Source organism: Bradyrhizobium sp. 23, from assembly GCF_023073295.1.
Lineage (GTDB): Bacteria > Pseudomonadota > Alphaproteobacteria > Rhizobiales > Xanthobacteraceae > Bradyrhizobium > Bradyrhizobium canariense_D.
The window spans coordinates 47,206-97,137 of the sequence record NZ_JADPJF010000124.1 but is presented as its reverse complement, the minus strand read 5'-3'; the positions used below and the strand labels follow the sequence as shown (position 1 = coordinate 97,137).

The 49,932-nt window shown below is 63.8% G+C and carries 45 protein-coding genes; 21 read left to right on the top strand and 24 right to left on the bottom strand.

Annotated features, from left to right (window positions below; all coding sequences use genetic code 11):
* Positions 1-561: enoyl-CoA hydratase (locus tag IVB32_RS29590; RefSeq protein WP_247412196.1), on the bottom strand; the 561-nt coding region annotated here is incomplete at its 3' end.
* A 118-nt stretch (positions 562-679) separates the two neighbouring features.
* Between IVB32_RS29590 and IVB32_RS29585 the strand changes: the two genes are divergently transcribed.
* The 3 genes from IVB32_RS29585 to IVB32_RS29575 all read left to right on the top strand — a co-directional run bounded on the left by IVB32_RS29585 (position 680) and on the right by IVB32_RS29575 (position 4,605).
* The gene (locus tag IVB32_RS29585) at positions 680-1,345 is read left to right on the top strand and encodes a GntR family transcriptional regulator (protein WP_247297393.1); all 666 of its coding nucleotides are present in this window, start codon (positions 680-682) and stop codon (positions 1,343-1,345) included.
* A 295-nt stretch (positions 1,346-1,640) separates the two neighbouring features.
* Positions 1,641-2,612 (top strand): MBL fold metallo-hydrolase, encoded by a 972-nt coding sequence (locus IVB32_RS29580; protein ID WP_247297395.1) that lies wholly within the window; start codon positions 1,641-1,643, stop codon positions 2,610-2,612.
* A 172-nt stretch (positions 2,613-2,784) separates the two neighbouring features.
* On the top strand, positions 2,785-4,605 hold the full coding sequence (locus IVB32_RS29575) for a peroxidase family protein (RefSeq protein ID WP_247297396.1): 1,821 nt from the start codon (positions 2,785-2,787) through the stop codon (positions 4,603-4,605).
* Positions 4,606-4,665: 60 nt separating this feature from the next.
* Here IVB32_RS29575 and IVB32_RS29570 read toward each other — a convergent pair whose 3' ends face one another.
* The 5 genes from IVB32_RS29570 to IVB32_RS29550 form a co-directional block, all read right to left on the bottom strand.
* Positions 4,666-5,385, bottom strand: coding sequence for a haloacid dehalogenase type II (locus tag IVB32_RS29570; protein WP_247297399.1), 720 nt, complete (start codon positions 5,383-5,385; stop codon positions 4,666-4,668).
* A gap of 87 nt (positions 5,386-5,472) precedes the next feature.
* Positions 5,473-6,474, bottom strand: coding sequence for a class II fructose-bisphosphatase (gene glpX, locus IVB32_RS29565; RefSeq protein ID WP_018454427.1), 1,002 nt, complete (start codon positions 6,472-6,474; stop codon positions 5,473-5,475).
* An 80-nt stretch (positions 6,475-6,554) separates the two neighbouring features.
* Positions 6,555-7,871: a homoserine dehydrogenase gene (locus IVB32_RS29560; protein ID WP_085353485.1), complete on the bottom strand. Its 1,317-nt coding sequence runs from the start codon at positions 7,869-7,871 to the stop codon at positions 6,555-6,557.
* A gap of 29 nt (positions 7,872-7,900) precedes the next feature.
* Positions 7,901-9,121 carry an LL-diaminopimelate aminotransferase gene (locus tag IVB32_RS29555; RefSeq protein WP_018454429.1) on the bottom strand — a complete coding sequence of 407 codons (1,221 nt, stop codon included), beginning with the start codon at positions 9,119-9,121 and terminating at the stop codon, positions 7,901-7,903.
* A 214-nt stretch (positions 9,122-9,335) separates the two neighbouring features.
* The gene (locus IVB32_RS29550; RefSeq protein ID WP_027517741.1) at positions 9,336-9,611 is read right to left on the bottom strand and encodes a hypothetical protein; all 276 of its coding nucleotides are present in this window, start codon (positions 9,609-9,611) and stop codon (positions 9,336-9,338) included.
* Positions 9,612-9,870: 259 nt separating this feature from the next.
* Between IVB32_RS29550 and phaC the strand changes: the two genes are divergently transcribed.
* The 3 genes from phaC (at position 9,871) to IVB32_RS29535 (ending at position 13,087) form a co-directional block, all read left to right on the top strand.
* On the top strand, positions 9,871-11,673 hold the full coding sequence (gene phaC / locus IVB32_RS29545) for a class I poly(R)-hydroxyalkanoic acid synthase (protein ID WP_247297667.1): 1,803 nt from the start codon (positions 9,871-9,873) through the stop codon (positions 11,671-11,673).
* 65 nt (positions 11,674-11,738) lie between these two features.
* On the top strand, positions 11,739-12,137 hold the full coding sequence (locus IVB32_RS29540; protein WP_018454432.1) for an MAPEG family protein: 399 nt from the start codon (positions 11,739-11,741) through the stop codon (positions 12,135-12,137).
* Positions 12,138-12,319: 182 nt separating this feature from the next.
* Positions 12,320-13,087, top strand: a complete 768-nt coding sequence (locus tag IVB32_RS29535) for an outer membrane beta-barrel protein (protein ID WP_247297400.1) — start codon at positions 12,320-12,322, stop codon at positions 13,085-13,087.
* A gap of 65 nt (positions 13,088-13,152) precedes the next feature.
* On the opposite strand, the gene argC is transcribed toward IVB32_RS29535, so the two are convergent.
* From argC to IVB32_RS29520, 3 genes are all read right to left on the bottom strand, one after another.
* A complete protein-coding gene (gene argC / locus IVB32_RS29530; RefSeq protein WP_018454434.1) occupies positions 13,153-14,136 on the bottom strand; it encodes an N-acetyl-gamma-glutamyl-phosphate reductase in 984 nt (327 codons plus the stop codon).
* The gene (locus IVB32_RS29525; protein ID WP_247297402.1) at positions 14,133-14,801 is read right to left on the bottom strand and encodes an FMN-binding negative transcriptional regulator; all 669 of its coding nucleotides are present in this window, start codon (positions 14,799-14,801) and stop codon (positions 14,133-14,135) included. The genes argC and IVB32_RS29525 overlap by 4 nt, the downstream gene beginning before the upstream one ends.
* 223 nt (positions 14,802-15,024) lie before the next feature.
* Positions 15,025-15,555, bottom strand: a complete 531-nt coding sequence (locus tag IVB32_RS29520; protein WP_018454436.1) for a DedA family protein — start codon at positions 15,553-15,555, stop codon at positions 15,025-15,027.
* Positions 15,556-15,828: 273 nt separating this feature from the next.
* Here IVB32_RS29520 and parE point away from each other — a divergent pair, with 273 nt between their 5' ends.
* The 4 genes from parE to IVB32_RS29500 all read left to right on the top strand — a co-directional run bounded on the left by parE (position 15,829) and on the right by IVB32_RS29500 (position 20,307).
* Positions 15,829-17,871, top strand: coding sequence for a DNA topoisomerase IV subunit B (parE, locus tag IVB32_RS29515; protein ID WP_018454437.1), 2,043 nt, complete (start codon positions 15,829-15,831; stop codon positions 17,869-17,871).
* Positions 17,872-18,326: 455 nt separating this feature from the next.
* A complete protein-coding gene (locus tag IVB32_RS29510; RefSeq protein ID WP_018454438.1) occupies positions 18,327-19,109 on the top strand; it encodes an outer membrane beta-barrel protein in 783 nt (260 codons plus the stop codon).
* Between the two features lie 221 nt (positions 19,110-19,330).
* A complete protein-coding gene (locus tag IVB32_RS29505; RefSeq protein ID WP_007591540.1) occupies positions 19,331-19,516 on the top strand; it encodes a hypothetical protein in 186 nt (61 codons plus the stop codon).
* A 20-nt stretch (positions 19,517-19,536) separates the two neighbouring features.
* Entirely contained in the window at positions 19,537-20,307 is a 771-nt protein-coding gene (locus IVB32_RS29500; RefSeq protein WP_018454440.1) for a glucose 1-dehydrogenase, read from the top strand.
* 108 nt (positions 20,308-20,415) lie between these two features.
* On the opposite strand, the gene IVB32_RS29495 is transcribed toward IVB32_RS29500, so the two are convergent.
* Both IVB32_RS29495 and IVB32_RS29490 read right to left on the bottom strand, forming a co-directional pair.
* Positions 20,416-21,186, bottom strand: coding sequence for an outer membrane beta-barrel protein (locus IVB32_RS29495; protein WP_204511099.1), 771 nt, complete (start codon positions 21,184-21,186; stop codon positions 20,416-20,418).
* A 179-nt stretch (positions 21,187-21,365) separates the two neighbouring features.
* Complete coding sequence (locus IVB32_RS29490; RefSeq protein WP_247297404.1) at positions 21,366-22,622, bottom strand: FAD-dependent oxidoreductase; 1,257 nt, start codon at positions 22,620-22,622, stop codon at positions 21,366-21,368.
* A gap of 119 nt (positions 22,623-22,741) precedes the next feature.
* Here IVB32_RS29490 and IVB32_RS42825 point away from each other — a divergent pair, with 119 nt between their 5' ends.
* Complete coding sequence (locus tag IVB32_RS42825) at positions 22,742-22,876, top strand: hypothetical protein (protein ID WP_256465053.1); 135 nt, start codon at positions 22,742-22,744, stop codon at positions 22,874-22,876.
* A gap of 135 nt (positions 22,877-23,011) precedes the next feature.
* Here IVB32_RS42825 and IVB32_RS29485 read toward each other — a convergent pair whose 3' ends face one another.
* Positions 23,012-24,526, bottom strand: coding sequence for a caspase family protein (locus IVB32_RS29485; RefSeq protein ID WP_018454444.1), 1,515 nt, complete (start codon positions 24,524-24,526; stop codon positions 23,012-23,014).
* 210 nt (positions 24,527-24,736) lie between these two features.
* Between IVB32_RS29485 and IVB32_RS29480 the strand changes: the two genes are divergently transcribed.
* The 4 genes from IVB32_RS29480 to fabA all read left to right on the top strand — a co-directional run bounded on the left by IVB32_RS29480 (position 24,737) and on the right by fabA (position 29,413).
* Positions 24,737-25,702, top strand: coding sequence for a helix-turn-helix transcriptional regulator (locus IVB32_RS29480; RefSeq protein ID WP_085353493.1), 966 nt, complete (start codon positions 24,737-24,739; stop codon positions 25,700-25,702).
* Positions 25,703-25,974: 272 nt separating this feature from the next.
* Positions 25,975-27,543 (top strand): DEAD/DEAH box helicase, encoded by a 1,569-nt coding sequence (locus IVB32_RS29475; RefSeq protein ID WP_026232735.1) that lies wholly within the window; start codon positions 25,975-25,977, stop codon positions 27,541-27,543.
* 166 nt (positions 27,544-27,709) lie between these two features.
* Complete coding sequence (locus IVB32_RS29470; RefSeq protein ID WP_085353495.1) at positions 27,710-28,777, top strand: GGDEF domain-containing protein; 1,068 nt, start codon at positions 27,710-27,712, stop codon at positions 28,775-28,777.
* A gap of 105 nt (positions 28,778-28,882) precedes the next feature.
* Positions 28,883-29,413, top strand: a complete 531-nt coding sequence (fabA, locus tag IVB32_RS29465) for a bifunctional 3-hydroxydecanoyl-ACP dehydratase/trans-2-decenoyl-ACP isomerase (RefSeq protein ID WP_085353496.1) — start codon at positions 28,883-28,885, stop codon at positions 29,411-29,413.
* Positions 29,414-29,473: 60 nt separating this feature from the next.
* On the opposite strand, the gene IVB32_RS29460 is transcribed toward fabA, so the two are convergent.
* The 8 genes from IVB32_RS29460 to IVB32_RS29425 form a co-directional block, all read right to left on the bottom strand.
* Complete coding sequence (locus IVB32_RS29460; RefSeq protein ID WP_018454449.1) at positions 29,474-29,914, bottom strand: TfoX/Sxy family protein; 441 nt, start codon at positions 29,912-29,914, stop codon at positions 29,474-29,476.
* 181 nt (positions 29,915-30,095) lie between these two features.
* The gene (locus IVB32_RS29455) at positions 30,096-30,506 is read right to left on the bottom strand and encodes an iron-sulfur cluster assembly accessory protein (RefSeq protein ID WP_247412194.1); all 411 of its coding nucleotides are present in this window, start codon (positions 30,504-30,506) and stop codon (positions 30,096-30,098) included.
* 74 nt (positions 30,507-30,580) lie between these two features.
* Positions 30,581-30,952, bottom strand: a complete 372-nt coding sequence (locus IVB32_RS29450) for an SUF system Fe-S cluster assembly protein (RefSeq protein ID WP_007591551.1) — start codon at positions 30,950-30,952, stop codon at positions 30,581-30,583.
* A complete protein-coding gene (locus tag IVB32_RS29445; protein WP_204511094.1) occupies positions 30,949-32,196 on the bottom strand; it encodes a cysteine desulfurase in 1,248 nt (415 codons plus the stop codon). Before IVB32_RS29445 ends, IVB32_RS29450 begins: the two co-directional genes overlap by 4 nt.
* Positions 32,193-33,497, bottom strand: a complete 1,305-nt coding sequence (gene sufD, locus IVB32_RS29440) for a Fe-S cluster assembly protein SufD (RefSeq protein ID WP_247297406.1) — start codon at positions 33,495-33,497, stop codon at positions 32,193-32,195. The genes IVB32_RS29445 and sufD overlap by 4 nt, the downstream gene beginning before the upstream one ends.
* A gap of 11 nt (positions 33,498-33,508) precedes the next feature.
* Positions 33,509-34,261 (bottom strand): Fe-S cluster assembly ATPase SufC, encoded by a 753-nt coding sequence (gene sufC, locus IVB32_RS29435; protein WP_007609807.1) that lies wholly within the window; start codon positions 34,259-34,261, stop codon positions 33,509-33,511.
* Positions 34,262-34,323: 62 nt separating this feature from the next.
* Positions 34,324-35,820 carry a Fe-S cluster assembly protein SufB gene (gene sufB / locus IVB32_RS29430; RefSeq protein WP_027569858.1) on the bottom strand — a complete coding sequence of 499 codons (1,497 nt, stop codon included), beginning with the start codon at positions 35,818-35,820 and terminating at the stop codon, positions 34,324-34,326.
* A 116-nt stretch (positions 35,821-35,936) separates the two neighbouring features.
* Positions 35,937-37,076, bottom strand: coding sequence for a cysteine desulfurase family protein (locus IVB32_RS29425; protein ID WP_247297408.1), 1,140 nt, complete (start codon positions 37,074-37,076; stop codon positions 35,937-35,939).
* 343 nt (positions 37,077-37,419) lie between these two features.
* Between IVB32_RS29425 and IVB32_RS29420 the strand changes: the two genes are divergently transcribed.
* Both IVB32_RS29420 and IVB32_RS29415 read left to right on the top strand, forming a co-directional pair.
* On the top strand, positions 37,420-38,067 hold the full coding sequence (locus IVB32_RS29420; protein ID WP_007591562.1) for an alpha/beta hydrolase: 648 nt from the start codon (positions 37,420-37,422) through the stop codon (positions 38,065-38,067).
* Positions 38,068-38,074: 7 nt separating this feature from the next.
* Entirely contained in the window at positions 38,075-38,587 is a 513-nt protein-coding gene (locus IVB32_RS29415; protein ID WP_085358775.1) for a DUF1697 domain-containing protein, read from the top strand.
* Here IVB32_RS29415 and IVB32_RS29410 read toward each other — a convergent pair.
* From IVB32_RS29410 to IVB32_RS29400, 3 genes are all read right to left on the bottom strand, one after another.
* Positions 38,584-38,907 carry a multidrug efflux SMR transporter gene (locus IVB32_RS29410; RefSeq protein WP_039799056.1) on the bottom strand — a complete coding sequence of 108 codons (324 nt, stop codon included), beginning with the start codon at positions 38,905-38,907 and terminating at the stop codon, positions 38,584-38,586. The two genes, IVB32_RS29415 and IVB32_RS29410, sit on opposite strands and share 4 nt — an antisense overlap.
* A gap of 10 nt (positions 38,908-38,917) precedes the next feature.
* Entirely contained in the window at positions 38,918-39,595 is a 678-nt protein-coding gene (locus IVB32_RS29405) for a glutathione S-transferase family protein (RefSeq protein WP_018454457.1), read from the bottom strand.
* 98 nt (positions 39,596-39,693) lie between these two features.
* Positions 39,694-40,797 (bottom strand): anhydro-N-acetylmuramic acid kinase, encoded by a 1,104-nt coding sequence (locus IVB32_RS29400; RefSeq protein ID WP_247371053.1) that lies wholly within the window; start codon positions 40,795-40,797, stop codon positions 39,694-39,696.
* 164 nt (positions 40,798-40,961) lie between these two features.
* On the opposite strand from IVB32_RS29400, the gene tyrS reads away from it, so the two are divergent.
* The 4 genes from tyrS (at position 40,962) to IVB32_RS29380 (ending at position 46,234) form a co-directional block, all read left to right on the top strand.
* Positions 40,962-42,215, top strand: coding sequence for a tyrosine--tRNA ligase (gene tyrS / locus IVB32_RS29395; protein ID WP_018454459.1), 1,254 nt, complete (start codon positions 40,962-40,964; stop codon positions 42,213-42,215).
* 57 nt (positions 42,216-42,272) lie between these two features.
* Entirely contained in the window at positions 42,273-43,544 is a 1,272-nt protein-coding gene (locus IVB32_RS29390) for an MFS transporter (protein WP_085353503.1), read from the top strand.
* A gap of 219 nt (positions 43,545-43,763) precedes the next feature.
* Positions 43,764-44,168: a DoxX family protein gene (locus tag IVB32_RS29385; protein WP_018454461.1), complete on the top strand. Its 405-nt coding sequence runs from the start codon at positions 43,764-43,766 to the stop codon at positions 44,166-44,168.
* Between the two features lie 371 nt (positions 44,169-44,539).
* Positions 44,540-46,234 (top strand): methyl-accepting chemotaxis protein, encoded by a 1,695-nt coding sequence (locus IVB32_RS29380; RefSeq protein ID WP_204511088.1) that lies wholly within the window; start codon positions 44,540-44,542, stop codon positions 46,232-46,234.
* A gap of 133 nt (positions 46,235-46,367) precedes the next feature.
* On the opposite strand, the gene IVB32_RS29375 is transcribed toward IVB32_RS29380, so the two are convergent.
* Positions 46,368-49,932: DUF3971 domain-containing protein (locus tag IVB32_RS29375; protein ID WP_247412190.1), on the bottom strand; the 3,565-nt coding region annotated here is incomplete at its 5' end.

Sequence of the window (49,932 nt, the reverse complement as noted above, 5' to 3'; positions counted from 1 at the left end):
CTCGCCGAGCAGCCCGACACTGGCAGCCTCGGTCGCGTCGACGAGCCGCGCCGTGAAGATCAGATCCTTGACGCGGGCGGCGCCGATCAGCGCGGTGAGACGACTGACATTGGACATCGACAGGCAGTTGCCGAGCGTGCGGGCAATGGGAAAGCCGATTTTCGCGCTTTGGGTGCCGATGCGGAGGTCACATGCCGCGGCAATGCCCGCGCCGCCGCCGGTGCAGAACCCGTTGATCGCTGCGATGGTCGGCACGCGGCACTGCTCGAGCGTGGTCAGCACCCGATCGATGCGGTTCTCATAGTCGATCGCGTCCTGCGGCGACTTGAAATCGCGGAACTGATTGATGTCGGTGCCCGCGGCAAACGCCTTGTCGCCGGCCCCGCGCAGCACCAGTACCTTGATCGCGTGATCGTCGTTGATCTCCTCGCAGATCGCGGCGAGCCGCTCATACATCGCGAAAGTGAAGGCGTTGCGCGCCTGCGGGCGGTTGAAGGTGATCCGCCCGATCCCGTCCTGGCGCTCGAAAACGAGGTCTTCCGCCTTCACCTGCTGGTCCATTTCCTCATTGTCCTTCTACTTTTCTCCATTTGTGAATGCAAAATTGTCGATTTACAAGCTGGAACTTGCCTCAATCGGAATGTAGCTTCATTTTTGCATTCAAATGGACTTCAGACCCATGCTTCATGAGGAAGTCGTCGGCCGCATCCGGGCCATCCTGCTCGACGGCGAAATCCCGCCGGGCGCGCGGATTCGCGAGCGTGAGCTGTGCGAGCGGCTCCAGATATCGCGCACCCCGCTACGCGAGGCGCTCAAGGTGCTCGCCGCCGAAGGTCTCGTGCAGCTCCTGCCCCACCGCGGCTCGCGTGCGGCAAAACTGACCGACAAGGACATGCGCGACCTGTTCGAGGTTTGCCAAGGCCTCGAAGCGCTCGCCGGCGAACTCGCCTGCGAACGCATCACCGATGCCGAGATCGCCGCGATCGCCGCCGCGCACGCTGACATGGTGCGACATTATCGCGAACGCGATCTGATCCAGTACTATCGCGGCAACCGCGCCATTCACGAAGGCATCGTCGCTGCGGCCGGAAACCCGGTGCTCGCGGGGTTGTATGCGTCCGTGACCGCGCGCATCCGGCGCGCGCGTTATGTCACGCCGATGACGGCCGAGCGCTGGGCGGTCGCCTTGCAGGAGCATGACGCCATCCTGAATGCCCTGCAGAGGCGCGACGGCGTCGGCCTCGCCCATATCCTGCGCGCGCATCTGCGCCACAAGCGCGAAGAGGTTTTGCAGGCGGGCTTTGCCGAAACGGAAGGGAGCGAGCCCACGCCGAGAATTGCGTGAGCCATAGGTTCGCGACGTACAAAGAATCTTGCGGTCACGCCAGATCGGGCGGCCAGCAGACACAATCACGACACAATCATTGACTGGCACGGATCGTGCTGACGAGGCTCGTCGGCAACGGACGTCTTTTGTCGCGCGCCGGAATTGCGCATCCAACTTCGACAAACCGAGATCATCGCCAAATCAATTCCACTTGCTCGCCTGCCTGAACCGGCGCAGCATTCGACCATCGGCGCGGGCCGAATGTAACGCGCAAGCAATTGCGCAAAACAAAAGACAAAAGCGGAGGAAACGCATGACAATCGATGTCTCACGTCGGTCCTTGTTGACCCTCGGGGCTGGCCTTGGTGCCAGCGCAATGCTCGGCGGCAGCGCCTTGGCGCGCGCTCCCAAGCTCGGCACCCAGACGCCCTACTGGCACCGCTTCGTTCTCGGCGACGCCGAAGTCACCGTCGTGTCCGACGGACCGCTTCCCCTGGGCGATCCCTCGGGCACCTTCACCGGTGTTTCCAAGGAAGAGGTGAAGAAGATGCTCGTCGAGAATTTCCTGTCGCCGGACAATGTCGTGCTCGAGCAGAACTCGCCGATCGTCAACACCGGCGACAAGCTCATCCTGTTCGATACCGGCATGGGCTCATCCAAGATGTTCGGCGCCACCACCGGTCGGCAGCAGAAGAGCATGACCGAGGCCGGCATCAAGCCCGGCGACATCGACGCCGTGGTTTGCTCGCATGCCCATATCGACCACATCGGCGGCATCGTGGACGACAGCGGCAAGCCGCTGTTTCCCAACGCGCAGATCTACATCTCGCAGACCGATTTCGACTTCTGGACCGACGAAGGCAAGCTCGGTAGCGCGGCCAAGGATTTCGTCGTTCACGCCCGCAAGAACCTGCTGCCGGTCCGCGACCGCATCGTGTTCTTCAAGGACGGCCAGGAATTTCTGCCTGGCGTGCAGGCAATCGCAGCGCCCGGTCATACCGTCGGCCACACCATCTTCATGGTCTCGTCGGCCGGCAAGTCCTTCGCCTTCCTTGGTGACCTGTCGCATCATCCCGTCCTGCTGCTCGAGCGGCCGCGGATGGAATTCTCCTACGACACCGACCCGAAGCAGGCGGCCGAGTCACGCGTAAAACTGCTGACCATGCTTGCTGCGAACAAGACGCCCGTGATGTCCTATCACTTCGCCTGGCCGGGCTATGGCCATGTCGCCAAGGCGGGTGAAGGATTCCACTATTATCCCGAACCGATGCAGATGACTTTGTAATCGCCGGATCTGGTCCGGGCGACGCACGCGCCGCCCGGACCATCCGAACGATCACCGCCGTCCGACTGGCCGGTAAAGAACTTCAAATTCGTGATGCCTCCGGCGGCGTTGGCAAACATTACTTCCTGTTGCAAGTTAAGTTCATTTCGCTCAATTGCGTTTGGGAGCGTCAATGTCCCGCGAGAACGATGGTTTTGTCTTCCATCGCGACCTTCTCCAATGGGTCCCGGATGTTATCTATCGGGCCGTCAACTTCTTTGTCACATGGGACAAACTGCCGACCCTGCTCGGAGCCGCCAATCTCTCGGCGTTCCGCGACCGTCTGCGGGAGCGCAATCTGCACCATACCGGCTACGGCACGACATCGCCTCGCTGGAACACGGGCAATGACCGGTGGCGTTCCGCCGACGGCTCGTTCAACAGCCTCGACCATCCGCGCATGGGCATGGCTGGCGCCCGGTTCGGACGCAATTTCGCGCTGTCAGAATGCGTACCGGACAGCCTGGACGACCTGCTCGAACCCAGTCCGCGCGTGATCTCGGAGGAATTGCTGGCGCGCCACGAATTTATTCCGGCGACCAGCCTCAATCTGCTGGCCGCCGCCTGGATCCAGTTCGAAACGCATAATTGGTTCAGCCATGGGGCCCCTAAGTCGGGAAACGAGTTCAAAATTCCGCTGACGCCAAACGACGAATGGCCTGCGGATGAGCGGATCGACGACTGCATGAAGATCCGTCGGACCGTTTGCGACGAGACGCCACGTGAACCATGGCTCGGCGCGACCCCCACGTTCCGCAACCTCAACTCGCACTGGTGGGACGCCGGACAAATCTACGGCAGCGACCGCGCAAGGCAGATGCAGATCCGTTCCGGGGCAGATGGGAAGATCGCGGTCGGCGATGATGGGATGCTTCCAGCCGATCCGGTGCATCCCGGCGCCGATCTCACCGGCTTCAACGACAATTGGTGGGTGGGGCTCAGCCTGCTGCACAATCTCTTTGCACGCGAGCACAATGTCATCTGCGACGGCTTGAAGGCGCGGTATCCGACCTGGAAGGACGAGGAGCTATTCCAGCATGCGCGCCTGATCAACGCGGCCCTGATCGCCAAGATCCACACCGTCGAATGGACGCCAGGCATCCTCGGCCATCCCGCACTGGACTTCAGCATGCACGCCAACTGGTCGGGGATCCCGTGCCGGGTGCTGCGCGCCGTGCTCGGCAAGAACAGCGAAGCCGCCTTTGGCATCATCGGCTCTCCGACGGATCAGCACAGCGCGCCCTACGCGATGACCGAGGAATTCACCGCCGTGTACCGCCTGCACCCGTTGATCCCGGAAAACCTTGATGTACGGCGGCTCGATAGCACAGAGATTACCGCTAGCGACTTGGTCAAAATGCAGGGCCCCGCCTCCCGCAAGTTCATGCAGACTCACGGCTTCGCCAACCTGCTGTACTCGTTCGGCACCGCTCATCCCGGCGCCATTCGCCTCCACAATTTTCCCAACTTCCTGCGCCGGTTCACGAAAGACGGCCAGCCGCTGCTCGACGTGGCCGCGATCGACATCATGCGTGATCGCGAGCGCGGCGTGCCGCGCTACAACCGGTTTCGCGAGCTGGTCGGCAAGAAGCGGGTCAACACATTCGAAGAAATCACCAGCATCCCCGGTGCCGCCAGGAAGATGCGCGCGATCTACAAGGGCAACGTCGATCGCGTTGATCTGATGGTCGGATTATTGGCCGAGGACCTGCCGGAGGGTTTCGGCTTCAGCGATACCGCCTTCCGCATTTTCATCCTGATGGCATCGCGGCGTCTGAAGAGCGACCGGTTCTTCACCGATGACTACCGCGCGGAAGTCTACACCAACTTCGGTCTGGACTGGATCCACAACAACGGAATGAAATCGGTGCTGCTGCGGCATATGCCGCAACTCGGACCGGCGCTCGAGGGCGTCAACAATGCCTTCGCCCCGTGGAACGTCCTGCGAGGCTGAGCCTTGGCCCATATGTTCAGCATTCCGGGCCTCGTCCGCCTCGGATGAGCGTCAGCCGCCCTAGCACCCGAGCTTGTCGGCGATCCCACCAAAATCCTTGGCGACGATGTCCCAATTGCCGTTGGCCTCGAAATCGACCTTCTGAAGCGGACCGTATTCGGTCGGCCGCGCCACGAAGGCCGTCTTCAGCCCGTTCTTCTGCGCGGCGGCGAGATCGCCGTTGTGGGCCGCGACCATCATCACCTGCTCCGGCTTGAGGCCGAGCAGGCGCGCGGCGCCGAGATAGGTTTCGGGATCGGGCTTGTAGTGCTCGAACAGCTCGGCCGACATGATGAGGTCCCAGGGAAGCCCTGCGAACTTCGCCATGTTGGTGAGCAGCGCGACATTGCCGTTCGACAGCGGCGAGATCACGAATTTCGTCTTCAGTCGGGTCAGGCCGGCGACGCTGTCGGGCCACGGGTGCAAGCGGTGCCACCCCTTGGTGAGGTGATCGAGATCGGCCTCGGTCAGGCCTGGAATCGAAAATTGCGCGACCAGTTTTTCGAGCGAGCGGCGATGCAGATCATCGAGCATGACGTAGCCGCGCTCGGGATGTTTGCGCACGTCATCCATCGAAGCCATGTACATGCCGCGCCAGCCGTCGACCAAGGCGGTCCAGTCGGCGCTGATGCCGCGGCCGTTCGTCCACCACATGAAGTCGGTGATCAGGCTGGTGCGCCAGTCGACGACGGTGCCGAACACGTCGAAGACCAGGGCTTTGACGGCGGACAGATCGGACATGGGCGCTTTCCCGTATGTTACTTATTCTTGGTCATTCCGGGATGCACCGCGAGGCGCTGGCCCGGAATGACGGCAGCGTGTCGTGACCTAGTCCAGGTGGAATTTCGCCAGCTCGCGGTGCTCGGCCTTGATGTAGCGCACGGTGCCGGTGACGGAGCGCATCACCACCGTCTCGGTCTCGATCACGCCGTCCTTGCGGAATTTGACGCCTGACAGCAGCGAGCCCGTGGTGACGCCGGTGGCGGCGAACAGGCAGTCGCCGCGCGCCATGTCCTCGATGCCATAGATCATCTTGGGATCGCTGACGCCCATCTTGGCGGCGCGCTCGCGCTTCTCGTCGGAGTCGAGGATGAGACGGCACTGCATCTGGCCGCCGATGCAGCGCAGCGCCACGGCCGCGAGCACGCCTTCCGGCGCGCCGCCGGTGCCGAGATACATGTCGACGCCGGTATTGTCGGGGTCGGCGCAGTGGATCACGCCGGCGACGTCGCCGTCGGTGATCAGGCGCACGGCGGCGCCAGTCGATCGCACGCTCTCGATGATGCTGGCATGGCGTGGCCGGTCGAGCACGAGAACGGTGATGCCGTCGGGCTTGACGCCCTTGGCCTTGGCGAGCCGGCGGACGTTTTCGGCCGGTGTCGCATCGAGCTCGACGACGCCCTTGTCGTAACCGGGACCGATCGCGAGCTTCTGCATGTAGACGTCGGGGGCGTGCAGCAGAGTACCGCCGTCGGCCATCGCCATGGTGGCGATCGAGCCCGGCATGTTCTTGGCGCACAGCGTGGTGCCTTCGAGCGGGTCGACCGCGATGTCGACCTGCGGGCCGGCGTTCATGCCGACCTTCTCGCCGATGAAGAGCATCGGCGCCTCGTCGCGTTCGCCCTCGCCGATGACGATGGTGCCCTCGATCGGGAGCTTGTTGAGCTCGCGCCGCATCGCGTCCACCGCGGCCTGGTCGGCCGCCTTCTCGTTGCCGTGCCCGCGCAGACGCGCCGAAGACACCGCCGCCCGCTCCGTCACACGCACGATCTCCAGCGTGAGAATGCGCTCGAGCAATGCTTGCGGCGGGACTGAAATATGGGTCGACATCGGCTCACTCCTTCGAAACAGTTTTGGACGGACATCTCCGCCGCATCAACTCGTAACACCCACAGTTCGTTCGAACCGTGTCAGTTCTTCTCGATCCTGATAACCTGCGGCCGTCCGCTGATCACCTTGTCCTTCTGCACGGCCGCGAGCGCACGGCGCACGGCGTCCTCATGCGTGGCATAGGTGATGAGAATGACAGGCACCGGGACCGCCTTGCCGTCTGCCGGCGCAGCGCCGCCATTGGGATGGCGCTGCACGATCGACTCGATTGAAATCTTCTGCTCGGCGAGCCGGGTCGCGATCGCAGCCGCGGTGCCCGGGAAATCGCGTGCCAGAAGGCGGATGTAGTAGCCGCCCTCGTGGCGCTCCATCGGCGCCTTCTTGGTGTCGCGCAGCTGCGAAATCGGCCGGCCGAACGGATTGGCGCGAATGCCGCGCGCAACGTCGGCGATGTCGGCGACGACGGCGGATGCGGTCGCGGCGCCACCGGCACCGGGGCCGACCAGCGTGATCGGCGGGATGCCCTCGCCATCGATCGTGACCGCGTTGGTGACACCCATCACCTGCGCTATCGAGGAGGATTTCGGAACCATGGTCGGATGCACGCGCTGCTCGATGCCCGTGGCGGTGCGAACCGCGACGCCGAGCAGCTTGAGCCGGTAACCGAGATCGTCAGCGGCACGGAGATCTTCCGGCGCGATGGAGGAGATACCTTCGACATACACCGCGCTTTGAGCAACTTTCGTGCCGAAAGCGAGGCTGGCGAGAATGGCGAGCTTTTGCGCGGTATCGTGGCCGTCGACGTCGAATGACGGATCGGCCTCGGCATAGCCGAGCCGTTGCGCGTCCTTCAGGCATTCGGCGAAGGACAGGCCCTCCTGCTCCATCCGGGTCAGGATGTAATTGCAGGTGCCGTTGAGGATGCCGTAGACCCGGTTGATGCCGGTTCCGGCAAGACCTTCGCGTAACGTCTTGATGACAGGGATCGCAGCGCCGACGGCTGCTTCGAAATTCAGCGCGCCGCCGTGCTTTTCGGCGGCCTTTGCCAGCTTGAGGCCGTGCTTTGCCAGCAACGCCTTGTTGGCGGTAACGACGGACTTGCCGGCGGCGAGCGCGGCCTCGACCGCCGCCAGCGCGGGATCGCCCGCGCCGCCCATCAGCTCGACGAAGCAGTCGATGCCCGGATGCGTGGCGAGGGCAAGCGGATCCTTGACCCATTCGATGCCGCGCAGATCGACGCCGCGCTTCTTCGCCTTCGAGCGTGCGGTGACGGCGACGACACGGATGCCACGGCCGCTGCGGCCGGCAAGCACCCGCGCCTGCGTTTCGATCAGACGGACAACTTCGGCGCCCACGGTGCCGAGCCCCGCTATGCCCACTTTCAGGGGTGCAACCATGATGCCTTGGAAAACCTGCGGAAGAGAACTTAACGCCGAGTGGCGAGCGGAACGACGTTGTGCAACGTTTCGATGCCGCTTTCAAGGAAGCGGCGCACGCCACGCGCGGCCTGCCTGATCCGTTGCTCGTTTTCCACCATGGCGATGCGGACATATCCTTCGCCATGCTCGCCGAAGCCGACGCCGGGCGAGACCGCGACACCGGATTTCTCCACCATCAGGGTCGCGAACTGCATGCTGCCGACGCTGCGGAAGGCTTCCGGCAGCGGCACCCAGGCGAACATCGATGCTTCCGGCGGCGGGATCTCCCAGCCGGCACGGCCGAACGATTCCACCAGCGCGTCGCGCCGCTTGCGGTAGGTGTCGCGCATCTCCTTGATGCAATCGTCCGGTCCGTTCAGCGCGGCGGTCGCTGCGACCTGGATCGGCGTGAACGCACCGTAGTCGAGATAGGATTTGACGCGGCCGAGTGCCGCAATCACGCGCTCGTTGCCGACCGCGAAGCCCATGCGCCAGCCAGCCATCGAATAGGTCTTCGACATCGAGGTGAACTCGACGGCAACGTCCATCGCGCCCGGCACCTGGAGCACCGAGGGCGGCGGGTTGCTTTCGTCGAAATAAACCTCGGCATAAGCGAGATCCGACAGGATCAGGATCTCGTGCTTCTTCGCGAACGCGACCAGGTCCTTGTAGAAGTCGAGGCTCGCGACATAGGCGGTCGGGTTCGAAGGATAGCAGACCACGAGCGCCAGCGGCTTCGGGATCGAATGCACGATCGCCCGCTCGACAGCCTCGAAGAATTGCGGCGTCGGCTCCGAGGGCACCGAACGGATCACGCCGCCCGCCATCAAGAAGCCGAAGGCGTGAATCGGGTAGCTCGGATTGGGACAAAGGATGACGTCGCCGGGCGCGGTGATCGCCTGCGCTACGTTGGCAAAGCCCTCCTTGGAGCCGAGCGTCGCCACCACCTGGGTGTCGGGGTTGAGCTTCACGCCGAAGCGGCGGGCGTAGTAGCCGGCCTGGGCCCGGCGCAGCCCGGGGATGCCGCGGGAGGCCGAGTAGCGGTCGGTGCGCGGCTTGCCCAGCGTCTCCTTCAGCTTCTCCAGCACGTGCGCTGGCGCCGGCAGGTCCGGATTGCCCATGCCGAGGTCGATGATGTCGGCGCCGGCGTTCCGCGCAGCTGCCTTGGCCCGGTTGACCTGTTCGAACACGTAGGGCGGAAGGCGGCGGATGCGGTAAAATTCTTCCATGGCTCTCTCGGCTCCGGGCAACCGGTCAGGACAGAATCGACAGGCCATAAAGACCAGGCGGAAGGCGCCCGCATCTCTCGCGAAAATTACTCAAGATCAAATACTTAGAGCAATCATCGACGATATTGACTGAAGTCGTTCGCCCTGACTCTCGGCTGAACTAAGGTCTTTTAGCACGGCGAGGCGGAGGCGCCAGCGATTACCTTGCGGCGCCCTATTTCGCGTCCTTGGTGGCAACCGCCTGACGGTCGCGGGCGGCAGCAAGCTCGGCCTCGATCTTGGCGCGTTGGTCCGGCGGCATGACGGCCTGATCGCGATCCGGCGGCAGATCGTGCACCGGCAGATAGCTACCGGCCTCTCTGGGATGCGCTTGAGCATCGGAAGGCGTCATATCCGCGAGCTGGCTCGAGCAGCCGCCCAGGGCGAGCGTCGCCATCAGCAGCGCGCCACAGATCCGCCGCGACTTTTGCAGGTCCCTCAACGCCAACACTAGGGAAATCCCCACTTCGTCCCAAAGCACGGCCCCGGGCAACCTTACCCAAGTCCGCGCCCAAGCTCAAACCATTGCTGCCCAAATGGTGCGAGCGAGAAAATAGCCCCAGTCCATCAAGCCGAGCGGTGCGGCTCGATTGTGACGGAACCAAGAAAATTTGTCGCACTGCAACACATCTTCGAGAGTGTTTAACGCCAAACATGCGAGCTTCGCGGTGACGAATACGGAATGAATCGTTACTGTTCTCCTCATGAGTATGGCCACCACCGATACGCCCAACCCCGAGACGAAGTTCGATGCGGAAGCCTTCGCGATGAATGTCGCGCGGGCGATGGAAAGCGGCGGCAAGGCGCTTGCCGCGTACCTGAAGCCGCGCGAGAGCGGCGAGGTGCAGGATCGTCCGCCGGCGGAGCTTACCGAGGTCATCAAGACCTTCACCGCCGTCGCCGAATACTGGCTGTCGGATACGTCGCGGGCCTCCGCACTCCAGACCAAGCTCGCCAAGGACTATCTTGACCTCTGGGGCTCGGCGGCGCGCCGCATGGCCGGTCAGGACGCACCGCCCGCGATCGCACCCTCGCCGCGCGACAAGCGCTTTGCCGATCCGGAATGGAAGTCGAACCAGTTCTTCGATTTCATGATGCAGCTCTATCTGCTCACGACCAAATTTGCGCAGGAGCTTGTGCGCGAAGCCGAGGGCCTCGATCCGCAGACCCGCCGCAAGGCCGAGTTCTACGTCCAGCAGGTCACCAACGCGATATCGCCCTCCAACTTCGTGCTGACCAATCCGGAAGTGCTGCGCGCGACGGTGGCCAGCAGCGGCGAAAATCTCGCGCGCGGCCTGAAGATGCTGGCCGAGGACATCGCCGCCGGCAAGGGCACGCTGAAGATCCGTCAGTCCGATCCGGACAATCTCGTCGTCGGCGTGAACATGGCGACGACGCCGGGCAAGGTGATCTACCAGAACGAGATGATGCAGCTGATCCAGTATGCGCCGGCGACGGAGAAGGTGCTGCGCACGCCGCTCCTGATCATCCCGCCCTGGATCAACAAATTCTACATCCTCGATCTCAAGCCGGAGAAATCCTACATCAAATGGTGCGTCGATCAGGGCATCACCGTGTTCGTGATCTCATGGGTCAATCCCGACAAACGCCTCGGAGCCAAGAGCTGGGAAGACTATATGAAGGAAGGCCCGCTCACGGCGATGGACGTGATCGAGAAGGTCACCGGCGAGATGAAGGTGCACACCGCGGGCTATTGCGTCGGCGGCACCATGCTCGCGACCACGCTGGCCTGGCTCGCCGAGAAGCGCCGCCAGCGCGTGGCGTCCGCGACGTTCTTCGCGGCACAGGTCGACTTCACCCATGCCGGTGATTTGCTCGTGTTCGTCGACGAGGAGCAGATCGCATCCCTCGAGCAGGACATGAAGGCGGCGGGCGTGCTCGAAGGCTCGAAGATGGCGATGGCCTTCAACATGCTGCGCTCCAACGATTTGATCTGGTCCTATGTCGTCAGCAATTACCTCAAAGGCCAGCAGCCGAGCGCGTTCGACCTGCTGCACTGGAATTCGGACGCGACCCGCATGACCGCGTCGAACCATTCGTACTACCTGCGCAATTGCTACCTTGAGAACCGGCTCTCGACCGGCACGTTGGTGCTGGACAACACCTTGCTCGATCTCTCCAAGGTCATGGTGCCGATCTACAATCTCGCAACCCGCGAGGACCATATCGCGCCGGCTGAATCGGTGCTGTACGGCTCCCAGTTCTTCGGCGGCCCGGTGAAATACGTGCTGTCCGGCTCGGGCCACATCGCCGGCGTGGTCAATCCGCCCGCCTCGAACAAATACCAGTACTGGACCAACGACAACGTGAAGTCCGCCAACGTCGCCGAGTGGATGAAGGGCGCGGTCGAGCACAAGGGCTCGTGGTGGCCGGACTGGCGGCAATGGCTGGGCGCACTCGATCCCGAGGAAGTCCGGGCCCGCACGGTCGGCAGCGAGGCGTTTCCCCCGATCGAGGACGCGCCCGGCAGCTATGTCAGGGTTCGCGCATAGCAGAATCTTCCGCGCTTTCGTATAAGCTCCATGCCTGCAGCAGAAATTGATGAGGGGACCGGGTTATGACGCGTGAATTGTTCTGGCTGACACTGACGGTGGTCCTGACCGGAATCCTCTGGATTCCCTACACCATCAACCGCTGCCAGATTCGCGGTCTTGGTGGCGCGATGGCCAATCCCTCGCGCACCGACAAGCCGCAGTCGGAATGGGCGAACCGCCTGATGTTCGCGCATGACAACGCCGTCGAGAACCTCGTGCTGTTCGCGCCGCTGGTGCTGATCCTGAACGCGATCGACTACTCCTCGAAGTGGACGGTGCTTGCCTGCGCCGTCTATTTCTGGTCGCGCGTTGCGCATCTGATCGTCTATGCGATGGGTATTCCCGTCTTCCGCACCCTCGCCTTCACCGTCGGCTTTCTCGCCCAAGCCGTGCTGGCGCTAGCGATCTTCAAGGTACTCTGATCGGCCCCGGATGGGTTGGCGCCCGCAACGAACGGGTGAAATCTCAAAGGCCTATCGCGGCTGCCGGTGTTGCCGAATGACGACAGTGCGTAAAAAAGCAGCAATGCCCTCTTGGGCTGACGCGATGGATCGCACATCCAGAGGTATATTCGCCCATCGCAATTGATTGATTCGGGGCAGACATGAATTGGAAGATTGCATCCGCGCTCGCCGGCCTCTCGCTCGCCGCCGTCGCGACCCAGGCTAACGCCGCAGATCTCGCCGCCCGTCCTTACACCAAGGCGCCGCCGATGATCGCCGCGATCTATGATTGGAGCGGCTTCTACATCGGCGCCAACGGCGGCTATGGCTCGTCACGCAATTGCTGGGACCAGACGGTTGGTTTCGCGGCCGGCGTTGCGGAAGGCTGCCATGACGCGACGGGCGGCGTCGCCGGCGGCCAGATCGGTTATCGCTGGCAGAGCAGCGCCTTCGTATTCGGCCTCGAAGCGCAGGGCGACTGGGCGGACCTCTCCGGCCGGAACGCCAGCACCGTGCTCGGCGTCGCGAACCGCACCCGTGTCGATGCTTTCGGCCTGTTCACCGGCCAGATCGGCTACGCCTGGAACAGCGCACTGCTTTACGCAAAGGGCGGCGCCGCCGTCACCCGCAATCGCTACCGCGGCATCGGAACCGGCGGTCTGGCCGGAGCCGAGTTCGACGGTGCCGACGACACCCGCTGGGGCGGCACGGTCGGCGTCGGCATCGAATACGGCTTTGCGCCGAACTGGTCGGTCGGCCTCGAATACGACCATCTGTTCATGGGCCGGCGCGACGTTACCCTCACGGCAAACGGCGTGCTGGCACCCGTCGGCACGTTCTCACGTACCGACCGCATTGGCCAGGACGTCGACTTGATCACGGCCCGCATCAACTACAGGTTCGGCGGCCCGATCATCGCGAAGTACTGAGAAGCGCCCCTCGCGGCCGTCATGCCCGGGACAAGCCCGGTCATGACGAGCAGCGAATGTTGCTCCTACGCCTCCGGCAATCCCAGCATTAGTCGCATGTTCTGCACGGCCGCGCCGGACGCGCCCTTGCCGAGATTGTCGAGCCGCGCGACCAGCACCGCCTGATGGTACTTGTCGCTGGCGAAGACGTAGAGTTCGAGCGTGTTGGTCTCGTTGAGCCCTTCCGGCTCGAGCTTGCCACCCTTGGTCGTCTCGTTCTGCAGCGGCATCACCGAGACGTATTTCGAGCCGGCGTAACGCTTTGCCAGCGCGGCCTGGAGATCGGCGCCGCTGGGCTTGCCGGGCAGCGTGTCGAGCTGGAGCGGCACCGACACCAGCATGCCCTGCCGGTAGTTGCCGACCGACGGGATGAAGATCGGCCGCCGCGTCAGGTTCGAATAGAGCTGCATCTCCGGCAGATGCTTGTGCTCGAAGCCGAGGCCGTAGAGTTCGAAGGACGGCGCGCTGCCGTCCTCGAAACTCGCGATCATCGACTTGCCGCCGCCGGAATAGCCGCTCACCGCATTGATGGTGACGGGATAGTCGCGCGGCAGCAGGCCGGCATCGACGATCGGTCGCAGCAGCGCGATCGCGCCGGTCGGATAGCAGCCGGGATTGGACACCTTCTTCGCAGCCTTGATCTTGCCAGCCTGATCCGGCGTCAGTTCCGGAAAGCCATAGGCCCAGTCGGGCGCGACCCGGTACGCGGTCGAGGCATCCAGCACCTTCGGGCCCGACGGCCCCATGCTGTCGATGAGCGCAACCGTTTCCCTGGCAGCATCGTCGGGCAGACAGAGGATGACCAGATCAACCTTCTCCATCAGCGCCTTCTTGGCCGCGGGATCCTTGCGCTTGTCGTCGGCAATCGTCTTCACGACCACGTCGCTCTGCAGCTTCAGCCGCTCGTTGATGCCAAGCCCGGTGGTGCCGGAGCCGCCGTCGACGAAGACGGTGGCCGGCTTTGTCGCAGCGCCAGTGGTCGGTGCTTTCGTCGTTTCAGTGAGGCTCATGGCGCGCTCCTTTCGAGCATGTTGGTTTCGGATGCGAAGGCATCCGGCCTTACGTCCTGCATCAGTTGCGCGATCTCCCTGGCGTCGGCATGGGCTTGCGCGCCAAGCGCATTGGCGATCGCCGCATAATCGGCGTCGGACTTGTGCTGGTTGAGCTTGAAGCTGGCTTCGACCTCCTCAACCGTCATGACCAGACCCACGATCGCCTTCTTCATCGCCTCGAGCCGCCCGGCCGTCATCTTGCCCGACGTCCACGGCTTCTTCGGCAACAGCCAGTTCTCGAACTTGTTGCTGAGCGTATCGATTTGCACGGCCAGTTCACCATCCGACAACAACCGCACCGGCCCGGTCAGATGGACCGACTGGTACAGCCAGGTCGGCACCTGATCCGGCGAGACGTACCAGTCCGGCGACACGTAGGCATCGGGGCCGTTGACCGCGAGGAGCCAGGAGGTCGTCCCGTCCGCAAGCTTTAGCAGCGGATTGTGACGGGCGACATGAAACGCGGCCTGCGGCGTGCCGTCCGCGGCATAGGTCAAATAGAACGGCAGCGGCGAGGCGATCGGCTTGTGGCCGTCGAAGGCGCACATGGTGCCGAAGCCGCGCGTGTCGGCGAATTTCAGGCTCGCGGCGCGGTCCTGCTTGAAAAAGGGTGGCGTGTACATCGTAGTCTCCTGCTGGCCTCCTTGGTGGCCGCCGGATCAGATCGCACTGACAGGAGAGAGAATGCCGCGGATCGGATCCAGCGGCAAAGACGATGATCTCAAACGCGATCGACCGCCCAAACCGCAAAGCTGCGGCGGCGGCGACGGGCGAACAGGATGGTCGCGGCGTTGATCATGGCGCGGTGCTATAAGGCCAGTTGCGGTCGCCGTCAAGGTTCCGACGTCACACCACGCCCCAGATCCATTCCATGATCTTGGCGATCACATCTCCGAACAGCAGCAGCGCCGCCGACCAGATCAGTGCCGAGACGAAATTGGCGGCCTGGAAGCTCCAATAGGGCATCTCGAAAATGCCGGCTGCAAGCGGCACGGAGGCACGCAAGGGGCCGAAGAAGCGGCCGATGAAGATGCTCGGCACGCCCCAGCTGCGCACGAAGGCCTCGCCTCTGGGCAGGAGTTCCGGATAACGCGAGAGCGGCCACATCTGCGCGACCTGCTCCTTGTAGCGATAGCCGAACCAGTAAGAGACCCAGTCGCCCAGCGCCGCCCCGATGCCACCGGCGATCCAGACCGGATAGAAGCTGATGCCACTCGCGCCGATCAGCGCGCCGATAGCGACCAACGCGCCCCAAGCCGGGATCAGCAGCGAGATGAAGGCCAGCGACTCCCCGAAGGCGAGCACGAACACGATGGGAGCTGCCCACGTCTGGTGAGCGCGCACGAAATCGGCGAGCCCGTGCGCAAACTGCTCCATTCAAAAATAGCCTTTCCGTCCTGCCCGAAGGTGCTGCTCGATGAAAAGGACTGGTAAGCCAATGACTTGTGTGACATCAAGTCACAAAGCCAGGTCCAGCCGGACCGGACCGTCACATTGCCGGGAATTGATGGGGATGCGGCGTAAAATCGCCGGGATTGGCTCCCAACCACACCGCCCGGCCCGCCCCGCGATAACCTTTCCAGGCGAGAAGTGGCATAGTCGGCCCAACCGATTCGCCGCTCATGCGGCCCTCAAAACGCATAAAGATATATGTCCAAGCAGTTGAAGCCCAAAGCAAAAGACGATTTTTTCGGCGGCGATGAGCCCAAGCCCCGCGCCGCCAAGGCCGCCCCGCGCGCGGGCGGTGCCGAGGCCGACTACACCGCAGCCGACATCGAGGTCCTCGAAGGTCTGGAACCGGTGCGCCGCCGGCCCGGCATGTATATCGGCGGCACCGACGAGAAGGCGCTGCATCACCTCTTCGCCGAAGTCATCGACAACTCGATGGACGAGGCGCTCGCGGGGCATGCGACCTTCATCGGAGTCGAATTGAGCGCGGACGGCTTTTTGACCGTCACGGACAACGGCCGCGGCATCCCGGTCGATCCGCATCCAAAATTCCCGAAGAAGTCGGCGCTCGAAGTCATCATGTGCACGCTGCACTCGGGCGGCAAGTTCGACTCCAAGGTCTACGAGACCTCGGGCGGCCTGCACGGCGTCGGCATCTCCGTGGTGAACGCCCTCTCCTCGCTGCTCGAGGTCGAGGTCGCGCGCAGCCAGAAACTCTATCGCATGACGTTCGAGCGCGGCCACCCAAAGGGCAAGCTCGAGGATCTCGGCAAGATCAACAACCGCCGCGGAACCCGCGTGCGCTTCAAGCCGGACACCGACATCTTCGGTGCCAAGGCAGCGTTCAAGCCGCAGCGCCTGTTCAAGATGACGCGTTCGAAGGCGTATCTGTTCGGCGGCGTCGAGATCCGCTGGAATTGCGCGCCCGAACTGCTTAAGGGCGTCGACGACGTGCCGGCGGAAGCGACGTTCCACTTCCCCGGTGGCCTCAAGGACTATCTGGCCGCCGCGATCCACGCCGACACGCTGGTGCATCCCGACATCTTCTCCGGCAAGTCGGGCCGCAACGGCGCGCATGGCGCCTGCGAATGGGCGGTGGCCTGGACCGCGGATGCCGACGGCTTCCTGTCTTCCTACACCAACACTGTGCCGACGCCCGACGGCGGCACGCACGAATCCGGGCTGCGCAGCGCGCTGCTGCGCGGCCTCAAGGACCACGCCGAACGCGTCGGCCAGGGCAAGCGCGCGTCGTCCATTACGTCAGAAGACGTGATGGTGGGTGCAGCCGTGATGCTCTCGGTGTTCGTGCGCGAGCCTGAATTCCAGGGCCAGACCAAGGACCGTCTCGCCACCGCCGAAGCGCAGCGCATCGTCGAACAGGCGATGAAGGATCCGTTCGACCATTGGCTGTCGGGCAATCCGAACCAGGCCAACAGGCTGCTCGACTTCGTGGTCGACCGCGCCGAGGAGCGGCTGCGCCGCCGCCAGGAGAAGGAGACCGCGCGCAAGACCGCCGGCAAGAAGCTGCGCCTCCCCGGCAAGCTCGCCGATTGCAGCGATGCAGGGTTGGAAGGCTCAGAACTCTTCATCGTCGAGGGTGACTCGGCCGGCGGCAGCGCCAAGCAGGCGCGCGACCGCAAGACCCAGGCCGTGTTGCCGCTGCGCGGCAAGATCCTCAACGTCGCGTCCGCCGGCAAGGACAAGCTGACGGCGAACACGCAGCTCGCCGACCTCGTGCAGGCGATCGGCTGCGGCATGCTCGCGCAGTATCGCGAAGAGGATCTGCGCTACCAGCGCATCATCATCATGACCGACGCCGATGTCGACGGTGCCCACATCGCGTCGCTGCTGATCACCTTCTTCTACCGGCAGATGCCGCGGCTGATCGATGAAGGCCATCTCTTCCTCGCCGTGCCGCCGCTCTACAAGCTGACCAACGGCACGAAGTCGGTCTACGCCCGCGATGACGCGCACAAGGCAGCGCTGATCAAGAGCGAGTTCAACGCCAACGCCAAGGTCGAGGTCAATCGCTTCAAAGGCCTCGGCGAAATGATGCCGGCGCAGCTCAAGGAAACCACCATGGATCCGGCAAAGCGGACCATGTTGAAAGTGGTTCTGCTCGCCGACGACCGCGACACCACGGCGGATTCGGTGGAGCGCCTGATGGGCACCAAGGCCGAAGCGCGCTTCGCGTTCATCTCGGACAAGGCCGAATTCGCCAACGACGACCTGCTGGACGTCTGATCCGCAGGCGCTGCCCGGTCGTATCCATCCAGAGCCCCGGCATGATGCCCGGGGCTCTTTTGTTTTTGGAAGATGACAACCGCTCTTTCCCGCCAATCCCGCCAACGTCCGCCTCGATTTCGTTGATTCCCGGCCTCATCGCGCCGCGACTCGGCCAACGACTCACCGAGCCATGACTGATGCAGGACTGCCTCCATTTCGCACAAAGCCGGATTCGCTAACGAGAAGCTACCAAAACGCAAATCGCAAAATTCGACGTACTGCATTGATAATGCGTACTTATTTCACATTTCCACGACGGCACCCAGAATCCCTGCCGTGCGGCGTTTCCCGGCGACTGTGCCTGCTCTGCAACAGCATTTCGGAGAGAAGCAGGTATAGTCCGGGACATCAGATCACACGGACTTCAGTGCGCTCGCGCCTGCCAGACAGACCAAAGCTTGGGGATTTTTAAGATGAAGAAGATTTTGCTCGCACTGACCGCGGTTGCTGCCATGACCGCTTCGGCTTCGGCCGCTGACCTTGGCGCCCGTCCCTACGCGAAGGCCCCGATGGCGGCTCCCGTCGCCAACTGGACCGGCTTCTACATCTTCGGCGGCGCCGGCGGCGGCCTCTCGGCCTCTGACCAGCGCGTCCAGACCACGGTTGGCGCAGTTCCCCTGACGATCGATCAGCGCCAGGGTGGCTCGGGCTGGTTCGGCACCGTCGGTCTCGGCTACGACTGGCAGTTCAGTGGCACCTGGGTCGCCGGCGTGTTCGCTGACGGTCAGTTCGGCAGCATCCGTGCTACCATTCAAGATCCCCTGCTCGGCATCACCGGCAACCAGAAGCTGGAAGACTCCTGGGCCGCTGGTGTGCGCCTCGGCTGGCTGGTCGCTCCGAACGTTCTCTCCTACGTCAACGGCGGTTACTCCGGCGCCCACTTCGGCAGCACCAACTTCATGACCTTGGCTGGCGCTCCGGCCGGCGTTCACCTCAACGGCTACAACCGCAATGGCTGGTTCATCGGCGGCGGCGTTGAGAACAACCTGAACATCTTCGGCATCCAGTCGCCTGGCTGGTTCATGAAGACCGAGTACCGTTCGGCCTTCTACAATGCCAAGACCCAGGACATCCTGTTCGATGCCGGTAACCTCCCGGTCGGTCAGAGCATTCGCGCCAACAGCTGGAACCAGACGATCTCGACTTCGCTGGTTTACCGCTTCAACTGGACCGGTCCGGTCGTCGCGAAGTACTGATCCGAACGCAAGTTCAGACGTCAAAGCCCCGGCATCGTCCGGGGCTTTTTCGTTGTACGGTGCTTCAGCGGACCTTGCGTATGGACATGCATCCGCCCTGCGGCCTGCATCAGCGGCCATTGTATCCGAACCACGGCTACGGCTAGTCTCCTGCTAAGTTTTCGGGCCGCGGCTATCGTCATGCCGCGTCACGACAGAAGCGGACTAATGGGGAGGAATGCATGCGCAGATTTCTGCTTGTAGCAGGCCTGTTTGCCCTTGCCGTCGGGCTGCTCTGGATCGGACAGGGTACGGGCACCGTCGCGTGGCCGCGATCGAGCTTCATGGTCAACCAGCTGCAATGGGCCGGCTATGGCGCAGCCATGGCCGGCTTCGGGCTGGTGCTGATCTGGCAGAGCAACCAATAGAAGAACCAGGGAATAGCAGCATGACAACCAGTCGGTTCGATCTCCGCGGCAAAGTCGCGATCGTCACGGGAGGCAATGGCGGCATCGGGCTCGGAATGGCCCGTGGCCTCGCCGATGCCGGCGCCAACATCGCCGTGGTCGGACGCAACGAAACCAAATCCGCCGCCGCCGTCGCCGACCTCAGCCAACGCGGCGTGAAGGCGATCAGTGTTGCCACCGACGTCACTGACAAGGCGGCCATCGCCGCGATGATCGATCGCGTCGTCAGGGATTTCGGCCGCATCGACATCCTCATCAACAATGCCGGCATGAGCATCCGCAAGCCGCCGCACGAGCTCGAGCTCGACGAGTGGAACACGGTGATCAACACCAATCTCACCAGCGCCTTCCTGTGCTCGAAGCTGGCTTATCCGGCGCTGAAGGCGTCCGGCAACGGCAAGGTGATCAACATCGGCTCGATGATGTCGATCTTCGGCGCGAGCTTCGCAACGGCCTATGCGGCGAGCAAGGGCGGCATCGTTCAGTACACGCGCGCCTGCGCCAATGCGTGGGCGCCCGACAACATCCAGGTCAATGCCATCCTGCCGGGCTGGATCGACACCGACCTGACCCGCGGTGCGCGGCAGCAGGTATCGGGATTGCACGAGCGGGTGCTGGCACGCACGCCTGCGGGGCGGTGGGGCGACATCGACGACTTCGCCGGCATCACCGTGTTCCTCGCCTCATCCGCCTCCAACTTCGTCACCGGCACCGCGATCCCCGTCGATGGCGGGTTCTCGGTGATGGCGTAGGCCGCACCAATAAATCTGCACACAAAAAAGAAGCCCCGGACAATGCCGGGGCTTTTGAATTTGGGCAGTGATCGTCTTTTATGGCTGCTTGGTCGTTCGTTGACCCACTTAGTAGCGGGCGATGACCGGCGCGTCGAACTTGTAGCTGGCGCGCACGACGGCCCACTGCAGGTCGCGCGGCTTGGCATCGAAGCTGTAATTGCCGGAGGTGCCGCCGAGTTGATAGGTCTGGCTGGCGAAGGCTGCGTAGTTGTACTCGAGGCCGACGATCCAGTTGCGGGTGATGCCGTATTCCCAGCCGGCACCGACGGTCCAGCCGTTGGCCCAATGGGTCTGACCGCCGGAACCGGTGGCCGGACCGACCGTATCGGTGACCGACAGACGGTTGTTCACGCCGGCATAGCCGCCCTTGATGTAGAACAGGTTGTTCTGCACGGCGAAGCCCGCGCGACCGACGACGGTGGCAAGCACATTGGTGCGCCAGGAGAACACGTCGTCACCCGCGCCGAACGCGGTGTTCAAGAACGAGCCCTTGTTGTCGAGGCCCGAGATCGTGCCTTCCATACCGAACACGTAGTTGTTGGCCTGCCAATTGTAGCCGATCTGGGCGCCGCCCAGGATGCCGGAGTTGCGCTGACGGTAGCCCTGCCCCGGGGTCAGATCGCCGAACGGTGCGCCGGTCCCGTTGTTGATGAACTGCTCGTTGGTCCATGCACCGCCGATGTGGCCGCCGACATAGAAGCCGGTCCAGTTGAACATCGACTCCATATAGGCCGGCGCCTTTGTGTAGGGCCGAGCACCGAGATCGGCGGCGGAAGCGGCGCCGGTCGAAATCAGAGCGGTCGTGCAGGCGAAGGCGGCAATCAACTTGTTACGCATGGTACACCCCGTGTCCTTTGATGGGTGCACGCTCACACGCAGGTCTTACTCAAATTTGAATCAAGACAGTTAAGACGTCGGATTGGCAAGCAGCGCGCCTTCAATCCGTTTGCGCTGTTGCACGCAGGCAACGCGTCGAGCGCGATTTAACGCCGCGTTATCCCTACCGGGCCCTTGCGCTACCGTGCCGGCGCAGCCTTCGACTGCACGTGCTCGGGCCGGACGCCAAGCGCGAGCAGGCGCGCCGGAATGCCCTGGAGCCACGGCAGCGCGGTGATGAGGCGCAGGACCAGCGGCACTTTCAGCGGCCGGTCGCCGCCCTGCAAGGCGCCGCTGATGATGTTGTTCTGCACGATCATCTGCATCCGCTGCGTCATCTTCACCGGGAATTCGCGGCGACGGCGCACGGCATCGAGTTCGTCCTCCGACGGGCAGCCGCGCTGCAGCTCGTCCGCCAGCAGGTTTGCGGTCGCGACCGCATCCTGGACGGCGAGATTGACGCCGACACCGCCGACCGGCGACATCGCATGTGCGGCGTCGCCGATCAGAAGCAGGCCCGGCCGCGTCCAGCGCGGCAGGCGGTTGATCGCGACGGTGAGCAGCTTGACATCGTCGAAGTTCTTCACCTCGGCTATGCCGCTCTTCAGGACCGGCGCCATGCGAACGACGTCGTCGAGCAGCGCCTGCAATCCCCTCGCCTTCACCGCGTCGTATTGTCCCTTGGCGATGACATAGGCGCACTGCCAATAGTCGCCGCGGTCGAAGGTGATCATCATCTTGCCGGGCTCGACGCGCGCGAACAGGTTCTCGGTCTCGTTCGCCTTGCGTCCGACGCGGAACCACAGCACGTCCATTGGCGCGCCGATCTCCTCGACCTCGAGGCCGGAATGCTGGCGCACGGTCGAATGCCGGCCGTCACATGCGATGGTGAGATCAGCTTCGATGTCCACGATACCGTCAGGCGTATTCGCCCGCACGCCGGCGATGGTCTCGCCGCGGCGGATCAGATCGACGGCCTCCGTGTTCATCATCACCTGCAGCGAGGCGAAGCGCTGGCCGGCCTCGCGCAGGAAATTCAGGAAATCCCATTGCGGCATGAAGGCGATGAAGGGGTACTTGGTGCGGAGGCGGCTGAGATCGGCGATGCGAACGGGGGTACTGCCGAACAGGCCGTCCAGCTTTTGCAAGCGCTGATGCGGCAGCTTCAGGAATCCGTCGATCAGGCCGAGCTCGTCCATCACCTGGAGCGTCGAAGGATGCACGGTGTCGCCGCGGAAGTCGCGGAAGAAATCCGCATGCTTCTCCAGCACCACGACATCGATGCCGGCGCGCCCGAGGAGATAGCCGAGCATCATGCCCGCCGGTCCGCCGCCGACGATGCAACACCGCACCTTCAGCGGGGAGCCCTGGGGACGCTGCAACGTATCGGGTTTCACGGTCGGGTCCTCCTTCACGAGCCAAGCATTCTGTGCAGTGCAGCAAACAAGATTCATTTGCTGCGGTTGTGAATGGCCGTTAGCCTTGCCTCCAATTCCGACTCATTCGGGAAATTGCAGTGCAGACAATCCTCATACTGCTCGGCGTCTGGATCCTGATCAACGTGCTTTTCGTCTTGATCATGATCGCACCGCGCAGGCCGCCGCTTGCGCCGGTGCGCATCGAACAGAACGGTTATCCGCACGAGGAGTAGGTCAAGCTCCTGCCGCGCCAAGTCATCATCTCGATCGCGATGGGCGCTTTCTTCCCGCTGACCCCGTCCTTGATCGAGGCCCTCAAACGCTTCATCCGGAAGCGCCGCGAATAGCTAAGCGGCCTGCTCGACACCTCAGTTGTTGCTGCGGTTCGCGCTGCGGAAGCTCTTGATCTCCGACACGCTGCCGTCGCGATAGGTCAGCTCCACCGAGATGAACTGCGTTGCCGGCGCGAGCTTCATGGAGAGCGGCATGCCGGCGCTGATCGCACTGGGATCGCGCATGTCGCAGCCCGGCATCTTCAACACCTGGTTCGGAACGGCGGTATCGATGCCGATGCGCACCTCGCGGATGGCGCAGCGGTAGGACACTAGGTGCGTGTAGTAGACCAGCAGCCCGTTGAACTCGCGGAATGACAGCCAGCTCGTCGCGGTCATGTCCAGGATCTTGCGCTGGTCACGGATCAGCGCGGCTTCGGGATCGAACCTGATCGGGAACGGCCCCTGCATGTCACCGGATTGGTCGACATAGCGAACCTCGATGGTGCCGGCCTGCGCGTCCGGCGGCAATTCGATCGACGGGTTCGGCATCCTCTTGCGCGTGCGCGGGTCGAGCGTATCGATGAAGCCGGTTTCGCGGAAGTCGCCGTTGCCGGCCATGCGCCAGGAAACGCCGAGGGTCGGATCGGCAAAGGAGAACACCACGCTCCAGCCGCCATTGTGACGCGAGAAGCTCGCGATCGGCGCGTTGGTGGTCTCCTCCTTCGGCACGCGCGGCACCGACACCGGTGGCAGCGCCGCGAGCTTCTGCGCCGGCGGATCGGCCGGGCGCGCGGCGGCATCCTTGGCGATGCCGCTGAGGAAGACGTCATCGACCATCTGATCGAAATAGACCGGCACCTGCCTGTGCTTGACAGTGTCGGCCATCTCGCTCACGAGACGGCGCGTACGCTGCGCCACTTGCACCAGGTTCTCGCCGGGCTGGAGCAGTTCCTTGGCGAAGGTGCGCGTGAATACCGAATTGGGATTGGCGTCGTCATTGGAGAGGCGGTCGAGCGCGGTCTGGCGCGGGCCCGCCGAGAAGACCGAGAACACGCCTTCGGGCAGCTGCACCATCGGGGCAAGCCCGCCGCCACCGGAGACGGCGCGGGTACCCTTGCGCTCGAACGGGTTGTTGCGGCAGGCGTCGAACACCAGGATCGAGGTCCGCGCCTTCTTGTTCTGGAGGCGCTCGACGATGCGATCGGCCAGGATGGAGGCGTCACGCACCAGTTCTTCCTGCCCTTCCGTCGCCGCGGGCACGTCCGTCGGCAGCAGATAGTTCTGGCCTGCGATCTCGAAGCCGTGGCCGGCATAGAAGAAGAACGCGGTGTCGCCGGGCTCGATCGTCCGATCGAACGCGAGCAGCGTCTCCGAAAATTGCTGCCGGCTCTGGTTTTCGGCGAGCATCACGGAGAATCCGAGCTGCTTCAGCGTATCGCCCATGGTGCGGGCGTCGTTGACCGCCTTGAGCAGCTTCGGAACGTTCCTGTAGTCGTTGTTGCCGACGACGAGCGCAACGCGCTTCTCGGCACAGGCGGGAAGCGCGAAACCGCTGAGGCCGGCCGCAAGGCCAAGCGCTGCCAGTACTCTGAGAAGCCGACGCGTCATCGAAAATCCCTCAAGAACGGCCCACGCCGGTTCCCTCGAACAGCGGTTCATGGGAACCGCGCCTTTGATGTGATAGTCGGCCCAGCCACATCGCTGGTTCAACCGCCCTGAGGACTCAGGTCTGTTGTCCAGCCTATGGTAGATGCCACCGGAATTTGCTTTTTCTCGGTCAATTCTTGTGGGCAATTCCGCTGGAAGCGAGGGGCCGCCGTGTATCGCTGGTGCACCGACGAGGTCGAGCCGCACGACCGCTTCGACTTTTGGCGCGAGGTGCGCGCCAAGGGCCTGTTCGGCGTCACCGTCGAACTCGAGCCCGAACGCCGCGCGAACTTCTTCGGCGAATTCTCGCTGCGCCGGCTTGGCGGAGCCGGCCTCGTCGAGCTGAAGGCCTCCCATTACACGGTCGAGCGCAGCGTGACCGACATCGCTCACGCGCCGGGCGACAGCCTCTGCGTCTATCAGCAGCTCGGCAGCGGCGCGTGGTTCGGCGGCATGCGCGGCAGCGACTTCACGATCGCCAATGGCAGCTTCGCCACCAGCCATACCGACCAGACCTATCGCGCCACGCCGCTGGGCACGGGCGGCTTCCACCTGCGGATCCTGAAGATTCCCGTGAGCGGCCTCTCCATGCAGGACAAGCGCATGCGCGAGCTTGCGCCCCGGACGTTCGACGATCCCGGCTTGAAGCCCCTGCTCGACGCCTGCTTCGCCGATCTCGGTACGGTTGCCGCGGGTGATGACGGCGCCGCCGATGCCGCTTCGCTCGTCGAGGCTTTAGCCCATCTGGCGCTGATCGAGCGCGGCATGCTGCGGGCCGGCAGCCGCCTCGGGCAGGCCGCGCTGCGGACCGCCCGGCTCTCGCAGGCGCGGCGCCTGATCGCGCGGCACCTGCAAGACCCAAATCTGGCGCCGGCCATGGTGGCCGACCTGCTCGGTGTCTCCGTGCGTCACCTGCACATGCTGTTCGAAAGCGCGGCAAGGAGTTTTTCGCAAACCGTGACGGACGAACGCCTGAACCAGAGCCGCCGCTTGATGCGCGAAGCCCCGGACCGGTTGATTGCCGACATCGCGACCTCCTGCGGCTTCGAGAGCGTCGCGACCTATTACCGGGTCTTCAACGCCGCCTACGGGATCGCGCCCGGCGACTTCCGCGCGCAGGGGCCGGAGGGGCGCTAGCCGACGTTTGGGCGGAAAACCGCAGCCGCTCCCACTATTTGGGCGAAAACCTCAGGTTTTTTAGGGCCTTCCCGCGCCCGCTCCATTGACTTTGGCCGATTCCCCCCTATGTTCCGTGGCGACGCGGCTCAGATCGAAGAGCGATTCCTGAGTTTGGCGCTTTGTTCGCGTGAGTCAGCACCCCCAGCTTCTTTGAGAGCGCGCCGTTTTGGGGTGGAACGCGACAGCCTTATTACCCTCGATTCCGAACGGCGGTTTCGACCAGAGGCTCAATGTCTTTTACCCATCTCGGACTATCCGAAAAAGTCCTCGCTGCAGTGGCGGCCACCGGTTACACCACCCCCACCCCCATTCAGGAACAGGCGATCCCTCACGTCCTCGCTCGCAAGGACGTGCTCGGCATCGCCCAGACCGGCACCGGCAAGACCGCGGCCTTCGTGCTGCCGATGCTCACCATTCTCGAAAAGGGCCGCGCCCGGGCGCGCATGCCGCGCACCCTGATCCTTGAGCCAACCCGCGAACTCGCGGCGCAGGTGAAGGAAAACTTCGACCGCTACGGCGCGGGCCAGAAACTCAACGTCGCCCTCCTGATCGGCGGCGTTTCCTTCGGCGACCAGGATGCCAAGCTAACGCGCGGCGTCGACGTGCTGATCGCCACTCCCGGCCGCCTGCTCGACCACACGGAGCGCGGCGGCCTGCTGCTCACCGGCGTCGAGCTGCTCGTCATCGACGAAGCCGACCGCATGCTGGACATGGGCTTCATTCCCGACATCGAGCGCGTCTGCAAGCTCGTCCCGTTCACGCGGCAGACCCTGTTCTTCACCGCGACCATGCCGCCGGAGATCCGGCGCATCACCGAAACCTTCCTGCACAATCCGCAGAAGATCGAGGTATCGAAGCCCGCCACCACCGCTGTCACCGTTACGCAGTGTCAGGTCCCGGCCGGGCGCGAGGCGCACGAGAAGCGCGAGCTGCTTCGCCGATTGCTGCGCGAGGCGAAGGATCTCCAGAACGCGATCATCTTCTGCAATCGCAAGCGCGAGGTCGCCGTCGTTCACAAATCGCTGCAAAAGCACGGCTTCAGCGTCGGCGCGCTGCACGGCGACATGGACCAGTCGGCCCGCACGGCGGCACTCGAGCAGTTCCGCAAGGGCGAGCTGCCCCTCCTGGTCGCATCCGACGTCGCCGCCCGCGGCCTCGACATCCCCGAGGTCAGCCACGTCTTCAATTTCGACGTTCCCCACCATCCCGACGATTATGTCCACCGCGTCGGCCGCACCGGTCGCGCAGGGCGGTCCGGCATGGCGATCTCGCTCGTCACGCCGCTCGACCAGAAGTCGATGGTGGCGATCGAGAAGCTGATCGGCCAGAGCATTCCACGCGCGGAGGGCGATTTCGAAGTCCGCACCGATGCTTCCGACGCGAGCGAGCGTCCGCGCGAGCAGCGCGGCCGTGAACGTTCACGCGGCGGACGCGGCAAGCCGCAGCGCGGCCGCGATCGTGAGCGCAGCCACGAGCCGCGCGAACCGCGTGGCGAGGCACAGCCTTCGGCCGAAGCACGGTCCGCTCCCGAGACAAGGCCCGCTTCCGAAGCAAGGCCCGCGCGCGAGGCAAGGCCTCCGCGTGAAGCCAGACCTTCGCGTGAAGCCAGGCCGCCGCGCGAAGCCAAGCCATCATCCGAGCCGCGTGACGGTGCGCGCCAGCAGGCCAATCCGTCGCATGTGCCGTCGATCGGCCGTCCCGAGCCGCGCCGCCAACGCGAAGCCGACAGCGAGCCGGGTGACCACTCGCATCTGCCGGCCTTTCTGCTGCGTCCAGTTCGCTCCCCCGCCGGCGCCTGAAGCACGATGCGCGCCCGGCTTTGGTTGAAACCAAGCCGGCGCGCACTTTTTCGGATGCATTCGTGGACGTATATTTACGGGGCGTTCACGATCGTCCGTTAGCCTACGAACATAATTTAAGTATTGCTGCGGTCGTCGGCGCGCCGGTCGCTGTGGGGTATGTTCCGTGGTCAAGGTGCTCGACGAACACGAACGCACGATGGCGTTCGCCCAGGTAGCGCTCGGTCAGATCCGATCGCTACGGCAGACGGCAATTCCCCGCAATTACGAGATCTGGTACGTCTACGCCACCGGCTACAACGCCCCGCTCAACAAGATCATCAACGAGACGCTGGCGCGAAGCGGCAAGCTGACCGAAGCCGATCTCGATCAGATCTACGAGACCTACCTCTCCCACATCAAGACCACCGAGCGCATCGACAAGGTCGGCGCGCGCGTCATCGGCGAGATCGACGACGTCATAAAGGTTCTCGGCGACGCGCTCGCGATGACCGGCTCCTACGATGCGAGCCTGTCAGACGCGACCAAAAAGCTGTCATCGGCCGAAAGCCGCGAGCAGATCAAGTCGATCATCGAGACGCTGCTGCATTCGACCAGCGAGATGCGCGAGACCAACAAGGCGCTGGAAGACCGGCTGACGCTCTCGAGGAGCGAGATCAGCAACCTCCAGCAGAGCCTGGAGGCGATCCGCGCCGAGAGCCTGACCGATCCGCTGACGGGGCTCGGCAACCGCAAATATTTCGATCGCATGATCGACATGGCCGTGCAAGGCGCGCTCGCCTCCGGCGAGCCGCTGTCGCTGCTGCTGGTCGACATCGATCATTTCAAGTCGTTCAACGATTCCTACGGCCATCTCACCGGCGACCAGGTGCTGCGGCTGGTCGGCCTGTCGCTGAAGCAGACCATCAAGGGCCAGGACATCACCGCCCGCTATGGCGGCGAGGAATTCGCGGTCGTGCTGCCCAACACCGCGCTGCGCCAGGCCCTCACGGTGGCCGATCACATCCGCCGCGCGGTGATGGCGAAGGAACTAAAGAAGAAGTCCACCGGCGAAATCCTTGGCCGGGTCACCATCTCCGTCGGCGTCTCCATGCTCAAGCAGGGTGACGACACCGATGCGCTGATCGAACGCGCGGATGCCTGCCTCTACGCCGCCAAACGCAACGGCCGCAACCGCGTGATCTGCGAGGCCGATCCGGAATTCACGGTCGAGACCCATAACCGGGTGGCGTGACGCCGAAGCCGCGCACCGCCAGCGCTTGACATTCTGACCCGACGAACGACATCTCCCTCGCCGTCTTGAGGCGTCCGACTGCGAAGATCCGGAGGACTTGTCGTCTTGCCCAATCCGCATGATTTTCACTCACCGCAACCGTCCTACACCAGGGACGAGCTGCTGAGATCGAGCGAGGGCGGCTATTTCGGGCCGGGCAATGCGCAATTGCCAGCGCCGCCGATGCTGATGATGGATCGCATCACGGAGATCAGCCTGGATGGCGGCGAGTTCGGCAAGGGCCATATCGTCGGCGAACTCGACATCGCGCCGGGCCATTGGTTCTTCGATTGCCACTATCACGGCGATGCCACGATGCCAGCGTCTCTGGGTTTGGATGCCATGTGGCAGATGGTCGGCTACTGGCTGGGATGGTCGGGCTCGCCGGGCAAGGGCCGCGCCATCGGCGTCGGCGAAGTCGCGTGCACGGGCGAGGTCACACCGAACGCGCAACGCGTGCGCTACGAGGTCTCCATGAGGATGGTCCGGCGCGGCAAGCTGGTGCTCGGAATTGCCGACGGTCGCGTGCTGGCCGACGGCGTCTGCGTCTTCACCGCCAGGGACATGCGGGTTGGTCTGACCAAGGCCGTGGAGTGAAGTCCCATCGGGTGGGCAAAGGCGCTCAGCGCCATGCCCATCATCTCCCACACCAGCACCTCAGCGGAGGGCACGCTTCGCTTTGCCCGCCCTGCGCACTGTTTTCTTCTTGGTCGGCCGCTTCGTTGCAACGGGCTTCTTCGCAACCTTCTTCGCCGCCTTCTTCACCTTGGGCGGCTTCTTCACCTTGGCGCGCTGGGCAGCAGCAAGCGCGGCCCTCGCCCATTGCGCGAGTTCCGCGGAATCGTCGAACAGGCGGGCCGGCAGCTCCCAATAGGAGTTCACCACCACGGTCTTGGCGCGGGTCGAGTATTGGAACGGCTTCGAGCCTTCCGCCTCAAAATCCGGGATGGTCATCTCGTCAGCGCGGAAGAACAGGCCGGCGCGCAAGGCCAGCGCGAAGTTGACGCCGTCGGCGGAGATGCCGTAGCCGGAGAACATTTTCCGGATGGCGACGGGGCCGAAATCGGCGAACAGGTCGATCAGAAATTCGCGGTCCATGGCTGAACTATTTCCGCACGGTCGTCCTGGCGAAAGCCAGGACCCATTCCACGGGAGGGAGTTTAGCGAAGACTGCCAGTCGTGCCAGCGTCGGTATTGGCACCGACGATCACCGCGAGATCACGCGGTATGGATCCTGGCCTTCGCCAGGACGACAGCGGAGCGATTTGCGAGAAACGGACTACCCGTCGATCTGCGCCGGGCGCAGCTCGACGGACTCGCCGCAGCCGCAGGTGGAAATCTGGTTGGGGTTGTTGAAGACGAACTGGGCCTGCATCTTGTCGGCCTTGTAGTCCATCTCGGTGCCGAGCAGGAACAGCACGGCCTTCGGATCGACCAGGATCTTGACGCCCTTGTCCTCGACGACCTCGTCGGTCGGGCGGACATCATGGGCGTATTCGACGGTGTAGGACTGTCCGGCACAGCCGCCGTTCTTGACGCCGACGCGCAGGCCAACGATCTCGGAATCGGCCCGCTGGGTCAGCTCGCTGATGCGCTGGGCGGCAGCGTCCGTCAGCCGCATGACCTGCGGGCGGGGCCGCCTCGGCTTTGGAGTGGATGCTGGTGTCGAGCCCGACGATATCTGTGTCATGTCAATGATGTGGTCCGTTGCCGAGCGAATTCAATGCCAAGGATCTAACAAGGATCTAAAGCCGAGGTTACGCGTCACCACATGTTGAGCACGAGGCGGGCCTCGTCGCTCATGCGTTCCGGCGTCCATGCCGGCTCCCAGACCACCTTGACGTCGACCACGCCGACGCCGGGGACGCTGGCGACCGCGTTCTCGACCATGGTCGGCAGCTCGCCGGCGGCCGGGCAATTCGGTGTCGTCAGCGTCATTTGCACATCGACGGAACGATCGTCCTTGATCTCGACCTTGTAGATCAGGCCGAGCTCGTAGATATCAGCCGGGATTTCCGGGTCGAACACGGTCTTGAGCCCGGCGATGATCTCGGTGGTGAGACGCTCGGTCTCCTCAGGCGGCAGCGCCGACTGGGTTTCCATCGGATTGGCTTTGATTTCGGCCGTGTCACTCATGCGAACAAATCCCGCGCCTTCAACAGCGCCTGTGCCAGATGATCGACTTCTTCCCGCGTATTATACATGCCGAACGACGCCCGGCATGTGGCTGTGACGTTGAACCGCTCTAAAAGCGGCATCACGCAATGGGTGCCGGCGCGCACCGCGATGCCCTGGCGGTCGATCACGGTGGCGACGTCGTGGGCGTGCGCGCCCTTGAGTTCGAAGGAGATCACCGGGCCCTTGCCCCGCGCCGTGCCGATCAGCCGCAGCGAGTTGATCTCGCGCAGCTTATCCTGGGCGTAGGTGACGAGATCGTGCTCGTGCGCGGCGATGCGCTCCTTGCCGATCGAATTGACGTAGTCGATCGCCGCGCCGAGCCCGACGGCCTCGACGATCGCCGGCGTGCCGGCCTCGAATTTGTGCGGGGGATCGCCGTAGGTGACGATGTCGCGCGAGACCTCGCGGATCATTTCGCCGCCGCCGTTATAGGGGCGCATCGCGACCAGGTGGTCGTAGTTGGCCCAGAGCACGCCGATGCCGGTCGGCCCGTAGACCTTGTGGCCGGTGAAGACATAGAAGTCGCAGCCGAGGTCCTGGACGTCGACTGGGATATGCACCGCGCCCTGGCTGCCGTCGACCAGCACGGGAATGCCGCGGGCGTGGGCGATCTTCACGACGTCCTTGACCGGGACGATGGTGCCAAGCGCGTTCGACATCTGCGTGATCGCGACCAGCTTGGTCTTCGACGTCAGCAGCTTTTCGAATTCGTCGATGAGGAAATTGCCCTCGTCGTCGACCGGCGCCCATTTGATCACGGCACCATGGCGTTCCCTGAGGAAATGCCAGGGCACGATGTTGGAGTGGTGCTCCATGATCGAAATGACGATCTCGTCGCCTGCTTTGATGTTCGGCTCGCCCCAGGACGAGGCGACGAGGTTGATCGCCTCGGTCGCGTTGCGGGTGAAGATCACTTCCTCGGTCCGCGGCGCGTTGATGAACTGCGCCACCTTGGTGCGGCCGCCCTCATAGGCTTCGGTCGCGGCGTTGGCGAGATAATGCAGGCCGCGGTGCACGTTGGCATATTCGGAGGTGTAGGCCTGCGTCATGCGATCGAGCACGGCGCTCGGCTTCTGCGCAGATGCGGCGTTGTCGAGATAGACCAGCGGCTTGCCGTAGATCTGCATGGCCAGCGCCGGAAAATCCTGGCGCACGCGCGCAACGTCGTAAGAGCCGTTCTTGACTGCCGGATGCGTGCTCATTGGCGCCGCTCCAGCCAGCGCTCGGCAATGCCGATCACGTGCTCGCGCAGATCATCGTTGGCGATCTGCTCGATCGCCTCGCCGACGAAGGCCTGGATCAGCAGCGCCTGGGCCTGCTTCTCCGGCAGGCCGCGCGCCTTCAGATAGAACAGCAGACTGTCGTCCAGCGCACCGGCGGTGGCGCCGTGACCGCAGGAGACGTCGTCCGCAAAGATCTCGAGCTCGGGCTTGTTGTCGGCTTCCGCCTCATCCGAGAGCAGCAGCGCGCGGATCATCATCTTGCCGTCGGTCTTCTGCGCATCGGGACGAACGATGATGCGGCCCTGGAACACCGAATGGGCGCGATCGTCGATCACGGCGCGGAAAACTTCTCGGCTGACGCAGTTCGGCACGGCATGGTCGACCACCAGCGTGGTGTCGCCATGTTCGGTCTTCTGCAACAGGTTCACGCCGTTGACGGAGAGCTCGCTGCCCTCGCCTGCCAGCGTGATGAAGCCCTGCAGGCGGCTGACTGCCGCGCCGGTCGTCATGTTAAAGAAGTTCAGCTTTGTATTCGCGCCGACCGTGACGAACTGCGAGGTGATGTTCACAGCATCCGGCGAATCGTCCATCAGACGGATATGCGCGATGTCGGCATTATCGCCAACCGAGAGGATGACGGCATCGTTGACCTGGTAAGCCTTGGCGCCGGCCGCGACAAAGCTCTCGATGATCGTGGCACGAGCGCCCTTCCCGACCGCAACCTGCGAGCGGGTGAAAGCCGACGCGGAAGATGCAACCGCGATGTGAATGATCTGGATCGGCGCGGACAGCTGCGTGCCGTCGGCGATATGAAGCACGACACCGTCGGTCGCCATCGCGGCGTTCAGCGCGATCACCGCATCGGTGGCCGCGGTCTTTAACAGACCGGAATCCTTCTCCAGCGTCTCCCGCAATGTCTTAAAGCCCGCCTCGGAGGCCAGCGCCTTGACGTCGGAGAGATCGGGAGCGAACACGCCGTCGACCAGCACCAGCTTGCGGGCGCCCGTGATCGCATGCGCTTTCACCGCGTCCGCGGCGCGCTTCAACGCAGTCGCATCGGGCGCAGCCGCGAGCGGCAGTACCTCGCCGACCAGCGCGCGCAGATCGGTGTACTTCCACTCCTCGATCCGGCGGTGCGGCAGGCCGAGACGCTCATAGGTCTCGAACGCCTCGCGGCGTACCGCGATCACGGAAGGCGAACCCGGCAGCCGGCCTTCGGCGCTGGCGAAGAGATCGCTCACCGCGCGGCCGTTTCCGGTCTTTGCCACAGCAACGTTCATCTCAAAATTCCTTACGCGGCGTCCTCGAACTGGGCGTAGCCGGACGCTTCCAGCTCCAGCGCCAGTTCCTTGCCGCCGCTCTTCACGACACGGCCTTTTGACATCACGTGCACGACGTCAGGCACGATGTAGTTCAGCAGCCGCTGATAATGGGTGATGACGACCATCGCGCGCTTGGGCGAATGCAGCGCGTTGACGCCGTCGGCCGCAATCCGCAGCGCGTCGATGTCGAGGCCGGAATCCATCTCGTCGAGGATGCACAGGCTCGGCTCGAACAGCGCCATCTGCAGTACCTCGTTGCGCTTCTTCTCGCCGCCGGAGAAGCCGACATTGACACCGCGCTTGAGCATGTCCTGCGGGATGTTCAGCGACTTCGAGACTTCGCGGACTTTCTTCAAAAAGTCGGGCGTCGAATATTCGCCCTCGCCGCGCGCCTTGCGCTGCGCGTTCAGCGCGGTGCGCAGGAAATTCATGGTGGAGACGCCGGGGATCTCGACCGGATACTGGAACGCCAGGAACACGCCCTTGGCGGCCCGTTCGTTGGGCGCCATCGCGAGCAGGTCTTCGCCCTTGAACAGGATCTCGCCGTCGGTGACCTCGTAACCAGGCTTGCCGGCGATGACGTGGGACAGCGTCGATTTGCCGGAGCCGTTCGGCCCCATGATCGCGTGGATCTCGCCCTCGTTCACGGTCAGCGTCAACCCATGGAGGATCTCACGCTCCTCGACACGAACCTTGAGGTCTTTCACTTCAAGCAAAGCCATCTTGGTGTCCAGTTTATTCAAATGATGCATAGGGCGCGCGACGCGCGCCGCGAGGGCCGGCGCTAGCCGACCGATCCTTCAAGCGAGATCGAGATCAGCTTCTGCGCTTCCACCGCGAATTCCATCGGCAGTTGCTGCAGCACGTCCTTGACGAAGCCGTTGACGACGAGGCCGACCGCCTCCTCCTGCGTGAGGCCGCGCTGGATGCAGTAGAACAGCACGTCCTCGGAGATCTTGGACGTGGTGGCCTCGTGCTCGAACGTCGCCGACGAGTTCTTGGCTTCGATGTAGGGCACGGTGTGCGCGCCGCATTTGTCGCCGATCAACAGCGAATCGCAGGCGGTGAAGTTGCGCGCGCCGGTCGCCTTGCGATGCGCGGTAACGAGCCCGCGATAGGTGTTCTGCGACTTGCCGGCTGCGATTCCCTTGGAGATGATGCGGCTCGACGTATTCTTGCCGAGATGGATCATCTTGGTGCCGCTGTCGACCTGCTGATAGCCATTCGAGATCGCGATCGAGTAGAATTCACCACGCGAATTGTCGCCGCGCAGGATGCAGCTCGGATACTTCCAGGTGATCGCCGAACCAGTCTCGACCTGGGTCCAGGAGATCTTGGAATTGTTGCCGCGGCAGTCACCACGCTTGGTGACGAAATTGTAGATGCCGCCCTTGCCTTCCGAATTGCCGGGATACCAGTTCTGCACCGTCGAATATTTGATCTCGGCGTCGTCGTGCGTGACGAGCTCGACCACGGCCGCGTGCAGCTGGTTCTCGTCGCGCTGCGGCGCGGTGCAGCCCTCGAGATAAGAGACGTAGGAGCCCTTGTCGGCAATGATCAGCGTGCGCTCGAACTGGCCAGTGTTGCGCTCGTTGATGCGGAAGTAGGTGGACAGTTCCATCGGGCAGCGCACGCCCGGCGGCACGTAAACGAACGAGCCGTCCGAGAACACCGCCGAGTTCAGCGTTGCGTAGAAATTGTCCGACGTCGGCACCACGGATCCCAGATATTTCTGCACCAGCTCGGGATGCTCGCGGATCGCCTCCGAGATCGGCATGAAGATCACGCCGGCCTTCTTCAGCTCGGCCTTGAAGGTGGTCGCAACCGAGACCGAATCGAACACCGCGTCGACCGCGATCTTGCGCCTGTTGGGGTCTTCCTCGCCGGGCTTCGGCTCGACGCCTTCGAGCATGGCGACTTCCCGCAAGGGAATGCCGAGCTTCTCGTAGGTCTTGAGGATTTCGGGATCGATCTCGTCGAGCGAGGTGATCGTCTTTTTCGGCTTCGGCGCCGAATAGTAATAGAGGTCCTGGAAGTCGATCTTGGGATAGTCGACGCGGGCCCAGGTTGGCTCGGTCATGGTCAGCCAACGCCGATAGGCCTCGAGCCGCCACTGGAGCATCCAGGCGGGTTCGTTCTTCTTCTCGGAGATGAACTTGACGGTCTCTTCCGACAGCCCCTTGGGGGCCTTGTCGGACTCGATCAGGGTCTCAAACCCATAACGATACTGGTCGACGTCGATGCGCTTCACGCGCTCGACCGTCTCTTGCACGGCTGGCATTCTATCCTCCGCTCGCGGTTTCAAGGACCGCGGTGGATCATCAAACTCGGACGACTATTACGATGTTTCTTGGCGGGACGCACGCGCTTAGAACCGTTCAAGGCGTGTTTCATCGCTTATCCCTTAAGTAGGGTATTACCGAGCTTTCGCCAAGCCTCTAACGCCCTGTTGATGTCATCCGGCTCGGTGGACCAGCCCAGACTGAGACGCACCGCTCCTTGGGCGACGGTCGGATCATACCCCATTGCCGACAACACGTGGGACGGCTGCACCTTGCCCGAGGAACAGGCAGATCCCGAGGACACCGCGACACCTTCGAGGTCGAAACCGATCACCGCCGTCTCGGCTTTCAACCCGGGAGCCGTGAAAAGAACGGTGTTAGGTAACCGCCCAACATCACTTGAGAAGACCGTTGCACCCGCCATGGAGCAAATGCCATTTTCCAAGCGATCTCTTAGGCTTGCCATCCGCTCCGCATCCTCGGGCAAAGCCTGAAGGGCGACCCGCACCGCTGCGCCGAAGCCGGCAATACCGGCGACATTCTCGGTTCCGGCGCGCCGGTTCAGCTCCTGCCCGCCGCCTCGGAGCAACGGCTCAAGTCCGGCCACGCCCTCGGCCACGACCAGCGCGCCGACCCCCTTGGGGCCGCCGATCTTGTGTGCAGAAAAGGTCGCAAGGTCTGCGCCGATCACTTTGATATCAAATGAGATTTTTCCAAACGCCTGGATTGCGTCGACGTGCAGCAGGCCGCCAGCCCCGTGAACGATTCCCGCGGCCTCGGCGATGGGCTGCAGCGCGCCCGTCTCGTTGTTGGCCGCCATGATGGAGATCAGCGCCGGCGGGCCGTCGCCGAGCAGCGCCTTCAAATGGTCGAGGTCGATCACGCCGGAGCGCGTGACCCTGATCTGACCGATCTGATCGGTCGGGAACCGGCCGCCCGCCAGCACCGAAGCATGCTCGACAGCCGAGACCAGAAGCCGCTCGACAGGCCCGCCAGAGGGCCCTCGAAGACCCGGTGACAGCGCCAGCGCGTTGGCTTCGGTTCCCGTGGAGGTAAAAACCGCGTTCCGCGGCAGCGCGCCGACGGAGGTCGCAAGCAGGGCCCGCGCGTCCTCGACAAGGCGCCGCGCCTCGCGCCCCTCGGCATGAACCGAGGACGGATTGCCGATGAGCTCGGAGGCTGCGAGCATCGCGCTTCGGGCCTCGGCGCGAAGCGGCGTGGTCGCATTCCAGTCGAGATAGATGCGGCTCGGCATAGAGTATTATATTACCTGAGACTGATTGCTGCGCCAGCGCTGGTACCCGACATGGGCTCCCCTGGAGCACTTGGCAATCTCGATTCCGGATTCCCCCATCGCGCGACGACGCGGCCATGACGCTAACGCCTTGAGCTCATTGGGCGATGTTCAAGATGCTTGCTTTTTGACCCTCGGCTCATGTTAGAACGCGCGCGTCAGTTCGCCGCGCGCCGCTCGCGCATCATCCGAGGGCGCCGCTCCACCCTTCCATTCGCGGCTTGATCGGCCCAGCAGCCGATGAAATCCGCACAATCGGTTGATTGTTGAAGAGCGTCTTCAAGGGATCAATCAAGAGATCATCATGCCTGAAGTTATTTTCACCGGCCCCGCCGGCCGCCTCGAAGGCCGCTACCATCCGGCCAAGCAGAAGAACGCGCCAATCGCGATGGTCCTGCATCCGCATCCGCAGTTCCACGGCACGATGAATCATCAGATCATCTACCAGTGCTACTATGCGTTCGCGCATCGCGGCTTCTCGGTGCTGCGTTTCAATTTCCGTGGCGTCGGCCGCAGCCAGGGCTCGTTCGACCACGGCACCGGCGAATTGTCGGACGCGGCCGCGGCGCTCGACTGGGCGCAGACCATCAATCCCGAAGCGCGCGCCTGCTGGGTTGCCGGCTTCTCCTTCGGCGCCTGGATCGGCATGCAGCTGCTGATGCGCCGCCCCGAGGTCGAGGGCTTCATCTCGATCGCGCCGCCCGCCAACCTCTACGACTTCTCGTTCCTCGCACCCTGCCCGTCCTCGGGGCTGATCGTGCATGGCGAGAAGGACGCGGTGGTGCCGCCCAAGGACGTCAACACGCTGGTCGAGAAGCTGAAGACCCAGAAGGGCATCGTGATCGACCAGCAGGTCATCCCGGGCGCCAACCACTTCTTCGACGCCAAGCTCGAGCCGCTGATGGAAACCATCACCGCCTATCTCGACATGCGCCTCGCCAACGTGCGCTGAGCTTTCCGTGGGTGCGTTCATCGCATTGCTGCGTGCCGTGAATGTCGGCGGCACCGGCAAATTGCCGATGAGCGAACTCAAGGCCATGTGCGAGGAGCTCGGCTACGCCGCCGTGCGCACCTATATTGCAAGCGGCAACGTCGTCTTCACAAGCCGCAAGTCGCAATCTGCGATCAAGACCGCACTCGAAAAGCGGTTGCACGCCTATGCCGGCGCGCCGGTCGGCGTGCTCGTGCGCAGCGCCACCGAGATGGCGCAGGTCTTGGCCGATAATCCGTTTCCAAAGGCCGCCCCCAACCGTACCGTCGCGATCTTCCTCGACAAGGCGCCGCCGGCGGATGCGCTCGCCGGCATTCGCGGCCAGAACAAGGAGGAGATCCGCCTCGGCCGCCGCGAGATCTACGTGCATTACGGCGACGGCATGGGCACGTCGAAGCTGGTCATCCCCGCCGCCAAGACCGGCACCGCGCGCAACATGAAAACGATCGCGACGCTCGCGAAAATGGCCGCAGAGCTCTAGGCCAGCTTGAGCGCCGCGATCCCCGTCAGCACCAGCAGGATCCCCGCGATCTTCATCGCGCTCAGCGCCTCGCCGAACAGCACCACACCCATGACGACGGTGCCGGCGGCGCCGATGCCGGTCCAGACCGAATAGGCGACGCCGACCTCGAGCACCTTCAAAGCACGCCCGAGCAGGACAACGAAGGCTACGAGCAGCACGAGCGAAACGACGCTCCAGCCAGCGCGCGTGTAGCCTTCCGCATATTTCATCGAGATCGCCCAGCCAACATCGAGTGCGCCTGCGATCACCAGCATCAGCCAGGCCATGGATTGCGACATCGGCGTGGGCTCAGGCCGCAAGCTTGAGCAGATGCGCGTCGTGGCGCACGAGGAAGGCGCGCAGCAATTGCGGATAGTCCGCGCCCACCGCAGTACGGACGCTCGGACGCTTCGCCAGTTCGGCGCGCCATGCGCGGACCTTCGGCACATCGCGGAAAATGCCGTGGTCGGTCAGCTCGTCGAATAGATCGAAGTAGCGGAAGACGGGGGCGAATACGGCGTCGACGAGACTGAACGCTTCGCCAGCAAAATAAGGACCGGCACCGAGCGCCGCTTCGACCCGGGCGAACTTCACCATCAGCGCCTGGCGCTTGCTCTCGAACGTCGCCGCATCGGTCGTGGTCTCTAGGCCCCAGAGATCGGCGAGCACTGCTGAACCGAACTCCATCCACGCCCGGTGCTCGGCACGCTCCAAGGCATCCGCCGGATGCAGTCTCACGCCGCCTTGCGTCTCCTCGATGTACTCGCAGATCACGTTGCTCTCGAACAGCGCGACCTCGCCCTTCTCGCTCGTCACGACCAGCACCGGCACCTTGCCGAGCGGCGACAGTTTGAGAAACCAGTCGGGCTTATTGGCGAGATCGATGTCGACCCGCTCGAACGGCACGCCCTTCTCGTTGAGCGCGATCACCGCGCGCTGCACATAGGGGCAAAGCTTGTGGCTGATCAGTTTCAGTGAAGCGGTCATGGCGAGAATCCCGACGGTTAGATGCAACTGCATCAAAGATAGATGCATGTGCATCTACCTGTCAAGATCAATGCATCTGCATCATCCCGCCTATGATCTCAAGGCCGCGCGATCACCCCGCCCGTCATCGGCATCGGCACGCCCGTGGTCCCGGGATACGACAGCGGCAGGCCCTTCAGGCCGCGCGCGGCGAGGAAGCCGAAGGCCTGCGCCTCGATGGCGTCGGAGGCCCAGCCGACTGCCTCCGCGGCCTCGACAGTGGCGGACCCAACGCGCTCCCGCAGCATCTGGAGCATGGTCCGGTTGAGGGCGCCGCCGCCGCAGACGATCCAGCTCCGCGGCCTGCGTGGCAGCAGCGGGATGATGCGGGCGATGGCCGCCGCGGTGAAGGCGGTCAGGGTCGCGGCGCCGTCGGCCGGCAGGACATCGCCGAGCTTTAGTGCTGCAAAATCGTTGCGGTCGAGCGATTTCGGCGGCGGGCTTACGAAGAACGGCAGCTCCAGCGCCCGCGCGATCCAGGCTTCGTCCGCCTTGCCGAGGGCTGCGAGCTTTCCGTCCGCGTCGAACGCCTGGTTCATGGTGCGGTACATGAAATCGTCGAGCAGCGCGTTGCCGGGTCCGGTGTCGCAGGCAATCAGCGTGTCGTTGCCGTCGATATAGGTGATGTTGGAGACGCCGCCGATATTGACCACGATGATCGGCCCTTCGCGCTCCAGCGAATGGGCGAGCGCGCGGTGATAAACCGGCACAAATGGCGCGCCCTGCCCGCCGGCCTCGACGTCGGCGGCGCGAAAATCATGCATCACCGGGATATGGATCGCCCTGGCCAGCGCCGGCGCGTCGCCGATCTGCACCGTCAGCCGCTTCTCGGGGCGGTGCAGCACGGTCTGGCCGTGGAAGCCGACGATGTCGATGTCTTCCGGCTTCATCCGGTTCTGGGCGACGAAGGCGGCCACCGCCTCGGCATGCGCGAGCGTCACTGCGCGTTCGGCCTCGGCCAGAACTCCCGGCCTAGCATCGCGTTGCGCCAGGTGCACGGCCTCGCTCAGCGCCTGACGCAGCAGGTTGCGCTCCGCCGGGCTATACGGCCGGTAGCCGGACGGCCCGAATGCCTTCACCTGCTTTCCGTCGGTTTCGATCAGCGCAACATCCACCCCGTCCAGCGAGGTGCCGCTCATCAAACCGAGTGCCGTCAACATCATGGATCAGCGTCCTCAAGAGACCCTTCCGGCATGCCGATCTTGTGCCAGAGGGACACATCTTATAATGCCACAGGCCAAAGTAGCGGGCAGCAACCGAGTTCCCACGGATGACCCTTAAATTGCTCCCAAAACAGTAAACCAAGAATTGTCAGGCGCGCCGACAAATGACTGCATTCAAATCGGATTTCCTCAATACGCTGCAGGAACGTGGATTCATCCACCAATGCTCCGATTTCGAGGGGCTGGACGCCCTCGCCGCCAAGGGCGAGGCGACGGCTTATGTCGGTTACGATTGCACCGCCCGCTCGCTGCACATCGGCAACTACCTGACCATGATGATGCTGCACTGGCTGCAGCAGTCCGGCAACAAGCCGATCACGCTGATGGGCGGCGGCACAACCATGGTCGGCGATCCCTCCGGAAAGGACGAGACGCGCGCGATCCGCACCGTCGCCGAGATCGAGGCCAACAAGGAATCGATCCGCGGCGTGTTCGCAAAGGTGCTGCGCTATGGCGGGGGCAAGAGCGACGCCATCATGCTCGACAATGCCGAGTGGCTGACAAAGCTCAACTACATCGAGATGCTGCGCGACGTCGGGCGGCATTTCTCGGTCAACCGCATGCTGACGATGGACTCCGTGCGCCTGCGCCTCGAGCGCGAGCAGGAGATGAGCTTCATCGAGTTCAACTACATGATCTGCCAGGCCTACGACTTCGTCGAGCTCGCCAGGCGGACCGGCTGCAACTTGCAGATGGGCGGCTCCGACCAGTGGGGCAACATCATCATGGGCGTCGATCTCGGCCGCCGCATGGGCACGCATCAGCTGTTCGCCCTGACGACGCCGCTGCTGACGACGGCGTCGGGGGCCAAGATGGGCAAGACCGCTCAGGGCGCGGTCTGGCTCAACGCCGACCAGTTCTCGCCGTATGATTTCTGGCAGTACTGGCGCAACACCGAAGACGCCGACGTCGGCAAGTTCCTCAAGCTGTTCACGACGCTGCCAATGACCGAGATCAGGAAGCTCGAGGCGCTCGGAGGCTCCGAGATCAACGAGGCCAAGAAGGTGCTCGCCACCGAGGCGACCGCGCTCCTGCATGGCCGCGACGCAGCGAACGAGGCGGCCGAGACCGCGCGCCGCACCTTCGAGGAAGGCGCGCTGGCCGAGAGCCTGCCGACCGTGGAAATTCCGCGCGGCGAGTTCGACGCCGGCCTCGGCGTGCTCAACGCCTTCGTCAAGGCGGGCCTCGTTGCCTCCAACGGCGAAGCACGGCGCCAGATCAAGGGCGGCGGCCTGCGCGTCAATGACGAGCCCGTCACCGACGAGAAGATGGCGTTGTCGGCGGCCGACCTGACGCCGGAAGGCGTGGTCAAGCTGTCGTTCGGCAAGAAGAAGCACATCCTCCTGAGGCCTGCATAGGCGTATGAGCTTTTCGCTGCTTGTCAGGGCGCGCTGAAGCGCGCTCCCTGATCGGCAATGGACCAGAACACGCTAGAGGAACAGTCCAAGCAAGCGACCAGGGAACGCGTCACGGCGACGCCGCAGGGCGTCGTGCGCACCGCGCTGGTGGTGCTCGCGCTCTGCTTCACACTCGCCGTGCTCGGCCGCGGCCTCAGCGAAAGCTTCACCGTCTTCCTGAAGCCGATCTCGGAAAACTTTGGCTGGGATCGCGCCCAAGTGGTCTCGATCTATTCGCTGACGTGGCTCGTCAGCGGACTGACGGCGCCGTTGGTCGGGCGCCTGTTCGATCATTCCGGACCGCGCATCGTCTATGCACTGGGCCTTTTGCTGCTCGGCTCGGCCTTCCTGATCGCAAGCCACGCGCAGTCACTCTGGCAGTTCCAGCTCTCGATCGGACTCTGCGTCGGCATTGGCGTCGCCTTCATCGGCAATGTGCCGAACTCGATCCTGCTGGGCCGCTGGTTCGGCCCAAAACTCCCGACCGCGATGGCGGTGGTCTACTCGGCCATGGGTGGCGGCGTGCTGGCGCTGCTGCCGGCCTCGCAGCTTTTGATCGATCATCTGGGGTGGCGCGAAACCTACCAGCTGTTCGGCTTCGCCGCGCTCGGCCTGCTGGTGCCGCTCATGCTGCTGCCATGGCGGCTGTTCGCCTCGGGCTCGCCGCAGATCGCGAAGAAGACCGATCCGGATTTCGTCGATCACGGCTGGACCCTTCCGAGCGCGATGCGCCATCACGCCTTCTGGGCGCTGTTCTCGACATTCTTCTTCACCGCGGTCGGCATGTATGCGATCGCCGCCCAGATCGTGGCCTATTTGATCGATGCCGGCTTTCCACCGCTGCAGGCCGCCACGGCCTGGGGCTTCTCCGGCATCGTGCTGGTGTTTGGCATGCTAGGCGTGTCCGCGCTCGACGGCCTGATCGGTCGCCGGCCGTCGGTGCTGCTCAGCTACGCGATCTCGATCCTCGGCATCTTCCTGCTGTGGCTGTTGCAATACTCCGCCAATTTCCTCCTGCTCACCGGATTCGTGGTCTGCTTCGGCAGCATGATGGGCTCACGTGGACCGCTGATCACGGCGACCGCGATGAAGATCTTTGGGGGCAAGCGCGTCGGCACCATCTACGGCACCATCTCGATCGGCAGCGGGCTCGGCTCGGCTTTCGGCTCCTGGAGCGGCGGCCTGATCCATGACGCGACCCATGGCTACAACGCGCTGCTCGCCTTCGCACTCGCGAGCGTGGTGCTCGGGATGATCCCGTTCCTGGTCGTGCCCGCCTTGCGGCGGTAGGTCTCCTGAAGGTAACTTGAGCGCATTCGCGTCACCGGGAAATTACGGATGGGCACGACGCGAACAGCTACGAAGATGTGGATCGCACGCGGCTGAAAGTCCTTCCTGCGGTGTTTTGTCCGACATGACAAAAATGTCAGCGCAAATTGCCCTTGGGCGGCTTGCAGGGCGGAACTGAATGCGGTCCTAGTCGCAGCATTGGATGGAGGGCACAAACCAATGAACTTTCCCTATCTCGTTCGCTTTCAACCGGTTCTCTTGAGCCTGTTTCGCTTCATCACCGGCCTGCTGCTGTTCCAGTACGGTGTCGCCAAGCTGTTCAAGTTTCCGGTGCTTCCCTACTTCGCAAACATCCCGCCGATCATCTACGCAGCCGGTACGCTTGAGCTCGTGCTTGGCGCGTTGCTGATGATCGGCCTGTTCACCCGCCTCGCGGCATTCATCCTCTCGGGTGAGATGGCCTTCGCCTATTTCATGGGGCACATGTTCAAGGGCGAAACGCCGGTGTTCCTGCCGCTGCTCAATGGTGGCACCGCGGCGATCCTGTTCTGCTTCGCCTGCCTCTACCTCTCGGCAGCCGGCGGCGGCTCGGTCAGCGCCGATGCGGCGATGGGCAAGGACTAGCGGCGCGTTCGCGCGGCGCTGAGGCGTCAGCGATTGATTCGCGAATGAAGAGATGGCATCCGTATGTTCACGGGTGCCATCTCAGCGCGAGCCCAGCACGTTCCAGACCAGGACGAGGACCGCGACCAGCAGCATCGACATGATGAGGCGGTGAACGAATCGGTTCATTGCCGCTCCCAACGGATTAGGTCGCGACTAAAGACCCACACGATTTTTCTCCGAGTTGACGCGCCATGCGCCCGAGAAGCGCATGACGACCTGCATGTTTGCGCACGCCGCTTGCGCGGCAGCCGTCGCACGCGTCCATTCATGATTGGTAAGAATTTCATGCTACCGACGCGAGCAACAATAACCATTCCGTCGAGGCCGTGATGAAGCTGCTGAGTCACCTCAAGATCCGCACCAAGCTCGCCAGCATGGTCTGTCTTTCGGCACTCACGGTCACGGCCATCATCGGGGTGTCGTCCGTGCTCAGCAAGAGCCGCATGCTGGAGGATCGCGTTCAGCAGATGCGGACCGCGGTCGACATGCTCCACAACCTCGCCCAATCACTCGAAGAGGAGGTCGGCGCCGGCAAGCTGACGCAGGCCGAAGCGAAAATCCAGTTCCATCTGCGCGGCCGCCGCATGAGCTTCAATGGCGGCCAAGGCTATCCGGTGGTCTATAACGCCGATACCTCGATCCTGATCAATGGCGCGAACCAGCAGCTCGAAGGCAAGATCACGGGCGCCAAGGACTCCAACGGTGTCCTCATCGCAGATGCGATCGTAACGGCCGGCAACCAGGCTGCTCAGGGCGGCGTAACCTCATATCTCTACCCCCGCCCCGGCCAGACGGAGCCCGTCCGCAAGACCGTTTTCGCGCGCAAATTCGCGCCCTGGAACGCGACGATCAGCTACGGCCTCTATGTCGACGACATCGACGCCGACGTGCGAGCCTTGACGCTGGAGCTGGGGGCGATTGGCATCGGCTTGATGCTGCTGATGGCGACACTGTCCTGGCTGATCGCCCGCGACGTGCTCGGCGCGCTCGATCGCCAGAAGAACCGCATGCAGGCCATTTCCGAAGGCGCCATCGACACGGCGGTCGAGGAGACCGGTCGCGGCGACGAGATCGGCCGCATGGCCGAGACCCTCGAAGTGCTCAGGCAGACCGCGCTGACGGCCCGCAAGCTGGAGGCGGAGCAGGTCGCCACCAAGACCCGCAGCGAACAGGAGAAGCGCGACGCGCTGATCTCGCTTGCCGACCGGTTCGATGCATCCGTCGGCCAGCTCGTCGGCCTGATGGCCTCGGGCTCCGGCGAGCTGGAGGTCACCGCCAAGTCGATGTCGTCGACCGCGGAAGGCACCAACCGCCGCGCCGCCGTCGTCGGCTCGGCCGCCACCGAAGCCAGCCAGCGCGTCCAGACGGTCGCGGCCGCCGCCGAGGAGCTCTCCTCCTCCATCACCGAGATCAGCCGTCAGGTCGCGCAGTCCGCCGTGGTCACCGGCCGCGCCGTGGACAGCGCACGCCGCACCGACACCATCGTGCGCGCTCTCTCGGACGGCGCCCAGCAGATCGAGCACGTCGCCGAGCTGATTTCCAGCATCGCGGCGCAGACCAATCTGCTCGCGCTCAATGCCACCATCGAGGCCGCACGCGCCGGTGAAGCCGGCCGCGGCTTTGCTGTCGTCGCTTCGGAGGTGAAATCGTTGGCGAGCCAGACTGCCGAAGCCACCCGCGAGATCGGCGACAAGATCGCCCAGATCCAGGGCGCGACCAAGGAAGCGGTGGACGCCATCGGCGGCATCACCGCCACCATCGAGGAGGTCAGCCGGATCGCCACCTCGATCGGCGCCGCGATCGAGGAGCAAGGCGCCGCCACCGCCGAGATCGCCCGCAGCGTCTCGCAGACCGCGGAGGCCACCCTGGAAGTCACCACCAATATCGGGGGCGTCAGCACGGCAGCGAACGAGACCGGCAATGCCGCAGGCATGGTGCTCGCAGCAGCCTCAAACCTCTCCAAGCAGGCCGAGCAGCTCTCTGGCGAAGTCGGGACTTTCCTGGCGGGCGTGCGCGCGGCGTAAACGGCAGGCACCAAAGCCAGCACGTCGTCATGGCCGGGCTTGTCCCGGCCATCCACGTTCTACTTGCTTATGGACATAAAGTTCGTGGATGCCCGGGACAGGCCCGGGCATGACGAAGTCGGCAGCCCCTTCGCTATCGCCGCGCGAGGGTGCACCCGCTCGATAGCTGGCGCGTCGATCCGGTCGAGCCATCGTTCGACTGCGACGGGAATTCCTCGAACGGCGAGTTCTGTTTGCCGGTGTTGAATTCGAAGATCTTGCGGAACAGACCGGGGGCCATCGCCGAAATCGGGTTGACGCGCATTACGGGCGCTGCCGGCGTGCCGACGACCTCGTAGGTCACGCCGATCAATCCTTCATTGTTGCCGCCGCCGAGGAAGATGCCGAACAACGGGATCTGGCCGAAGATGTTGTTGACGCCGTACATCGGGACGAAGGTGCCGCTCATACAAACCTGGTTGCCGGGAAAGTCGATTGAGCCCTCGATGGTGGCGCCGATCATCGGCCCCTTGACCACGCCGTCGCGGATCGTGAGCGCGCCGTTCTGCCGCGTGAACTCCGCGCGCATCGCCGTGAAGGCTACGCCGTTCTGGGCGCCGTTGGGAGCCCCCGCCGCGACGCGATCGAGTTGCTCCATTCCCTTGACCGAGAAGTCACGCACATTGATCAGTCCTTCCCGTGTCGTAGGCTCGGACGTCGGCGGCTCCATCGCCACCACCATCTGGCCGCCGAAGACCTTGTTGGTGGTGTCTGTGAAGCGCAGGAAGTTGCCGGCATCGCTGGTCTGGAGATAGATCACCTCGCGGTTGCCCTGGGCGCGGCCGCCGCGCAGGTCGGCGGCCACGGGCGTGTCTTTTCCGATCCTGCCGCTCAGCGTGAAGGCTTTGACCGCACCATTGCGCCGCGACATCTTGGCGTCGACGCTGCGCATCGCCTCGCCGTTGAAACCCATGACGGCGCCGAGCTTCACGTCGATGTCGAAATCGAGGTTCTTCGTCTTGCTCTTGGCATCGTCCTTTGAATTGCCTGAGATCGCCGACTTCAGGAAGCCGCGGCCGTCGAATACGTCGCCGCGCATCGTACCCTTGAGCACGCCGTCCTGGCTGCGCTCCACTTTCAGTGAGGCCTTGTCGCCGTCGGATGGCGCGTAGGTCGGCAAGTTCGCGTTCATGAGCTCGCCGTTGGCATCGACCTCGAGCGACCCCTTGATCGAGGCGCCGCCGCCTTCGATGACGATGTCCTCCAGACGCGTCGATTGCGCCGTCGGCACCACCTTGAAGCTGGCCTTGCCCGCTCTTCCCGGCAGCTTGACCCAGCCGGGCAGGATGTTGTCGAGCTTGACCGAGGTCAGGTCGGCCTCGATGCCGAGCTTCGTCGTCTGGTCGGGTCCCCCGGCGATCTTGCCCGACAGTTTGATCGGCACCGATCCGCTGACGGCGGGACCCAGATCGAATCCGAGGCGCGCGCGGCTCGCATCGTCCAGCGTGGTCTGCAGTTTGACGTCCGCATCGCCCTCGGCCGGCTTGCGGTAATCGAGCGAGGCCGCCTGCCCGTTGATCTTGACGTCGCCCTTGACCTGATAGCCCTGGTTGCTCGCGACGATCTTGAGGTTGTTGGCCTCCAGCTTTTGGTTCATCACCAGCTTGTCGGCACCAAAACCGTTGAGATCGGCCGTAACGCTGTAGGTGGTGTCGGCTTTGGTCAGCTCGCCCTTGACCGGCAGCCCAAGCTGGACGTTCGCCGAGAACGTCCCCTTGCTGGTATTGGGATCGATGACGGTCGACGACAGATCGCTCAAGCGATCGTTGGAAAGCATTTCGGCGGCCGCAGGCACCGGACCTTCGACACGAAACCTCGTCCGCGACGGCGACGGCTTGGGCGCCATATCGGGCACCTCGAAGACGAAGTCGGAAATCGTGACCTTGCGGCCCGCCGGCGTATCGGCAATGCCCTGCCCGATGTTCACCGTCGCGGTGCGGCCGGTCACGCGCGCCTTCAAATCGGCATCGTGCACCACCGGCAGGCCATCGACGGGGCGAACCGTGACACCGCTCGCCACGATATTGACCGACAAGCCGTCGTCGGGAATGGGTGGGCCCTTGCGCGGAAGATTCTTCGTCGGTGAATTAACGCCGATCTCGATGCGCTGGAGCGTTCCACGCTCGATCCGCTCGATCACCCATTCGCGCAACTCGGGAACGACAAGGGTCGGCCACATCCGCTTGAGCGCGGAGGCCGACATCGGCGTTCCCGCGAAACCCAATGTCAGCCGCGGCTCGCCCGAATAGTCGATGGCACCGGTGCCGGCGACGCCGATCTCTCCGTTGGAGATATCGGCCTGGGTCAACAGCAGCCTCTTGTGGTCGGTATCGAAGCGGAAGCCGATCGCAATGCGGTTGAAGACCAGCGGCGGCTCGTTGTCGATGCCGGCGAGCAGGATCGAACCGCCGCTGAAACCGAGCTGCCAGTCATTGACGGTGCCGTTGGGCGGCTCGACATGAGCCAGAAGCGTCAGGCGGTTCGCGCCCGAGAGGACCTTGAACGGAGCGACCAGCACCCGCCGGTTGGCGTCCCACTCGACATTGATCTCGGCCGAGTCGATCGCCATCGGATAATCGGGCGTATCGGTGTCGATGATGTTGCCCGCACCGACCGTGATCTTGCCGCGAAAGAAAGTCGGCACGCCGTCGCGGCCGAGCTCGCCCTTGATCTCGCCGGTCAGCGGCAGGTCGGCGGTGTAGGTGAGGTCCTTCACCCGCAGCGCCAGCAGGATGTTGGCGGTCGAGACCTTGTCGGCGCGGATATCGACCGAGCGCACGCCGTTCTCGGTGGGGCCGATCGTGGCACGCAACGACCACGGACGCGCGCCCTCTTCACCGAGGCTGAGCGCGACGCCGCCACGGCTCGGTCGGCGCAGGCTGAGCGTGATGTTCTCAAACGTCCATTTGCTGCCGCGCTGCTGGTCGTCGACGATCAGATTGCCGTTCTTCAGGCCGATCTCGTTGAGATTCTGGCCGTCGAGGCCGGTCATGCTCAGACTGTCGAGCCAGTCGAGGCCCTGAAGAATGCCAGTCGGGGACGTGGCCTGGGGCGCGGCTTGCGGTGCGTCGGAGGTCGCAGGCTCGGTGGCGAATGGCGGCGGTGGCACACCGTTGCGCGGGAAAGTCGGCGGCAGTCCCGCGTCCCTTTTGGAGGCGACGCCGGTTGCGAGCGGCTTTGCGGTGTCGCCGGCCGATACCGTGACGGTGCCGTCAGGCGCGATCCGGATTGCGAGCTCGGCATCGACGAGGTTGAGGCTTTCGGCGCGCAGATGCCCCATCAGCAGGCCCGCACCCGACAGCTTCACCTCGGCCTTCGGCGCGGTGGCGACAATGACGTGATCGTGGTCGCGCACGACGATATCACGGATGCGCACGGCGATGCGGATCCGCCCGGCCCGCTCGATCTGCGTGCCGCCGACCTCCACGGTGTTGCCGTGACCGATATTGTCCTCGATCGCGGCCGCGAGCCACGGCGTCGCAATGTCGAGATTGATGGGACCGGCGCCGAGCCGCCACCACAGCGCGCCGAAACAGCCGACGAAGATGACGACCAGGACACCGACGACCACGGCCACGCGCTTCAGCCAGCGACCGCCGCCCAACCAGCGGCGCAACGGCCCAAACCCGTCAGCGAAGCGATGGAAGCCCGAATTGGAA

Excerpts from the sequence above, each read along its gene's own strand:
- IVB32_RS29585 (WP_247297393.1), top strand. The coding sequence starts at position 680 with ATGCTTCATGAGGAAGTCGTCGGCCGCATCCGGGCCATCCTGCTCGAC.
- IVB32_RS29580 (WP_247297395.1), top strand. The coding sequence starts at position 1,641 with ATGACAATCGATGTCTCACGTCGGTCCTTGTTGACCCTCGGGGCTGGC.
- IVB32_RS29575 (WP_247297396.1), top strand. The coding sequence starts at position 2,785 with ATGTCCCGCGAGAACGATGGTTTTGTCTTCCATCGCGACCTTCTCCAA.
- IVB32_RS29570 (WP_247297399.1), bottom strand. The coding sequence starts at position 5,385 with ATGTCCGATCTGTCCGCCGTCAAAGCCCTGGTCTTCGACGTGTTCGGC.
- glpX (WP_018454427.1), bottom strand. The coding sequence starts at position 6,474 with ATGTCGACCCATATTTCAGTCCCGCCGCAAGCATTGCTCGAGCGCATT.
- IVB32_RS29560 (WP_085353485.1), bottom strand. The coding sequence starts at position 7,871 with ATGGTTGCACCCCTGAAAGTGGGCATAGCGGGGCTCGGCACCGTGGGC.
- IVB32_RS29555 (WP_018454429.1), bottom strand. The coding sequence starts at position 9,121 with ATGGAAGAATTTTACCGCATCCGCCGCCTTCCGCCCTACGTGTTCGAA.
- phaC (WP_247297667.1), top strand. The coding sequence starts at position 9,871 with ATGGCCACCACCGATACGCCCAACCCCGAGACGAAGTTCGATGCGGAA.
- IVB32_RS29540 (WP_018454432.1), top strand. The coding sequence starts at position 11,739 with ATGACGCGTGAATTGTTCTGGCTGACACTGACGGTGGTCCTGACCGGA.
- IVB32_RS29535 (WP_247297400.1), top strand. The coding sequence starts at position 12,320 with ATGAATTGGAAGATTGCATCCGCGCTCGCCGGCCTCTCGCTCGCCGCC.
- argC (WP_018454434.1), bottom strand. The coding sequence starts at position 14,136 with ATGAGCCTCACTGAAACGACGAAAGCACCGACCACTGGCGCTGCGACA.
- IVB32_RS29525 (WP_247297402.1), bottom strand. The coding sequence starts at position 14,801 with ATGTACACGCCACCCTTTTTCAAGCAGGACCGCGCCGCGAGCCTGAAA.
- IVB32_RS29520 (WP_018454436.1), bottom strand. The coding sequence starts at position 15,555 with ATGGAGCAGTTTGCGCACGGGCTCGCCGATTTCGTGCGCGCTCACCAG.
- parE (WP_018454437.1), top strand. The coding sequence starts at position 15,829 with ATGTCCAAGCAGTTGAAGCCCAAAGCAAAAGACGATTTTTTCGGCGGC.
- IVB32_RS29510 (WP_018454438.1), top strand. The coding sequence starts at position 18,327 with ATGAAGAAGATTTTGCTCGCACTGACCGCGGTTGCTGCCATGACCGCT.
- IVB32_RS29505 (WP_007591540.1), top strand. The coding sequence starts at position 19,331 with ATGCGCAGATTTCTGCTTGTAGCAGGCCTGTTTGCCCTTGCCGTCGGG.
- IVB32_RS29500 (WP_018454440.1), top strand. The coding sequence starts at position 19,537 with ATGACAACCAGTCGGTTCGATCTCCGCGGCAAAGTCGCGATCGTCACG.
- IVB32_RS29495 (WP_204511099.1), bottom strand. The coding sequence starts at position 21,186 with ATGCGTAACAAGTTGATTGCCGCCTTCGCCTGCACGACCGCTCTGATT.
- IVB32_RS29485 (WP_018454444.1), bottom strand. The coding sequence starts at position 24,526 with ATGACGCGTCGGCTTCTCAGAGTACTGGCAGCGCTTGGCCTTGCGGCC.
- IVB32_RS29475 (WP_026232735.1), top strand. The coding sequence starts at position 25,975 with ATGTCTTTTACCCATCTCGGACTATCCGAAAAAGTCCTCGCTGCAGTG.
- IVB32_RS29460 (WP_018454449.1), bottom strand. The coding sequence starts at position 29,914 with ATGGACCGCGAATTTCTGATCGACCTGTTCGCCGATTTCGGCCCCGTC.
- IVB32_RS29455 (WP_247412194.1), bottom strand. The coding sequence starts at position 30,506 with ATGACACAGATATCGTCGGGCTCGACACCAGCATCCACTCCAAAGCCG.
- IVB32_RS29450 (WP_007591551.1), bottom strand. The coding sequence starts at position 30,952 with ATGAGTGACACGGCCGAAATCAAAGCCAATCCGATGGAAACCCAGTCG.
- IVB32_RS29445 (WP_204511094.1), bottom strand. The coding sequence starts at position 32,196 with ATGAGCACGCATCCGGCAGTCAAGAACGGCTCTTACGACGTTGCGCGC.
- sufD (WP_247297406.1), bottom strand. The coding sequence starts at position 33,497 with ATGAACGTTGCTGTGGCAAAGACCGGAAACGGCCGCGCGGTGAGCGAT.
- sufC (WP_007609807.1), bottom strand. The coding sequence starts at position 34,261 with ATGGCTTTGCTTGAAGTGAAAGACCTCAAGGTTCGTGTCGAGGAGCGT.
- sufB (WP_027569858.1), bottom strand. The coding sequence starts at position 35,820 with ATGCCAGCCGTGCAAGAGACGGTCGAGCGCGTGAAGCGCATCGACGTC.
- IVB32_RS29425 (WP_247297408.1), bottom strand. The coding sequence starts at position 37,076 with ATGCCGAGCCGCATCTATCTCGACTGGAATGCGACCACGCCGCTTCGC.
- IVB32_RS29420 (WP_007591562.1), top strand. The coding sequence starts at position 37,420 with ATGCCTGAAGTTATTTTCACCGGCCCCGCCGGCCGCCTCGAAGGCCGC.
- IVB32_RS29410 (WP_039799056.1), bottom strand. The coding sequence starts at position 38,907 with ATGTCGCAATCCATGGCCTGGCTGATGCTGGTGATCGCAGGCGCACTC.
- IVB32_RS29405 (WP_018454457.1), bottom strand. The coding sequence starts at position 39,595 with ATGACCGCTTCACTGAAACTGATCAGCCACAAGCTTTGCCCCTATGTG.
- IVB32_RS29400 (WP_247371053.1), bottom strand. The coding sequence starts at position 40,797 with ATGATGTTGACGGCACTCGGTTTGATGAGCGGCACCTCGCTGGACGGG.
- tyrS (WP_018454459.1), top strand. The coding sequence starts at position 40,962 with ATGACTGCATTCAAATCGGATTTCCTCAATACGCTGCAGGAACGTGGA.
- IVB32_RS29390 (WP_085353503.1), top strand. The coding sequence starts at position 42,273 with ATGGACCAGAACACGCTAGAGGAACAGTCCAAGCAAGCGACCAGGGAA.
- IVB32_RS29385 (WP_018454461.1), top strand. The coding sequence starts at position 43,764 with ATGAACTTTCCCTATCTCGTTCGCTTTCAACCGGTTCTCTTGAGCCTG.
- IVB32_RS29380 (WP_204511088.1), top strand. The coding sequence starts at position 44,540 with ATGAAGCTGCTGAGTCACCTCAAGATCCGCACCAAGCTCGCCAGCATG.